Origin of the sequence: Sphingobium lactosutens, assembly GCF_013393185.1 — a bacterium.
Classification (GTDB): Bacteria; Pseudomonadota; Alphaproteobacteria; order Sphingomonadales; family Sphingomonadaceae; genus Sphingobium; species Sphingobium lactosutens_A.
Genome location: NZ_QJQX01000040.1, coordinates 1 through 56,322, shown reverse-complemented (window position 1 = coordinate 56,322; position 56,322 = coordinate 1). Strand labels below are relative to the sequence as shown.

Genomic DNA, 56,322 nt, shown 5'->3' with positions numbered 1-56,322 from the left:
TGGGGTTGGCGATCACCGGCGGGTCGATCAACCTCTACAGCCAGATCGGCATCGTCATGCTGGTGGGCCTCGCCGCCAAGAACGGCATCCTGATCGTGGAGTTCGCCAATCAGTTGCGCGACGAGGGGATGGAGATTGCCGAGGCGATCCGCGAGGCCGCCAAGCGCCGCCTGCGCCCGATCCTGATGACCTCGATCGCGACGGTGATCGGCGCGGTGCCGCTGGTCATCAGGGGCGGGGCGGGGGCGGCGGCGCGCCATTCGATCGGCGTGGTCGTGGTGTTCGGCGTCAGCCTGGCGACGCTCATCACCCTGTTCCTGATCCCGATTTTCTATTCGCGCGTTGCCAAGCGCACGGTTTCTCCGCAAACCGTCAGCCGAAAACTGGATTCGGCGCTCAAGGATTCGCCTGAACCGGCTGAGTGACATGAGCATCGCGAGAAGCGATGCGACAACAAGGGATTGGAGCGCTTCGCGTCGGATCTGACGCGGCGCTCCGTATGGGGGTTGTTGCTGTCGATGAACCAGATTGCGTCCCAAGGTCAGTTGCGTCTCGCCTATCTCCGTTGGGCGCTCGTCACGGTTCCCGCCATCGTCTTCCTGGGGTTCCTGTCGGGCAGGATGGCGAATAGCGGCTATGGCAATCGCTGGTTCGACGCGCTGGAAAAGCCGGCGCTGATGCCGCCGGGCTGGGCGTTCGGCGTCGCCTGGACGATCCTTTATGTGATGATGGCGCTGGCCATCGCCATCGTCCTGCATGCCCGTGGGGCGAAGGGTCGAAGCGCGGCGATCGCGCTGTTCGTGATCCAGCTAGTCATGAACCTCGCCTGGTCGCCGCTTTTTTTTCGCGCCCATCAGGTCGGCAGCGCGCTGGCGCTGATCCTGGCGCTGTTCGTGGTCGTCGCGGTCACGATCGCGCTGTTCTGGCGTATCCGGCGGCTCGCGGGCTTGCTGTTGCTACCCTATCTCTGCTGGCTGGCGTTCGCCTCTTTCCTCAACTATGAGATCGGCCGCCTGAACCCGGATGCCCCGACCCTTGTCGCGCCGGCGCTCAAGACCCAGATATGAATTTCGGGCGCGCCCACCCGCGCGCCGCAATGAGGATAAGTGCAATGCAGAGCGAGAACCGCTTTTTCGACGATCTGGCCAAGCTGGTGAACGGCGCCGCAGGCACTGTGGCGGGCATGACGCGCGAATTCGAATCCAATGCGCGCGAACGCGCCAAGGACTGGATCGGCGGCATGGATTTCGTGTCGCGCGAGGAATTCGACGCGGTGAAGGCGGTCGCCGCCGCCGCGCGCGAGGAGGTCGAACTGCTGAAGACCCGGCTCGACGCGCTGGAAGGCAAGAGCGGCGAGCCCGTGACCAAGAGCGTCAAGGCCGCCAAGCCCAAGGCGGCGGACGCGGGGCAGGGTGGCTCCGGGGAGGCCGACTGATCCCTTCTGTCCTTTCACCGCACGCGGTGATAAGGCCCGGCGATGATGGATAGCGACGAATTTGAACATGGCGGCCAGGAGGCTGCGCCGATCGACATGCTGGCCGCCTATTTCGAGGCGCATGGCTGGAGTTTCGAGCAGGTCGGCGAGGATGAGATCGTCGCGAACACGCAAGGGTCGTGGGCGCAATATGAGCTGCGCGGCATCTGGCGCGACGAGGATCAGGTTCTCCAGCTCCTCGCCCTGCCAGATATCCGGGTCAGCGAGGACAAGCGCGCGACCGTCTACGAAACGCTGGGGCTGATCAACGAACAGCTCTGGATCGGTCATTTCGAACTCTGGTCGTCGAGCGGCATTGTGCTGTTCCGCCATGGCGCTCTGCTAGGGGCGGGGGGGACCTTGACGCTCGATCAGGCGCAGTTGCTGGTCGAAACCGCGATCGATGAGTGCGAGCGTTTCTATCCGGTGTTCCAGTTCGTCCTGTGGGGCGGCAAGACCCCGACCGAGGCGATTTCCGCCAGCCTGATCGAAACCCGCGGCGAGGCCTGATCCGATGGCGCAATATTGGCCTGACCATCTGTTTCTCGTCGGCTGCGGCAATATGGCGGGGCAGATGCTCGTCCGCTGGCTCGATTGCGGTCTCGATCCTGCGTGCGTCACCGTGCTGCGGCCGAGCGGCAAGCCGGTCGCCGACGGCGTGCGCGTCGTCACCGACTATCCCGCCGCCTTGCCCGCCGGGACGACCGTGTTGCTGGGCATGAAGCCCTATCAGATCTCCGATGTCGCGACCGCGCTGGCGCCGCTTTGTGGGGAAGAGACGCGGATCGTCTCGATCCTTGCCGGCACCACGCTGGCCGATCTGCGCGCCCGTTTCCCGGCCGCCCGCGACATCGTGCGTGCCATGCCCAACCTGCCGGTGGGGCTGGGGGAGGGCGTGACCGCGCTCTTCACCGACGCCGCGACCTCGGACCGGGCGAAGGCCGATATCGACGCCCTGATCCAGCCGCTCGGTCTTGCCGAATGGATCGGCCAGGAGACGCTGTTCAATCAGGTGACGGCGCTGTCGGGCTGTGGCCCGGCCTTCCTGTTCCGCTTCGCCGATGCGCTGGCGCGCGCGGGCGAGGCGATCGGCATTCCCGCCGATCAGGCGGCGCGCATGGCGCTGGCGACGGTGCAGGGGTCGGCCAACATGGCCGCCCGCGCCAGTACCCAAGCCGGCGACAGCCCGGCAACGCTGGCCGACAGGGTCGCCAGCCCCGGTGGCATGACCCGGCAGGGGCTGAACGTCCTCGACGCCGACGATCGGCTGCTGGCGCTGCTCACCGACACGCTGGCCGCCGCCCGCGATCGCGGCGAGGCAATGGCGCGCGGGGAATAAGAGCGGTTTCGGGGGAACGCCATTTGGGGTAGAGTTTTCCGTGATTTCCGAGCCGTGAAATGTTCCATTTCACTCGAAATCACTCTAAGGCGCCCGAAAATTGACCCTGGAGTCCCTTATGCTGTCGCCCGAAACCCCGATCCTGCTGCTCACCACCGGCGGGACGATCGACAAGATCTATTTCGACGCCCTGTCCGACTATCAGGTCGGCGAGACGGTGATGGCGAAGCTGCTGGAGGTGGCTCGCGTCAGGCGTCCCTTCCGCATCGAGGAAGTGACCCGCAAGGACAGCCTGGAACTGGACGATGGTGACCGTGCGCTGATCGCGGCGCGCTGCGCCGCCGCGCGCGAGAAGCATATCGTCATCACCCACGGCACCGACACCATGACCGAGACGGCGAAGCTGCTGAAGGACATTGCCGGCAAGACCATCGTGCTGGTCGGCGCGCTCGCCCCGGCCCGCTTCGGCGAGAGCGACGCCAGCTTCAACCTCGGCATGGCCTTCGCCACCGCGCAGGTTGCCGAGCCGGGCGTCTACATCACCATGAGCGGCTCCGTCTTCCGCGCCAACAAGGTGGTGAAGGATCGCGCCAAGGGTGCCTTCGTTCCGGTCGAGGACTGACGCGGCCCTCCCGCCTCTGGAACAAGGCCACGCCGCTGCGCATTGATGGCGCGGGTGGCGTGACGAGGAGGAGAGAGAGATGGCCGATTATCAGGTTGAGCAGGAACATCCGGCGACGACGACCACGATCATCGAGAAGCGCAGCGGCGGCGGGATGACCTTTGCCATATTGCTGCTGGTGGTCGTGGTGGCGGTCGCCGCCTTTTTCCTGATCAGCAGCCAAAGCCGCAAGGACAATGCGGTGTCTACGGCTGCGACGCAGGTCGGCCAGGCCGCGAGTGATGTGGGCGATGCGGCCAAGGATGCGGCCGGCGCGGTCAAGGATCAGTAACGTCGCCAATAGCGGTGCTAGAGCGCGCTTCGTTAAATCGGACGCAGGTCGCGCGCTCTAAGCTTTTGTTGTCGCATCGTCTTAAGCGGAAAACCGGTTCCCATTTTTCCGCACGATGCTCTAGGCTTTTGTTGTCGCATCGTTTCAAGCACAAAACCGGTTCCCACCCTTCGACAGGCTCAGGACAGGCTTTTGCGCACGATGCTCTAAGGAAAAGGGGCGTCCCGACCAGGTCGGAACGCCCCTTCCTATCAACCTGCCGTGGTCGGCTCGGTAGAAGCTTTTCAGCCCTCCACGCGAACGTGCTTGGGAGCCGCTTCGTTGAGGATGCGCAGGATCTTCTTGAGTGCGGTCGGTTCGTCCGTCTCTTCCATCGCGGCGAGTTCGCGGGCGAGGCGGCTGGAGGCTGCTTCGAAGATCTGGCGTTCCGAATAGCTCTGCTCGGGCTGGTCGTCGGCACGGAACAGGTCGCGGGTCACTTCCGCGATCGACACCAGGTCGCCAGAGTTGATCTTCGCTTCATATTCCTGAGCGCGGCGCGACCACATGGTGCGCTTGACCTTGGGCTTGCCCTTCAGCGTTTCCATCGATTCTTCGAGGGTCTTGTTGGAGGACAGCTTGCGCATGCCCACGCCTTCGGCCTTGTTGGTCGGGACGCGGAGCGTCATGCGCTCCTTTTCAAAGCGGAGCACGTACAGCTCCAGCTCCATGCCCGCAATTTGCTCCTTCTGAAGCTCAATGACACGGCCAACGCCATGCTTGGGATAAACGACATAATCACCAACGTCAAAGGACAGCGCCTTGGCAGCCATTTGATACCTTTCCAATTCAACCGGGGGACGGGCCGTCGCGGTGCAGAGGTGCAAAGGCCGGATGGTGGCCAAATGCGATGCGTGTCCGCGGCGCGACCCGCCAAGACATGAAGTTTATTCTCCAGGGCCGGATAGGGGGCATCCGGCCGTTGCTGCGCTATTTAGCAGATTCGTAACAAAATTACCACCCCCGGACACAAAGTCTGGGGGTGTACCGCAATCCGGGACGCTAGAGAGGCGGCACGGCGCCGCCCGGATCAGTTGCCCGCGCCGGGTTCGGGAGAGAAGAATTTCTCCAGCTTGTTCTCGACACCGCTCATTTCGTCGGCATCAGCCGGCGCGTCGCCCTTGACCGTGATGTTCGGCCATTCGGCGGAATATTTGGTGTTGAGTTCCAGCCACTTCTCCAGGCCGTTCTCGGTATCGGGCAGGATCGCTTCCGCCGGGCATTCCGGTTCGCACACGCCGCAGTCGATGCATTCGTTGGGATTGATGACCAGCATGTTCTCGCCCTCGTAGAAACAATCCACGGGGCAGACCTCGACGCAATCCATATATTTGCAGCGGATGCAGTTGTCGGTCACGACATAGGTCATTGTCAGGGCACTCTATCGTTTGGAAAAGCGCGGCCCTGCTATGCCCGGCGCGCGCGAAGGTCAATGAGGATATTGTTGACCGTCAACAGTCTGAACTTCAGCCGCCGACCGTCAGCTCTTCATAACAGGCCTGTGCTTCGGGCGCGGGACCGCGTCGGGCGGGGAGTTGGATCACCCGCACCACCCGCACATTGTCGAAATGGGGGAAGGTGATGAGGTCGCCCGCCCGCACCGGCGCATGGGCGCGATCGACGCGGCGACCGTTCAGGCGGATATGTCCGTCCTCGGCCAGTTTCTGCGCGGTCGACCGGCTTTTGGACAGACGCGCGAACCACAGGAACTTGTCGATCCGCAGCGCCGGTCCATGGCCGGAGACCGTGTCAGCCATTGCGGCCCAGAAGCTCGGCGAGGCCGGCAAAGGCGTTGTTCACCGGCTTGGGACTGCTGCCCGGCGAAGCGGGACGGGGCGAACCGCCATCCTTGCCGGGACGGCGATTGCCGCCGGTCGGCTTGCCGTCGCGCGACTGGGTCGCGCGCGCTTGCTGTCCCTGCGGCCGGCCGCCTTGCGGGCGATCGCCGCGCGCCTTCTGCCGGCCCTTGAACGCCCAGTTTGCGCCGGTCGCCGGGGGCGCTTCGGGTGGTGTTGCCGCTTCGTCGCCCTCCGCGGCGACGGCGGGCGCGGCCTCCGCTTCGGCGTCGCTGGCGGCGGTTTCCGGTGCGGGTGCGACCGGTTGCGGCGTGACCGGACGGAAACCGGCGAGGCGCATCAGTTGCAGGAAGGATGGTTCGGACAGGCCCAGCGACACGATCTGCGGGCTGGCATGGGTGAACGGCTCATTCTTCGCGATTGCCTCATGCGCGGCGCGGGCCATCCGCTCGGCCATGTCGATGCGCAGCATCTGCTCGCCGAAACCACGGAAGCCGGCGATTCGGGCGCCCATCTGCGCGGGCTTTTCCCCCGCCGGGATCAGGGTCAGGCCCGGCTGGGGCAGCGGCAGGCAGGGCTTGGCGATGCGCGCCGCCAGCAATGCCGAGCGCCAGCGCGCTGCGCCGGGCTTCAGCACGCCATGATGATAGATGTCGAGTACGCCGATATCGATGCCCGCCTTGCGCAGCAGATGGCGCTGTTCCTTGTCGAGATGGCCCAGCGCCGAATCGAGTTCGGTCCGCGCGATCACGCCGCCCGCATCGGCCAGCTGCGCAAAGACGGCGCGCACCACGGGGGGCACGGCCGGATCGGCGGCGCTTTCGCTCATCTTCACCAGCGGCAGAAGATGCTTCTGTTTCTGCGCCTCGAACCAGGCGGCGAGGCGGGTGATGACCTGCTTCTGCACATCCTGGCCGAGCGCCAAAAGCGCGCGATCCAGCCGGATTTCAGGCGCCAGCAGGCTCGATCCCGCCAGCAGGGCCGCTACGGGCGTCTCGCCCCAGGCGATGCCCGGATTTTGTCCAGCCTCGTCCAGAAGCGCAAAATCCGCGTCCGCCGCAGCAACCAGTTCGTCAGCCTTCACTCGTAATACCTTTCCAAGGCGCCGTTCCGCGGCCGCCAACAGCATCTTTCTATCCTGATGCCGCGTAGCGGGATCGACCGAGAATCGGAAGCCGTCAAGTCGTCCGATCGTCTCGCCATCGACACAGACGCTCCCATCCGGCTCCACCGTGACCGGCAAGTTGCTGGCATTCTGGCCGATATCGCGCAGCAGGACCGATGTGCGCCGGTCGACGAAACGCTGCGTCAGCGCGGCGTGCAGCGCGTCCGACAGCTTTTCCTCCAGCGCGCGGGTGCGTTCGGCCATCTCCACCGGATGGGCCAGCCAGTCGGGGCGGTGCGCGATATAGGACCAGGTACGCGCCGCCGCGATCCGGCCTGACAGCGTGTCGATGTCGCCCTGCACCGAATCGAGTCGGGCCACCTGCTGCGCGAACCAGTCGCGGGGGATGTGTCCTGCCCCCTCCGACAGGAAGCGCCAGATGCGGCTGACCGTGCGGGCATGATGCTCCGCGCCCAGTTTCTGGAAATCGGGCAGGCCGCAGGCGGCCCAGAGCCGGTCGACCTGGCGCTTGCCCTTCGCCCGCTCGACGACCAGCGGATCGTCGGCCAGTCGTCGCAGCACCGCATGGTCGACGGCTTCGGGCGCGGCGCGCAGTTCGGGGCGCTCGGGCTTCTGTTCCAGATCGAAGAGCAGATGATCCAGCCGGTCGGTGCGCGGCGTGCCGTTGCGCCAGAAAAGCTGTTCGACCGGCGGAAAACGATGCGCCTCGATCGCCTCTATCTCCTCCGGCGTGAACGCGGCGTCGCCATCCTCATGCCCCAGGCTGCCGAAGGTGCCGTCCTTGTGATGCCGCCCCGCGCGCCCGGCGATCTGCGCCATTTCGCTGACGGTCAGGCGACGGCTGCGCCGGCCGTCGAACTTGCGCAGCGAGGCGAAGGCGACATGGGCGACGTCGAGGTTCAGGCCCATGCCGATCGCGTCGGTCGCGACCAGATAGTCGACCTCGCCATTCAGGAACATCTGGACCTGCGCGTTGCGGGTGCGGGGGGAAAGCGCGCCCATCACCACCGCCGCGCCGCCCCGGAAACGGCGCAGCATCTCCGCCACGGCATAGACCTCCTCGGCGGAGAAGGCGACGATGGCGGAGCGCTTGGGCAGGCGGGAGAGCTTCTTCGCGCCGGCATAGGAGAGGGTGGAGAAGCGCGGCCGGCCGATGATCTCGACATCGGGGACCAGCGCCTTGACCACACGGCTGATGCTGGCGGAACCGAGGATCATCGTCTCCTCCCGGCCCCGCGCGCGCAGCAGCCGGTCGGTGAAGATGTGGCCGCGTTCCGGGTCGGATCCCAGTTGCGCTTCATCCAGCGCGACGAAGGCGAAATCCTCCTTCACGCCGCTTTCTCTACCCCCTCCAATCGGCATGGATTCGGCTGTGCAGAGGAAATAGCGCGCGCCCGGCGGCACGATCTTTTCCTCACCGGTGATGAGCGCGACCAATTGCGGTCCCTTGATCGCGACCACACGGTCATAGACCTCGCGCGCCAGCAGGCGCAGCGGAAAGCCCATCATGCCGCTCGAATGGCCGCACATGCGCTCCACGGCGAGGTGGGTCTTGCCGGTGTTGGTCGGTCCCAGGACGGCGGTGATGGAAGAACGGGCGAACTGGGCCATGATGTCCCCTATGTCGGGGAGTAAGACGCGCGGGGCAAGGGGTTTCGCAGTAATGTCCCGCACTTGCCGGTCCCGTCCGGGGACGGGCACGGCTCGCCGCAGGACTCGCTGTCATCGTTTCGTCTTTATTTGACTTTAACCTTGTGCGTTCACAACAGTGCCGCTCACGCGCGGCGCGGGGGACGTTGCTGACGCGGCAATGAAAAATACCCTTGGGGGTCGCGGCTTTTGTTTCAGGATAGGCAGTTCGGGTCTCAGCAGGGCGGTGCATCCGCATCCCTCTGGCTGGCGGACTCGCTCAATCGGGAGGTGGCTTCCCAGTCCCAGCCGCAGGACTGGCGCAGCCGCCTGCACGACTGGGCTGAGGATGTGGAACTGGTTCCCGACCTTGGCCAGCGCATCGGCAGCCTCACCTGGTTCCGCGGCCTGGCCACCTGCTTTGGCCTGTGCGCCATTGCTCTCTATCTCTCCCCCGGTTTTCAGCCCGTTCCCGGCGCGCCCGGCCCGGTCCTGTCCGACGCGCATTATGACGAAGTGCGCAGCCAGATGATTACGCCGCTGGCGATGGGCGCGGACAGCGGCCGGCATATGGGGCCGACCGACGCCGTGCAGCCGCTGCGCGAAACGCCCGAACGCCCGCAGATCGAACTCAGCGCCCAGGTCGGCAGTAGCGATACCTTGCCCCGCGCCCTGTCGCGCGCCGGCGTCAGCAGCGGCGATGTCGCGACCGTCATGGCGATGGTCGGCGGCGACATCGATGCGGGCGTGAAGCCGGGCACGCGGCTCGATATCATCCTTGGCCGTCGCGCCAGCCGCGACCGGCCCCGGCCGCTCGACAAGCTCGCCTTCCGCGCGCGGCTGGACCTTGGCGTCGAACTGACCCGCAATGGCGGCGTGCTGTCGGTGAAGCGCATCCCGATCCGCGTCGACAATACGCCGCTGCGTATCCAGGGCGTGGTCGGCGACAGCATCTACCGGTCGGCCCGCGCGGCGGGTGCGCCACCCAAGGCGGTGCAGGCCTTTCTGCGCGTCATTGCGCAGCAGGTCGATCTGGGCGGCATTGGCGAGGGCGATCGCTACGACATCGTCACCGAATATCGCCGCGCCGAAACCGGCGATGTGGAGGTGGGCGACCTGCTCTATGCGGGCCTCAACCGGTCGCGCGGCAAATCGGTCGCGATGCTCAAATGGAACAGGGACGGCCGTACCGAATGGTTCGAGGCGTCGGGCGTGGGTGAACGGCGCGGCGTATTGTCGGCTCCGGTCGCCGGTCGCATGTCGTCGGGCTATGGCCAGCGCCGCCACCCGATCCTGGGCTATACGCGAATGCATGCGGGCATCGACTTCGCCGCCCGCTATGGTTCCCCCATCTATGCCGTGACCGACGGTGTGGTCGCCTTTGCCGGGCGGCATGGCGGCCATGGCAATTATGTCCGCATCCAGCATGGCGGCGGCCTCGCCACCGGCTACGCCCATATGAGCCGGATCGCGGCGGTGCCGGGCCAGCGGGTGCGGCGCGGTCAGGTGATCGGCTATGTCGGGTCGACTGGCCTGTCGACCGGGCCGCATCTCCATTATGAGCTGTATCGCGGCGGCGCGACGGTCAATCCGCTGTCGGTCAAGTTCACCACGACGGCGCAACTGGCCGGCCGCGAACTCGCCGCCTTCCGCGCGCGGCTCGCCCAATATCAGGGGCTGCGGGTGGGGATGCACGACAGTTTCGCGCAAAAGGCGCCGGCCGCCCCGGTGGCGACCGGCAAATAAGCCGCTTCCCGCGCTTCGCCCACTCCGCTAACGCGCGGCGATGACAGGTTCCGTTACCGCCATCCTGCTCGCAGGCGCGCGCCCCATTCCCGATCCGCTGGCCGTGGCCGCCGGCGTGCCCGTCAAACCGCTCGCGCCGGTCGGGGGCGAGCCGATGATCAACCGTCCGGCGCGGGCCTTGCTGGATCATCCCGCCATCGGTCAGATGGTCGTGCTGACCCAGCGGCCAGACGTCTTCGTCGCCGATCCCGCCACCGCCTGGCTCTCGACCCATCCGCGCGTGCGGTTCGAGACGGGCGGGCAGGGGATCGCCTCCTCGCTGCTGGCGCTGATGGAGCAGGGCGGCCTGCCTTTCCCGTTGCTGCTGACCACCGCCGACCATGTGCTGCTGGACCTGGCGATGCTGGACCAGTTCGTCGCCGAGGCGCAGGGCGCGGACATAGCCGTCGCCATGGTGGAGCGGGCGACGCTGCTGGCGCGCTATCCGGAATCGCGGCGGACATGGCTCAAGTTCCGCGATGGCTGGTGGTCGGGCGCGAACATCTTCTGGTTCGGCAGCGCGAAGGCGCGGCCGGTGATCGCGCTCTGGCAGGAGGTGGAGCAGGACCGGAAGAAGGGCTGGAAGATATTGTCCGCCTTTGGCCCCTTTGCGCTGATCGGGGCGCTGCTGCGCATCCTGACGCTGCGCGGCGGGATTGCGCGGATCGGCCGGCGTTTCGGGCTAACGGCGCGGCTGGTGGCGATGGACAGCCCGGAAGCCTGCATCGACGCCGACAAGCCGGCCGATGTCACCCTGATCGAATCGATTCTCGCCGGTAGCTAGATAATGCCCGTTAGATATTCGTCGCCATCGCCCGCCGGCTGGCAAGGCCCATCATCGCGAAGCCGGCCAGCGACGCGATGATGTTCGCCATCGCCGCGCCCCTGGTGCTGTAGAGCGGCAACAGGGCCGATTGCAGGCCAAGCAGCAGCAGCGTCGACACGAAGGTAATCCGCAACGACAGACCTGCCCGGTCGGTCGCCATCAGCAGCGGGCGATAGCTGACCCCGATCAGGTCGATGCAGGCAGCGACGCCCAGCATCAGCAGCAGCGGATAGGCGGGCAGGAATTCATGGCCCGCGATCAGCCCCAGCAAGGGATGGCCGATCGTCAGGATGAGGCCGATGATGACCGCGCCCGCCACCAGCGCCAGCCGGTTGGTGCGACGGAACAGGGCGCTCAAGGCTTCCTTGCCATGGCTGCTGGTGCGCGACAATTCGACGAAGATGCTGCGTGAGAGCAGGCTGCTGATCTTGGTCAGCGAATTGGCGAGCTGGTTGGCGAGGCGATAGAGGCCCGCGCCGGTCGGCCCGACGAATGCGCCCACGATCAGCACCGCCACTTGCTGCCCGATGGACGAGAGGCTGGTCTGCAGGTTGGTCGCGGTCAGGAAGCCGATGATGCCGGGATTTTCCGTGCGCGCGGCCAGCGCCCGGCCCGCGCGCCAATTGCCTATGCGGCCGCGCCCGACCTTCAGCGCCAGATACCAGTAGCTGATGGCGCAGAGCAGTTCGGAAAAGGCCCAGGCGATCAGGAAGCCGGTGATGCTGGGCAGGATCGCCAGCGCCACCGCCGCGCCGATCATGCGGCCCACCGGGATCATGGTTTCGGCGAAGGCGGCCGAATCGAAGCGGTCGAACAGGCGCAGCACCCCGGTGGGGCTGGACCGGATGGTGATCATCATCACCATGCAGAACAGCCAGACCTGCCAGCCCATGCCCGGTCCCAGCTCCAGCAGGTCGCCGAACAGCAGGATGATGGCCGCCGCGATCAGCCCGCCTGCCACAGCTGACGCCAGGTCGATCAGGATGCAGAATCGCAAGACCCGGTTCAGCGCATCGCCATTGCCGTTCGTCAGATGCGGCTGGCCGTAGCGCACCACGATCTGCCAGCTGTCGAAACTGACCAGTGTCTTGATGACGTTGGCGGCGCTCAGCACCAGCGCGAAGCGGCCGAAATCCTCGACCCCCAGCGTGCGGGTGACGATGGCGAGATAGGTGAGGCTCAATACCGCGCCCACGCCCTTGCCGCCCAGCAGCCAGCCGGTATTGGCCAGGATGCGGGCGAAACCGTCGCCTGCCGCTCCCGATCCGCGCTTGAACATCACTATGCTGCCGGCCTTTCGTTTCCGATGCCGGTGGTCCGGCGCGCGCCTATCTAGGCGTTGCGGCCGCCTGTTTGAAGTCGCCTTTTTTTCGGCCCAATTGCGTTTTAAAGCGCGCGCCATGACCATCAGCAAAGCCATCATCCTTTCGGCGGGCCAGGGTTCGCGCCTCCTGCCGCTGACCCGCGACATTCCCAAATGCATGATCGACTTCAACGGACGAAGCCTGATCAGCTGGCAGGTCGCGGCGCTGGTGGCCAATGGCGTGACCGACATCGTGGTCGTCACCGGCTTCCGGACCGAACGGGTGGAGGATCATGCGCTGCAACTCTATCGCGAAACCGGCGCGCGCATCCGCACCGTCTTCAACCCCTTCTTCCAGGTCGCCGATAATCTCGGCACCTGCTGGATCGTGCGGGAGGAGATGGATCGCGACTTCATCATCCTGAACGGCGACACCATCGTGTCGGACGAGATCGTCGCCAGGCTGGTGAACGGCGCGCAGGACGCCATTACCGTGACCGTCGATATCAAGGCGGACGGCGAATATGACGATGACGACATGAAGGTGCACCGCGACGCGACCGGCCGCCTCCATGCCATCGGTAAGCGGCTGCTGCCGCCCGACACCAACGCCGAATCGATCGGCATGCTGGCGTTCCGGGGCGAAGGCCCGGCGATCTTCCGTAACCAGATCGACCAGATGATGCGCACGCCCGAAGGCGTCGAGCGCTGGTATCTGCGCGCGATCGACATCATCGCCAAGGGCAACCGCGTCGGCACCGTGTCGATCGAGGGGCTGGACTGGCAGGAGGTCGATTTCCCCCAGGATGTCGAGGCGGCGAAGAAGCTGACCGCGAAATGGGTGGCAGAAGGCCGCTACGCGAAATAGGAAATTGCGGGCCTGATGCCCCACATGGTTTTCATCCGTTAACCCACATAGTGGAACTGTGCTGCATGGCGTGATCTGCGTCACGGCGATCAGCGCGCAGGCCTGCAATAGCCACGGCGACTCCTGATAAGAGAAAGGTCGCCCGTGGATCAAGAGCTTAGCGGCTATCGCCGGCCGATGTCGATTTTCGAAAAATGCCAGGTCGCGATCGTCTGTGGCGTCGGGATCGGACTGGTAATCGGGTTTCTGACCGAGTTTTTGACCTGAAAAGAGATGCGTTCGCGGGCGCAGCGGACGCGTTCAAGAACGGCCGGAATTATCGGGATGAGCGTATAGAGCGTTGACGAAGGCTGATTTCGACCATTTCTCGCCTTTCAGGTATCAACCGAATCCGCTGAGAAGCGGCCATGTACTCGGTGGCTGAATGATTATTTGATCTCGCCTGAACCGACGAACATGCTGATTGATGCCATCTTCATGCCATAGGTGCTGGCCCAATATCCCAATGATTGACCAGTTTCATAGTTCATAGGCAATTTTGACTGAGCAACGGCTGGCTCGAGAAATGAAATCATATCTGTCGTTAGCGTCAAATTCGGAGTTTTATCATTGATAATTTCTTCTATCAAAGTATAGAATAAGTTACTGAATTTATCAATGTCAGATTTTAAGAATATATCTTTGAATTTTTCAAATTTCTCTCTTGAGAAAGATATATTATTTTCGATTTGTAAAAGTTGAATTTTAGATGCGTAATAGATAAACGCTATTTTAGCTTGCCTATTGCTCCAAGATTGGTTCTTGGAGCATAGATTTGTCCTATTACACAGAATTGATGATACTTTTGACCCAAGTCCATCAGGACTTGGAGCCATTTTTGAGACGTTATCAATCGCCTCTTGTTCATGTTGATTGAAGTCACCGTCCATGCATTTCAAATCGCCTGCTGCAAAAGCAGTGGGAGCCGTGAATAGCGATAGATAAATACCGCACGCCAAAAAAAATGAACGGATCATTCAATGTCTCTTCGATTGTGTGTTGACTAGTTAACTAGCAGGCCCTGCTTGTCTGTGAAGCGACATTTTCAGCGGTAAGCTGCCCTTCCGCTTCCCACCCATTCCCGCCATTGTCGGTTTCGGCTCAGAGGCGCTTTGTCCAGAATTGCATCGGGTGCTGACTGTCGACCGTGTCTCCGGCATCCCGCCAGCTGAACTGGCTTACCAGCCCTTCGGTCGGGGTGAAGCCGCGCTTGCGCCAGAACGGGTCCAGCGGGCTGTAATCGGTCGGTCGGGCAGGATGGTCGGCCGGGCGGATGACGGCGCAAAAGCTGGCGAGGGGGAAGCCCAATGTGCGGGCCTTCGCTTCGCGCCGGTTGAAAAAGGCGTGGCCGATACCATGGCCGCGCCACCGCGGCAGGAGCACGGATTCGCCGAAATAATAGATGTCGCCGATGTCCATGCCGCGCTCCCGGAAGGGGGCGGCGAACTCGGCGGCATGGTCGGCCATAGGAGCGGCCGTGGCCGCGCCGACCAGCCTGTCCCCTGCAAAGGCGCCGACGATGATCGCGCCGGGGCTTTGGGCATAGGCGGACAGATAGTCGCGTTCATAGGCGCGTGTCCCCTCATAGAGATAGGGGAAGTCGCGAAACACGCGGATGCGCAGGTCGGCGAGCGAATCGAGGGCCGCGCCCAGCGCCGCGCCCGTCAGATCCTCGATCCGGACGGGCGCGGCGATCGCAGGTTACTCGGCTGCGTTGGCGGCGTTTTGGGCCGGGGCTTCCGCCGCATTGGCGGCATTGCCCGCTGCGGCGGCGTTGTCGCCAGCAGCGGCCGGCGCGGCGTCGGCGGCGGGCAGCGGCAGGTTCGACCCCTGGGTGTTGAGCCAGGCGATCAGGTTGGCGCGATCGGCCGGATTGCCAAGGCCGGCAAAGGTCATCTTGGTGCCCGGCGCAAATTCACGCGGGCTTTTCAGCCAATGGTCGAGCTGGTCGAAGGTCCATTCGCCGCCTTTGCTCTTGAGCGCTTCGGAGAAGGCGAACCCGCCCTTGCCCTGGCCGACGGCTTCGCCGACCGTGCCGTAGAGATTGGGACCGATGCCGTTGGCGCCGCCCTGGTTGACGGTGTGGCAAGCGGCGCATTTGGCGAACACCTTCTCGCCCGCCGCGACATCGGCGCTCGCCAGCAGGGTGTTGAGGCTGGGGCCAGTTTCGCCGCCTTCGCCCTCTGCTTCGACGCCTTCGATAGCATAGCCCATCTTCTCGGGCCGTTCGGAAGAATAATATTTCGAACTGACGATCGCACCGCCCAAGGCGATGATCCCCGCAAACAAAGCCCAGCCCGCCACGGTATTGAAACGATCGCCCATCTCGTTCGTCTTCCCTAAGATTTATGTTCTGGGGACTGTCAGACGCGCCCCCTCTTGTGCGTTGCCATAATGGGGGAGACGCGCAGGCGCAAGCCGGGTTCATCCCTATTGCCTTGGTGCGACACGGCAATGCTTGCGCGCAGGCCGCAGAAACCCTAAGCGCACGCGCGTCCATGGAAAATTATCCCGCTCCCGCCCGCGCCATCGTCGCGGACCTCGCCGCCAAGGCCGCGGCCGACCCTTCCCGTGCCGTCGCCTATCAGGGCGCGCCGGGGGCCAACTCGCATCTGGCAGCGCTCGGCTATGCCCCCGATTGCGTTCCCTTGCCCTGTTTCGCGTTCGAGGATGCGATCGATGCCGTGCGAAACGGGCAGGCGGCCCGCGCGATCATCCCGATCGAAAACAGCCTGCACGGACGCGTGGCGGACATGCATTTCCTGCTGCCCGAATCGGGCCTGTCGATCGTCGACGAATATTTCCTGCGCATCCGCCATTGCCTGATGGCGCCCGACACCGCGCCGGTGAAGAGCGCGATCAGCCATCCGCAGGCGCTGGGCCAGTGCCGCCATTATCTGCGCGAGCGCGGCATCCAGCCGGTCGCCTATGCCGACACGGCGGGCGCGGCGGCGCTGGTCGCGGAGACGAAGACGCCGGGCGAAGGGGCGATCGCGCCCTATCTGGCGGCGGAACTCTATGGTCTGCGGCTGGTGGCGGAAAATATCGAGGATAGCGACGACAATATGACGCGCTTCCTGGTGCTGGCGCGCGAACCGAAAATGCCCACGCCCCATGTCGGCCCGGTCATGACGACCTTCCTGTTCGAGGTGAAGAATATCCCCGCTGCCCTTTACAAGGCGATGGGCGGTTTCGCCACCAACGGCGTCAACATGACCAAGCTGGAAAGCTACCAGCGCGGGGCGAGCTTCGCCGCGACCGAGTTTTTCTGCGATATCGAGGGGATGCCAGGCGACCCGGCGGTCGACCGGGCGCTCGCCGAGCTGGAGTTCCACACCAAATGGGTGCGGCAGCTGGGCAGCTATCGCCAGGCGCGGCCTAGAACCTGATAACGGACGCGGCCTGCTTTCGCAGGAGTGTCAGGAAGGCTATAGCCGCGCCATGGTCGCAGCGATCCTTCTGTCCGCCCTGGCGATGAGCATTATCGTCGGCATGCGCTATCTGCTGGCGAGCGGGGGCTTTGCGCTGGCGACGCGGATCAGGCAACCGGGCCTCTACAAGGGGCTGGAACGGCAGATGGGGCGTGAGATCGGCTGGTCGCTGCTCTCCGCGCTCATCTATGGCATGCCGGCTGGCGTGGTCGCCTGGGGCTGGCAGGCGCGGGGCTGGACGCAGATCTATAGCGATCTGGACAGTCGGCCGCTCTGGTGGCTGCCGCTGTCGGTGTTGCTCTATCTCGTCGCGCATGACACATGGTTCTACTGGACCCATCGCGCGATGCATCGGCCACGGCTGTTTCGCATCGCTCATGCGGTCCATCATGCCAGCCGCCCGCCCACGGCCTGGGCGGCGATGAGCTTTCACCCCTGGGAAGCGCTGACCGGCGCGGTGGTGATTCCGGCGCTGGTGTTCCTGATCCCGATTCATGTCGGCGCGCTGGGACTGGTGCTGACGATCATGACCGTCATGGGGGTGAGCAATCATATGGGGTGGGAGATGTTCCCGCGCTGGATGGTGCGCGGGCCGCTGGGACAATGGCTGATCACCGCCAGCCATCATCAGCGGCATCATGATCATTACCGGTGCAATTACGGTCTTTATTTTCGATTCTGGGACAGGCTGTGCGGTACGGACAAGGGATTGGGCGATTTTGCGAAGGGGCAGGCGTGAAGCATAGCATATTGGCGCTGGCAGCGCTGGGATTGGCAATGCTGGGACTGACGGGCGCGGCGCCGGTGAGCCAGCCCCAGCCGCTCAGTATGGCGCTGGAGGGATTGCGATCGGCCAAGGGGCGGGTGCTGGTCTGCGTCACCCGGTCGCCCGATCATTTCCCCGATTGCAGCAAGGATCCCGACAAGCGCCATTTCACCGTGCCCGCGTCGGGTGGGCCGGTGCCGCTGGGACAACTCGCGCCGGGCAATTACGCCATCGCCATCATCCATGACGAAAATGCCAATGGCAGGCTGGACACCTTCGCCGGCATCCCGCGCGAAGGGGTGGGCTTTTCCCGCAATCCGGTGCTTCGATTCGGCGCGCCCAGTTTCAAGTCGGCCAGCTTCGTCGTGACGGGCGGGGCTGTCGAGCAGGACATCAGGCTCAAATATTTCCTCTGATGCCGGAGAGGGAACCTCTAAGCCACTCGAAACATTATCATCCCTGAACGTCTTTCCACGGACAGGGTTATTTCATGCCGTCTTTTCGTCGCCTTATGGGCGCGACAATCGTCGCGTCCATACCTTTCGCTGCGCCAGCCTTCGCGCAGGAGGAGGAACAGCATAGCAGTCTGACGGTCGGGCTGGGAGCGGCGGCGGTGCCCACCTATGAAGGGTCGGATGACTATCGCGTGCTGCCCCTGCCGCAGATTCGCGGCAAGGTGAAGGACCATAGTTTCTGGACGCGCGGTGCATCCATCTACGTCGATGCGATCGCCGATCCGGAAGGGTCGGGATGGGATTTTGAGCTGGGGCCGATGGCGACGGTCCGCTTCGATCGATCCAGCATCAAGAATATCAAGGATGATGCCGTCCGCGCGCTCGGCAAGCGCGACATCGCGGTCGAAGTGGGCGGTTTCGTCGGCATCGGCAGGACCGGCGTCATCACCAGCCAATATGACATGCTGTCCGCCCGCATCGCCGTGGCGAAAGATGTGGCGGGCGCGCATGACAGCTATGTGGTCACCCCCCAGATCGAATATATGACGCCGCTGTCGCGCACCGCCTTTGTCGGCATGGGCGTGTCGGCCGAATATGTCGGCAAGAAATATGGCCGCACCTATTTCGACATCAGCCCGGAGGAGGCGATCGCGAGCGGCCTGCCGGCCTATGACGCCGCCGGCCGCGGTTCGGGCTTCAAGCGCGTGTCGCTGAGCCTGGCGGGCGGCAAGTCGCTGTCGGGCGACCTGCGCAAGGGCTGGGCGCTGTTCGCCGCGGGCAGTTACTCGCGTCTGCTGGGGGATTATGCGGATTCGCCGATCGTCTCCATCGCCGGGTCGAAGAACCAGTGGGTCGGCGCCGTGGGCATCGGCTACACCTTCTGACCGGCCGGTCTTCCCGACTTGTTACGCGGGGGTGACGCCCCACATAAGGCGCTGTATGACGGCGTCCAAGTTGGATTGTGTAGGCAGGAGATTGAAGCGTGGCGACCCTGGGATTGAGCGAGACCGAAAAGGCGGCCGTGGAGGCATTTCGCCAGGATGTGGTCGAGCCTTCGCGCACGCAACTGGTGATCGTCGACTTCTGGGCCGAATGGTGCGGCCCGTGCAAGCAGCTAACCCCTGTGATCGAGAAGGTGTGCGCGGAATATGCTGCCAAGGGCGTGAAGCTGGTCAAGGTGAATGTGGACGAGAATGGCTTCATCGCCAGCCAGTTCCGCGTCCAGTCGATCCCGACCGTCTATGCCGTGTTCCAGGGCCAGCCGGTCGCGGACCTCAGCCAGGCGCGCACCGAGGGCCAGCTGAAGCAATATCTCGACCAGCTTCTCTCGCAGTTGCCGATCGAATCCGATGAGAAGGCGCTGAAGCAGGAAGTCGCGCCGCTGATCGCCATGGGCGAGGAAATGCTAGCCGGCGGCGAGTTCGAGCGCGCCCTGTCGGTCTTCACCCAGATTGCCGAAATGGCGCCCGACAATGCCGAAGTGGCGTCGGGTCAGGTCCGCGCGCTCGTTGCGCTCGGCCAGCTAGACGAGGCGGAGGCGGTGCTGGCCGTCTTGCCCGATGATGTGGCGAAGCATGTCGCGATCGACCAGGCGCGCGCCGCCATCGCGCTGGCGCGTGATACCAAGCCTGTGGCCGATCTGTCAGGCGTCGAAGCGAAAGTCGCGGCCAATCCCGACGATCATGAGGCACGGTTCGAGCTGGCCGGCGGCCTGATGGGCAATGGCGACCGCGATGGCGCGGCTGAGGCGCTGCTGGACATCGTGCGGCGCGACCGGGCGTGGAATGACGGCGCGGCCAAGGCGCAACTGCTCAAGATCTTCGAGGCGGTCGGCCTGGAAGATCCCTGGGTCGCGGCGCAGCGGCGCAAGCTGTCGCAGATCCTGTTTTCGTAACGACCATGCCGCAAAGGCCATGAACCGCGCGCGCATCTCGATCTTTCCTCTGGCCGGGGCATTGCTGTTGCCGGGCATGGAATTGCCGCTGCATATTTTCGAGCCGCGCTACCGTGCGCTGATCCACGACGCGATGGCGCGGGACCGGCGCATCGGCATGATCCAGCCGCGCGGGCAGGGGCCTTCCGGCGAAGCGCCTGCCGCGCCCGCGCTGTTCGACGTCGGGTGTCTGGGCCATGTCAGTCATATCGAGGCGCTGGAGGATGGCCGGTTCAACATCATCCTGACCGGCCTAGCTCGCTTTCGCGTCGTCCGCGAATTGCCGGTGTCGACCCAGTTCCGGCAGGTCGAGGCGGAAGTGGAGCAGGCGCCGCAGGAGGATGAGGTGCTGTCCGCCATCGAGCGCGCGGCGCTGGAGCAGGAATCGCGGCGCTTCGCCGACATGCTGGGCTATGTCGTCGACTGGACGGCGGTGTCGCGGCTCGACGACACGGCGCTGGTGAACGGCATCGCCCAGATCGCGCCCTTCGATCCGGCCGCCAAGCAGACGCTGCTGGAGGCGGACAGCCTGTCGGAACGATCGGAACGGGTCATCCAGTTGATGCAGATCGTCGGCCGGATCGAGCGCGATGGCGGGGCGACGATGCAATGAGCGGGGCAGTGCGGGAAATCAACGAGGCGAATCCGGTCGATCCCTGGCTGCTAGAAAAGCTGGCCTGCCCGGTGACGCGCACGCCGCTGCGCTGGGACGCGGCGCGCGGCGCGCTGCTGTCGGACGCGGCGGGCCTGGCCTTTCCGGTGCGCGACGGGGTGCCGGTGCTGGTTGTGCGGGAAGCCGTGGTGATCTGAGGCGGCGTTCGGCCAGTAACGGACCCTATTTCTCCCCTTCCTTCCAGGGAGGGGCTTATGTCTTTTAACCACCCCTTCCCGCCATCACCCCAACATCGCCGCCAATCGGGGGGTCATATATTCCTGTGCGCCGGTTTCCGTGCGCATCACCAGCCGCGCCGCGAGGTTGTGGCGGGTGGCGAGCGCCATGCCGCGGTCCGGTCCCATCACGGTGATCGCCGTCGCCCAGGCGTCGGCCAGCATGGCGCTGTCGTGCAGCACGGTGACGGACGCCACGCCTTCCGCGATCGGCGCGCCGGTCGCAGGATCGATGCTGTGGGAGAGGCGGGCGCCATCCTCCACGCGGAAGCGGCGATAGTCGCCCGACGTGGCAATGGCGAGGTTGCTGAGCGCGACCCGGAGCGTCGGCACGGTCAGGCTGGGCGGGGCTTCGACATCGACCCACCAGGGCTGGATATCGGGCTTGATTCCGTCGCCGCGCAGTTCGCCGCCAATCTCGACCAGGAAATTGGCGATGCTCAGTGCGCGCAATTCTTCCGCGACGGCATCGACCGCAAAGCCCTTTGCGATGCCGGAGAAATCGAGCGTAACATCGGCGAGGCGGCGGGCATGGCCGCGCTCGACTTCGATTCGGGTCCAGGGTGCGGCGATGGCATAGGGGGCAAGGGGCGTCGCGGCGGGGCCAAAGCCCCAGCGGTCGACCAGCCGGCCGATCGCCGGATCGAAAGCGCCGTTCGACAGCCGCGCCATGTCCAGCCCCGCACGCAGCACCGTCAGCAGATCCGCCGGCAGCGGCATCCATTCGCCCACGGGCGCGCGGTTGAAGCGGCTGATGGCGCTGTCCGGCTCCCAGTTGCTCATCTGATCGATGATGCGCGCCAGCACCGCCTCGATCGCCGCCGCGCAGCCTTCGGGAGGGGCAACGATCTGCGCCGACCAGCTGGTGCCCATGGTGGGGCCGCCATATGTGACAATAGCGCCCTGACGCTGCCGCCCGGCAAATTGCTCGGGCGACAGGTCGGGCGCTATCGCGATGCGGACAGCGGGAGGCCTGGCGTCGTTCAGGGCGCCAGCACTTCCAGCGTGGTGATGTAGGCGGCGCGGCGCTGCGGCGGGCCGGCGGGAGTCTCTGGACGCGGGGCCGGAGGGGCGCCTGCGCCCGCACCGCCTTCGCCACCCGGACCACCAGGGCCGCCTTCACGACCGCCGCCGATGCTGGCGTTCAGCCAGTACATGCCCGGCTGCGGCCACTTGACCGACGCCTTGCCATCCTTGTCGGTGGTGAGGTCGATCTGTCCCAGATTGTCGCGATAGCGGATGCCGCCGGGGATGACCGTGACCTTGAGCCCGGCGGCGGGCTTACCGTCGAGCAGGAACTGGAAGGTCGCCGCCTCGCCCGAAACGAGATCGTTCGGGTGGGTGACGGGAACCAGTTCGATGCCCTCGCCGGTCGGTTTGAAGACGGTTGTGGTGGGCGCGCCCAGCGTCACGAAAATCTCGTTGCGGTTGGACATTTCGGCGGTCTGCACGTCGGTCGCGCCGGCGGGGATGGCGGTGGCCAGCTTGTCCTTGGTGGTGCCGCGCGGCAGGCGCTCGCGCTTGCCGTTCAGCATGTAGCTGCCCATGATGCCGGTCGACACATTGGCGATGCGATAGGTGCCGGGCTTGGTCAGATGCACGTCGAAGGTCGAGCGATAGCGGCCCTTGGCGGCGTTCTCGATCTTGCCGGCGCTGCCATCAGGTTCGGTGACGGCGACATTGTCCGTCCCCATCGGGAAATGTTCGAAATAGAAGAGGTCGTTGGAAATGGCGGCGTCCACCGTCACCCAGCTTTCATTGCCCGACAGGGTGGTGGCGGACGGCAGCATCCATGCGCGATGCGCCTGCGCCGCGCCGGCGAGCGAGAGGGCGGCGATCGCGCCCGCGATCAGGAACTTGGCTTTCATGGTCTTTTCCCCTGTTACTTGGCGAAGCTGAGGGCGACGGCGCCCAATTCGGTACTGCCGGCGGCCTTCACGGTCGCGCCGGGCTTGGGCGGCCACGCGAAGGGCAGGCGGACGACTTCGCGACCGCCGACCTCGCGCGCGGCTTCGACCAGCAGCGTGTAGTTGCCCGGTGCGAGCTGGCCCAGCGGCCCCTTGCCGGCGGTGAAGGCGATCTTCTGTTCGCCCGGCGCGCGGGTCGCGCCGGTGACGCCGTCAGCCGGGAACTGCATCGCGCGGCCGGAAGCGCGCCACCACTGGCGCACGTCGCGCAGCCATTTGGTGCCCTCGCCATTCTTCATGTCATAGTCGTACCAGACCGACAGGCTGCGGGGGGCGGCGCCCTCCTTCTCGATCCAGATGGCGACATAGGGGCGGTGATATTCGGCGACCGACAGGCGCGGAATGGTGACGCTGACGTTCATCGTCTGGGCGCCGGCGGGCGCGGCGATGACGCCGGCTGCGCCGAGCGCGGCGGTGCCGGTCAGTGCCAGGCTGTGGCGGATCTGCATGGTTGGTCCCCCTTTAATGGATGAAGATGATGGCGAGGATCGCCGGGATGGCGAGGCCGGCCGCGACGATCGGCCAGGTGGTCGGGCGCTTCTTCGCGTGCAACTGGAGCAGCAGCAGGCCGGTGAGGGCGAAGAGGAAGCAGGCGATCGCGAAGATGTCGATGAACCATTTCCACGCGGTGCCGGCGTTGCGGCCCTTGTGCAGGTCGTTGAGATAGCTGACCCAGCCGCGGCTGGTGCTTTCGCTGGTCACGTCGCCGCTCGCCCGGTCGATGGCGACCCAGCCGTCGCCGCCGGGCCGGGGCAAGGCGAGATAGACTTCGTCGGCGGACCATTCTGCCTCGCCCGCGCCACTCTGGCCGATGGTCTTTTCGACCCAGGCAGCGACGGGGGCGGGCAGGGGCTTCTTGGCGTCAGGCTGGTCGTCGGGCGCGACCTGTTTCAGCAGGTCAGCGGGCAGGATGGCGCTTTTCTCCACTGTTTTGGGCGCGCCCTCGACATCGGCGGCATGGTTGAGCGTGATGCCGGTGAAGGCGAACAGCAGCAGGCCGATAAGGCTGATCGCCGAACTGACCCAATGCCAGGTGTGAAGCTGCTTCAGCCAGAAGGCCTTGGCGCTCTTCTTTTTCTGGGTCGGGATACGGGCGGTTCCGTGCATCGGTTAAGCGGCAAGTCCTGCGGGAAATAAGGCGGCCCGCATACCGCGAACGACTCGCAATTGCAAACGAGTCGCATGGCCAATTTTGTATCAAAATGTAAGCGACGCAGACCCTGTGCGATGGACGCCATTCCGGGGACGACGGGTTTCAGGGCGAAACTATTGACGGAAAGGGACATCCCAACTAGCCGCGGTGTTTGCCACATGTAATACGGGTTAAATATTACCGGGCGTGCGGCGTGGATCGGCCTGTTCTTTCAGGAGAGCGAGCAGCGGCCGTTGATAGGATAAAGACATGCTGTTGCCGGCCGTTGCTGCGGGAATGATGATGATGGGGGTGCAGGCAGAAGCCGACGCTCCGCAACTGGCCGTCGCGGCCGTGGCCGAAGCCGGGGCATTGCAGGACACGGCGCCAGCTGGCAGCGCGACGGATGCGCCCGCCCCGAATGTCGTCACGCCTCCGCCTGTCGTGCAGACCGTTCCGCCCGCTGCCAGCGGTGATGCGGCGCAGGACATCGTCGTCACCGGGGAAAAGGGCGCGCCCAAGGGCGATCCGCTGGAGCAGCTGAACGCCAAGAGCTTCGAGGCGGTCCAGTCGGTCGACAAGGCCGTGGTGGAGCCGGTGGCCAAGGCCTATAATAAGGGGCTGCCGCGCCCGGTGCGCAAAGGGTTGCGCAACTTCTTCTCCAATCTGGGCGAGCCGATCGTCGCGGCCGCCTATCTGCTCCAGTTCAAGCCGGGCAAGGCGTTCGAAACGGCGGGGCGCTTCGGCGTCAATACGACGCTGGGTTTCGTCGGCCTATTCGACGTCGCAAAGCGCAAGCCGTTCAACCTGCCCCATCGCAACAACGGTATCGCCAATACGCTGGGCTATTATGGCGTCGGGCCAGGGCCTTATATGTATCTGCCGATCGTTGGGCCGACCACGCTGCGCGACGTTATAGGCGATACCGCGGACAAGATGATCCTGCCCGCCGTCCTTGGCGGCAAGTTTTTCAAGCCCGAATATGTCATCCCCGCCACGATCCTCAATCAGCTGGGCGAGCGCGCCGCGTTCGACGAGACTATCCAGGCGATCCGCAAGGAAGATGACCCCTATACCGCCTATAAGACCATGTATCTGCGCCAGCGCAAGGCGGAGATCGAAGCGCTGCACGGCCGCGTGTCCGACGAGAAGTTCGTACCCATCTATGGCGACGATATCCGCACGCCGGGCAAGAAGGATGCGCCCAAGCTGGTGGTGCCTGATCCTTATGGCGATGATGTCGAGGATGAGCCGGCAACGGATACGCCGCTGCAATAAGATTTTACATCCGTTCGTTTCGAGCGAAGTCGAGAAACGCAGGCACAGCGTTATCCGCTTATCGACTTAGCTCGAAGCGAACGGTTCTTGGATTGGATAACGAAAAAGGGGCGCCATCCGCTTGGGATGGCGCCCCTTTTTCATGAGGTGACGATTAGCGTCCGAGCAGGCCGCGCGCTTGCCCGGCGATCTCGGCCAGCATCGCGACATTAGGCGTCGCGGCCGCCTTGGCGCGCTGGACCAGTGTGCGGAACTGGCGGACGCGCGCGCCCTTGGCCTTCAGCCATTCCTCGACATGGGTGGCGATGTCCTTGCCCTTGCCCTGCGCCAGGAAGTCGAGCCGGACCTGCTGCATGTCACGAGCGACGCCGGAGATGAGCAGTCGCTCCCACGGGTCGGTCGGTTCCATGCGCGCGGCGGTCGACTGGACCCAGTCGATACCGACGGCTTCGCCCAGATGGGTGAAGGCGCGGGTGAGGGCGATTTCGTCCACCCCGATGCGCGCGGCGAGCGCGGCGATGCCGACCGCGCCGTCCAGCTTGAACAGGCCGGCGGTGCGATGGGCGAGCGCTTCGGGCGCACCCAGGCCGAGCAAGCGGTCGGTCACGGCGTTGACGCGGCGCTGGGCTTCGCTGGTCAGCAGGTCATCGACCTGCGACGCCAGCTGACCCACGCCCACGGCCAGACGATCATGCCCCTGCGCGGGCAGCACGCCGGCGGGCAAGGCGCGGAGAATGTCCGCGATCTGCGCGCGCATGCCGCTGGCAATGTCGCTGAACAGGGCAAGGCGCGCGCCTTCGGACATGTCCGCCGCGTCGATATCGGCCCAGAGTGTGCCGATATCGTAGAGCCGTTCCGCGATCAGGAAGGCGCTGGCGAGGTCGGCGAGCGAGCAGCCTTCCTCTTCCGCCAGTTCGAACGGGTGGATGAGACCGAGGCGATTGACGATTCGGTTCGCGACCTTGGTGGCGATGATCTCCTTCTTCAGCGCATGGGCCGCGATCGCATCGGCTTCCTTCTTCTGCATCGCAGGCGGGAAGGCGGCGGCAAGTTCGGCCCCCATGGTCGCGTCGGTGGCGAGGTCGCCCTGTTCGATCGCATCCTGCAAGGCGAGCTTGGCGGTCGAGAGCAGCACGGCGAGTTCGGGGCGGGTCAGCCCCTGACCGTCCTGCCCGCGGCGCAGCAACTGGTCGTTGGCGGCCAGTCCTTCGACCTGGCGATCGAGGCGGCCGCTTTCCTCGAACGTCTCGATCAGGCGGACATAGGAGGCGAGGTCGGCCGCGCCACCGGCTTCGGCAATGGACAGGCCCAGCGCCTGGAGCCGGTTATCTTCCAGTACGATGTCGCCGACCGCATCGGTCATGCTTTCCAGCAGCTTGTTGCGCTGTTCGAAGGGCAGGCGGCCTTCCGCCATTTCCTTGTTGAGCGCGATCTTGATGTTGACCTCATTGTCCGAGCAGTCGACGCCCGCCGAATTGTCGATGAAGTCGGTGTTGATCCGCCCGCCATGCAGCGAGAAGGCGATACGGCCCGCCTGGGTGAAGCCCAGATTGGCGCCTTCGCCGACCACCTTGACACGCAGCTGTTCGGCATTGACGCGCAGGCGGTCGTTGGCCGGATCGCCGACATCGCCATGGCTCTGCGCGGCGGCCTTCACATAGGTGCCGATGCCACCGAACCAGAGCAGGTCGGCAGGCGCCTTCAGGATCGCGGAAATGAGCGCGGTCGGCTCCATTTCCTTGTCGGTGACGCCCAGGATGTCCTGCATTTCCGGCGTGAGCGCGATGCTCTTCAGGCTACGGGGGAAGACGCCGCCGCCCTTGGAAATGAGCGACTTGTCATAATCGTCCCAGCTCGACCGGGGAAGCTGGAACAGGCGGTTGCGTTCTTCCCAGCTCTTCGCCGGATCGGGCGCGGGATCGAAGAAGATGTGGCGATGGTCGAAGGCGGCGACCAGCCTGATCGCCTTGCTGAGCAGCATGCCGTTGCCGAACACGTCGCCCGACATGTCGCCGCAGCCCACGACCTGCACCGGCTCGCTCTGCACGTCGACGCCCATTTCGGCGAAATGACGCTGCACGGAAATCCACGCGCCGCGGGCGGTTATGCCCATCGCCTTGTGATCATAGCCGTTCGAACCGCCGCTGGCGAAGGCGTCGCCCAGCCAGAATTTGCGGTCGAGCGCGATGGCGTTGGCGACGTCGCTGAAGGTCGCGGTGCCCTTGTCGGCGGCGACCACGAAATAGGGGTCTTCGCCGTCATGGATGACGACCTGCGCCGGGTGCTTCACCTTGTCGTTGACGATATTGTCGGTGACGGACAGCAGCGCGCGGATGAAGATGCGGTAGCTTTCGGTGCCTTCCGCCAGCCAGGCGTCGCGGTCGATTTGCGGGTTGGGCAGTTGCTTGGGATAGAAGCCACCCTTCGCGCCGGTCGGCACGATGACGGCGTTCTTCACCCGCTGTGCCTTCATCAGGCCCAGGATTTCCGTGCGGAAATCGTCTCGCCGGTCGGACCAGCGCAGGCCGCCGCGTGCGACCGGACCGGCGCGCAGGTGGATGCCCTCGACACGGGGCGAGTAGACCCAGATTTCGCGCCAGGGGAGCGGGGCAGGGAGACCGGGGATCTGTGCGCTGTCCAGCTTGAAGGCGATGGCTTCGGCCGCTGCCTTGCTGAAGAAGTTGGTGCGCAGCGTGCCGACGATGACGGCGCGCAGCAGGCGCAGCACGCGATCCTCGTCGATGGCGGTGACATTTTCCAGACCGGCGTCGATCGCGGCCTGTGCATCGGCTATTCGATCATTGGCGCCGTCGCGGGCGGCGGGATCGTGCAGCGCCTCGAACAGGGTGACGAGGCTGGCGGCGACGGTCTGCGCGCGGCGCAGCGTGTCGGCGACGGTCGCCATGCCATAGGCCATGCCGGTCTGGCGCAGATAGCGATAGAGGGCGCGGAACAGCACGACCGAGCGCGGCGCAAGGCCCGCGGTGACGATCAGTTCGTTGAACCGGTCATTTTCAGCGCGACCTTCCAGCACCTGGGCGATCGCTTCGGTCACGACCTCGGCCCGGCTGACCACGGCGTCGGCATTGCCGCCGGCGGGCAGCTCCAGCACGAAACGCTGGACATGGCCGAGCGTGCCGCCGTCGACCGGCGTGGTCATTTCCTCGATCACGCGGAAGCCGAAATTCTCGAAGGCGGGGACGACTTCGGACAGGGCGACGGTGACATGGCTGTAAAGCTTGAGGCGCAGCCGCTCGGCGCAATCCTCCGCATTGCGGTAGATGCGGATCGATTTGTCGCCTTCGCCCGACAGGCAGTGGATCAGGCGGATATCGATCGCGGCTTCGGCCGGGCCGGCGCCGTTGCGATAGGCGAGCGGGAAGCCGGCGGCATAGCGCTGGGCGAGCGCGGCGGCGCGACCGCCTTCCTCGGTTTCGGCCAGCGCTTCCTCGACCGCGGGCACCCAGCCGCGCACCATCTGCTTGAGCTGATGGTCAAGCGCGGCATCATCGGGTACGACGCCGCCTTCCCGCAGGTCGAGCGTGATGCGCAGCAGCGCCAGGCCACCTTCCTCCAGCGCGATCGACCAGCTGAGCACGGGGCCGTTGGCCGCCTGCGACAGCATGTCCTGAATGGCGACGCGGCGCGCCGTCGACAGTTCGTCGCGCGGCAGCCAGACAAAGGCATAGAGATGGCGCGCCAGCGCGCTGGTTGCGAGCGCCAGCTTCGGACGCGGCCGGTCGCTGAGCGACATGAAGGTCAGCGACAGCCGCTCCAGCGTTTCGCGATCGAAGCCAATAGTGATGTCATGCGGCAGGGACGTCAGCGCATGCGCCAGCGTCTTGCCGGCGTGACCGGCCGGGTCGAAGCCGAACTTGTCCATCAGGGTCGACAGCGCCGACCGCAGCAGCGGCACCTTATCCGGCGTCGCCGCCAGGCCCGAACTGGTCCACATGCCCGCATGGATCGACAGCGCTTTGACGTCGCGGCCTTCGCGAATGGGTACGATGATGAGGTCGAGCAGCACCTGGCGATGCACGCGCGACAGGCGGCTCGACTTGATGATGAGGGGGACGCGCTTGCCCTCCTCGAACCAAGCGAACGAAGCCTCCAGCGATGCGGGCGCGATCAGCGGCTTGTCATGGCGGGTGCAGATACCCAGCTTCGCCTCGCTGCTGCCGTCGCGGCGCAGGATTTCATGTCCGATCTGGGTGAAGTGGCGAGCGAGGAACCAGCGCAGCAGGGCAGCGCCTTCCTCGTCGGGGACCGCGTCGGCGTCATTGCCCATGGCCGTCTGCATGGTGGCCCAGTCGGCGACTGCTGCGCGCACGTCGGCGAGCGTGTCTTCCAGCGCCTTTTCCAGCGCACGGCGCGCCTTTGCGTCGGCCCGGTCGGCCTCGATATAGATCATGGATTCGCGGCGTGCGCCGGGTGTATCGTCGTCCAGAATGGCCGACAGCGCACCGCCGCCGTCGCGGGCGATCGACAGCACCGGGTGCAGCAGACGATGGATGGTGATGTCTGCCGCCGACAGGGTGTTGGCAATGGAATCCACCAGGAACGGCATGTCGTCATTGACGAGCGCGATGCGCATGAAGCGCCCGGTTGCGCCTTCGCCCAGCGTTTCGATCGCGATCGCGGGCTGGCCGGGCTTGCGGCCATTGGCGGTACGGCCGAGGAAGGCGGCCGCTTCGGCAACTGCCGCCGTGTCAAATCCTTCCCGCTCACCGGGCAGGGCGCCGCGTGCCAGCGCCGCTTCCAGCGCCTCACGGATAAAAGTGTCGACTTCCTTGATCTTCGTCTCAGCCAGCGCCGTCATTCCGCTCACCTCTTTGCGCGGGTCGATCCCGCTTTTCTGTCAAAACGGAGGAGGCGCTGGATCGCCGCCATGCGACTCCTCTGCGTTGGAGCGCCTATATGCGCCCGTCTCATGAACGGCTCAAGACGAGAGTGAAATAAAATTTCCTAGATTTGAAATAAAATGATGCAGCGCACAACCGGCCTTCCGCACGGAAAGCGGGGCCGGATCCTGTGGCCGTGACTATGAGTCAGTCGTGGCGGGCTGTCGAGCGACTATCCAGCCGGCGGGAAAGCATTTCGCGGCGAATGGTCGCCGTCCGACAGTGGGAGATGCCGCGCAGGGCGTCAATGCGCCGCGGCGGCGATAACCCGCTGGCCGAGGTCCGAATCTTCCGGCAGGGCGCCGACCAGCGACAGCGAGCCGTCCGCTTCGCGCCGGGCGACCACAACGGCAAAGCCGTCGGCGTCGGTCGAGATGGCGACCGGATCGATGGCGGGCGCGGCCTTCATCGCGTCGCGTGCCACCTGCCGCTTGTCGGGGCGCGCCGGCTGGGCGGACCGGCGCTGCGCGCGTTCGTCACGGACGACCGCCTTGAGGCCGCCGACATAGGTGGCGAGATATTCGGCAAGCTTGCCGACGCCCAACTCCGCCGCCAGCGCATGTTCCAGTGCAGTGGCATATTCGGTGATGCGCGTCTTGTCGTAGGTTGCGCCGAAGACCAGCTTGATGATCGCAGTCATGGGGCTGCGCGCCTGCGCCTTGATGCCATAGTCGGCCAGCAGTTCGGCATAGTCGTCGGGCCGGACGCGCGCGACCAGAGAGAAGTCGTAGGCGAGGCTGACGGCGCGGTAGAGGGCGGCATGGCTGCGCGCCTCGCTGATGCGGACCCGAGCGGCGCCGTCGCGGGCGAGGGCAAGCCAGTCGGCGAGCGAAGCGTCATCGCCCGGGCATTCCATGCCGGCAAGGTCGAGCGTGTCGTCCTCATCATCCGAATCGGTGAGGAGCGTCGGCGCTCCGGCGGGTCCGTCTGCCCATACCGGCGCCACCGGGCGCGGTTCCGGTGCGGTGCGCAGCGCTTCGCCAACTTCCTGTTCCAGCGACTGGAGCAGCGCCTGCCCCGGCACTTCCTTCCAGTTGATGACGCCGAACACGAAGTCGATCGTATCGCCATCGGAGGAGAAGGGCATCAATATGCCGCGATAAAGGATTTCCGCGTTGCGCTGGTTGACGAACTCCGCCTCGAACCCGATCGGCGCGGCATTGGCGATGATCTGGAGATAATGGTCGGTCAGGCGCGACAGCAGCGAACGGGCCGGGACGTCATTGATATAGTCGATCTGGCCCTCGATCTCGCATTCCTGGCGAAGGGCCGAGCCGAGATAGACGATGGCGGGATTGTCGAGGCCGGTGCTGAAGTCGAGCAGCACGCTATAGGGGCCGAAATCCTCCAGTTGCTCGGGCGCCAGATCTTCGATCGACGGCAGGGCACGGTCGCCCAGCAGCGACGCCCAATAATTATAGGCGCGCACCTGCATGCGCCGTTCGTCGGAGCCGACGGCGGGCGGCGTTTCGATCGCCGCATCGCCGCCATCGTCGAAATCATCGCGGTCGCTGGCGACGTCATGCCCCCGCAGAGTGTCCATCCGGTCGGTTCCCACACAGGTGAAATGCCATTTTGCGGATTCGACACTGGCACGGGATGGTAAAGAGGTCGTAAATGCGGGGCGTGTATCGCCAAAAAGGCCGCCATCGGCAAAAAGACGCCACAGTCGGCAATTGACGGCTTGTCCTGCGTGCCAACCGCTGTTATCTGCCCGCCCCGACGCCGCTTTAGCTCAGTTGGTAGAGCACATCATTCGTAATGATGGGGTCACGTGTTCGAGTCACGTAAGCGGCACCATTACCCCCTCCGCCAGTATCCACTTCAGGTTGAAAAAACGGCGGAAATCTGCTAAAAATTCGCTCTTTCTGGTCAGGTGCGTTTGTCGCCGTCCATGCCTGTCCGTTCCCCATTGGGGGTATCGGGAAGGGGTATGAGGCTAAAGCGTGAAACGCGATACCCCCAGGAAGCGGACGAGGCAGATGGGATGGTCGACGGATGGCGCTTTCAGACACGAGAATCAGGGGGCTGAAGCCTCAGGACAAGCCATACAAGGTCGCTGACGAGCGCGGCCTTTTCCTCCTGATTAGCCCGAATGGCAGCCGGCTATGGAGATTGAAATTTCGGATCGATGGGCTTGATGCTCAGGGACGGTTCAAGAAGGTCGAAAAGCTACTCTCCCTTGGCGCTTATCCGGATGTGTCCCTCAAGAGAGCCCGTATATTGCGGGACGAGGCGCGGGAGGTGCATGCTGCAGGATTGGACCCTGCTCTTGAAAAACAAAAGGCGAAGGCAGCCGCTAGGATCAGCGCGGAGAACAGCTTTTCCAAGGTGGCCGAAATGCTTCTGGAAAAGCAGGAGCGCGAGGGGCTCGCGGAAGCGACGATCAAAAAGAGGCGCTGGTTCATCAAGCTCGTCTTTCCTGTTCTGGGGAAGCGGCCCGTCTCCGAAATCCAGCCGATGGAAGTGCTGCTGGCCCTGCGGCCTATCGAGAAGAAGGGGCGGCATGAGAGCGCGAAACGCGCGCTGAATTTCATCGGCCAAGTATTTCGTTACGCAGTGGCATCTCAATTGGCGCCCGGTGATCCCACGCGCGATCTTCGTGGCGCGCTGACCATACCCAAGGTCAAACATCACGCGGCCATTCTCGATCCCGAACGGGCGGGCGAGATGCTGCGCGCAATAGATGGATATGAGGGGCAGCCACTGACGCGCTGGGCCCTGCAGTTGTCCGCGCACCTATTCGTTCGGCCTGGTGAGCTCCGAAAAGCGGAATGGGCAGAGATCGACGCGGTGAAGTCCGTATGGCGCATTCCGCCCGCAAAGATGAAGGGACGGGTCGAACATCAGGTGCCTCTGTCGCGGCAGGCTTTGGCTATTCTGGCGGAGATCAGAAATCTGACCGGGAGGGGAATGTATGTTTTTCCTTCGATCAGAAGCGCAGCAAATCCAATGTCAGAAAATACCGTGAATGCGGGCCTGCGACGGCTGGGTTATTCAGGCGACGAGATGACGGCGCACGGCTTCCGTTCCATGGCGTCCACTCTCCTGAATGAGTGCGGGAAGTGGCATCCGGACGCGATTGAGCGAGCACTGGCGCACAAGGACCGTGATTCCGTTCGGGCGGCTTATGCTCGCGGGGCCTTCTGGAATGAACGTGTCGAAATGGCGCAATGGTGGAGTGATTATCTCGATCGGCTGAAGGACGAGCGGAAGATACTGCGCCCGGCGTTTGGTCAATGAGGGAAGTGCGCCGATTAGTCTATTCGCCATCGGTGCATTGACCGAACTCCGCGACGTTGCTCAAATTTAGGCAGTTTAAATCCTTCATTTCTTCTTTTTTGTACGCCCCTTCGGCAGGACTTTGATCCGGCCGCGTTGGCGCTGCGCTTCGGCTTGAAGGTCAGCATAGTCGCTCCGCAGCATCACCGGTGCCTTATAGGTCGCACAAACTGCGCCTTTGATCTGACCGATGCTTTCATAAGTCAGAACAAGAACGTCCATCTTGGTCGCGCCTAGCGGCCGATCAAAACGACCAAGATCGAAATCATTGGAGTGGGACCCCAGCGGAAGATCCGTCCAGCAAGCTCGGCAAGGCAAGATGAGGCGGTCGATCAATTGTTCTACCGCCTCACTGTCGATCTCAGTATTTTCCTGTAGCCTTGCCATGAGTTCGGAGCGTCTGAGCAGGATTACATCATTAAGGCCGCAATCTTCCAGTCGACAGTGCGACTCGACGCGCCGACATTGGAACCGACTCTGGAGTCCTTTCAGGAGCTTCTGTCATCGAGCGCAGGGATCAAGACACTTGCCGAGCAAAGCAGCCGTAAAGGCGTGAACGTCCTGAAGACGATCGTATCTGCGCTTCCTTGGATCGACAAGGCGTCGGACCTGATCGTTCCTGGCGCTTCGCTGCTCATCAAGAATCAGATTATATGCATCGACGACATTGAGCGTGCTGGTGACGGGCTTGCAGTTTCGGACATCTTGGGCCTCGTCTCGTCGCTGCGGGAGGAGAAAAACTGCAAAGTTCTGCTTCTCCTTAATGAGGAGGGGCTGGGCGACGAACGGGAAGCGTTTCGAACGCATCTGGAGAAGGTCGTTGACCAGGCGGTGCGCTATAGCCCGACACCGGCAGAATCTGCCGCCGCCGCGCTTGATCAGGCGCACCCGACCGAGAAGCTTCTGGCCGACCGAACTATTAAACTTGGCATCACGAATATTCGGGTGATCAATCGAATCAGACGCTTTCTGTTGTTCGTCGAGCCGATCGTAAAACCGCTGCATCCCGCTGTTTTGGCTGAGACAGTCTCAGCGATGGCGTTGCTTGGATGGGCCGTTTTCGAACCGAAACTCGCGCCTGATCTCGAGCATATCAAACGCCACAGTGGTTTCGCGGCGTATCTGCGAAAGGAAGATCCTACTGAAGACGAGGTGCGCTGGAACACCATCCTCGATGCCTACGGCTTTACGCATTACGACACATATGACGAGATCCTGCTCGCCGGTCTTCAGTCGGGCGGATTCGACAACGCGCGTTTGCTGGACGAGGCTAAGAAGCTTGCCGCCGATCAGGACCGCACTGATATCCAAAAAGCGATCAACCACCCTTGGCAGATTCTCGGCAGCGGCTTTGGCGATGATGAGGCAGCGTTTAAACAAGCTTTGATCGACTCGCTCGATGCGAATGCGGAGAACATGAGCTTGCACGAAGCTGACAACGTGATCAGCACATTACGTGAGCTCGATGACGATGCTGAAGCCGATCGCCTCATCGCGCACTATGTCGCGAAAAACGCGGGACGAACAAGGCAATTCTTCAATCTGGAAGAGCATGGTCTGCGGCAAGTCCCCGACCCGAAGCTGGCAGCGGCGTTCGAAACAAAACTAAGAGAGATGAAGCCTGAGCGAGATCCAAAGGAACTATTGCTCAAGATCGAGCGCGATAGTAGCTGGAACCCTGAAGATATCGAGTTTCTCGCGTCCTTGTCCGAGCAGGATTACGAAGACCTGCTACGTGGGCTGAGCGGGTCCGAACTGCAGCGTGTACTGAAAGCGACGCTACGCTTCGGTCGAATCGTCGATGGCGACGCTGCCTATCGGACGGTCGGCGAAAAGACTATCGCCGCTCTCAAAGTGATCGGTGCAGGAAGCCGCCTGAACGCCATGCGCGTCAAATCCTATATTCCAAGGGTGCCAGCTAACTCCGAAGGCGGCGATGGCGTCGCGTCCCCCGGAGAAGCGGCCTGAAAATCAATCACTCGGAACGCGCTAGGTCAGGACATTTTTGACCGTCGCGGGCAATGTTGCTGCGTGCCGCGTCCTATTGATCATACCGAACGGCGGCTAAACGAGGGTGCCGAACCAAAAGCTGGCAGTACAGTATCGGCCAGCCAAGGGCATTGAGCACCTGCCAAGAGGACGCTGCTTTGCAAAAGTTCGCAAAGAATCGGTGCGTAGATAGTTTTGGGTTTGACGGCCGATTGTGACTCGAACACGCGCCGAAAACCGCCAAAAAGGTTAGGGGGTAAGTGCGGGGGTATCGGCCAACTTGACTTTTAAGAAGTACGAAAAATTAGCTAAATCAAGGCACTATTCGAGTATCGTAAGCGCACCACTTCCTACAAAAATCCTTCAAGTCTAATTTCTTGCGGCACATGGGTTTTGGCAAGGAAACTGATACCGCCTGGCTTTAGGGTGACGTTGTTCGATCAAAGCGGCAAACGGCATCCCGATGCAATCGAGCGAGTCCTGACCCATCACGTCGCAGACTTCCGGATGTGCAAGTGACCGGACCAGTCGCTGAAGCGCGTATAAGTGAGATTGCGCCATTCCGCATCCCTATCGGATCACCATTTCGGAACGGCCGCGGTCGATGATGCGCCCGCCGCGCATCAGTTCATAGGTGGCGATGTAGCGACCCTGTTTCCATCCACCCTCGGGAGGGCGTCGACCAGCGTAGGAGAACCAGGAAAGATGACCTTGGTCGAGCGTCTTGCTTTGATCCAATATGCTCTGCTGGTCCGGACCGATTATGCGGAAACGCTGCATGTCCCCCGCCATCGACCCGAATATGTCGGCCCAGACTATGATCGGGTCCGTCCGCTGCTGCGGCCGTGCGGGCGCAGAGCGATCGGCGACGGAGGCGGGAGGAACGGCGGCTGCAAGATCGACCGCGATGACCGCGGTGGGTTGATATGACAGCGCCTGTGCCGCGCGACTGGTCCAGAGTGATCCGGCAGGCGCTTGCTTGCCTTTGCAGTCCGTCGAGCCGACCGGTCCGGTGAACGGGTCCACGCTCTTGTCCTGCAATCGCACGGCAAAGTGAAGATGGGGGAATTCGGCATTTCCGGACATGCCAATCAGGCCAAGCCTGTCGCCGGCCTGCACCCGCTGGCCGGGTTTCACCTCGACGCTGCCGAGGCGCAGATGGCTATATTGCGTCATCCAGCCATTGCCATGGTCGATGACGACTCCATTGCCGGCGTCTCGCCCATTCAGATCCTTGCGGACCTTCACGCTGATGTCCGGCTCCCCGTCGCGCACGCGCAGGACCGTGCCGTCCGCAGCGGCGATCACCGCAACGCCGGCGCGCATGTCAGCCATGGTGCGGACACGAAAGTCCATGCCGTCATGGCCGTCCGTCGTAAGCACGCCGCAGCGATAGTCCCGTCGCGCCGCAGTCGGATCATGATCGAACAGTTTCTGGACCAGGCATTGACCGCCGATCGTGCAATTGACCGGGATGGACAGGGCGATGGATGAGGAGGGGGGCGCCGGAGCCGCTGCCGCGTGAAGGGCCATTGATGCCAGCATGATCCACGACTGCGCCATGATGATCTACCCTGCAAGGATCGACGGAAGGGACCGGCCCTGTCCGACATACCGAAAACGCAAGAAGGGGAGTGGACGGGGGACATCCACTCCCAAGTTTGCAGAGGTCCGTTGAAGTGATGTTCCCCGATATTGGAACATCATTGGTCAACGAACATCGTTATTTCCTCAGACAAAGATAAGCATGTCGTAGGTTGCATTGCCCTGGCTGTAGCTGTTCATGGCGCTTGCATTGTCATAGAAGCCATTTTCAGCCAGATCGGTGTTGAACGAGTCCGCGCCTTCCCAGAAATCTTCGAGGAGAACCGAACCGTTGGCGCCGACGATCAAGACGTCGAGCGCATCTGCGTCGCCGTCCCAGTCACCCGTGGTGATCGTCAGGTCGCTGTCGGGATCGAACCCGGCATCGACGTCGTACCGCAGGGTATCGCGGTTGGCGAGGCTGAAGTCCCGATCGCCGACCGGCGATTCGATGGTGTCGTCGCCATAGCCCGCACTCACGCCGCGCTCATCATAGTTGAAGACATCCTTGCCGGATCCGCCAGAGAGGGTGTCGTCCCCCTGGCCACCATAGATGTCGTCGTTGCCGGATTCACCTTCGATATAGTCGTTGCCGGTGCCGCCGAGGATGGTGTCGTCGCCGGTATCGCCGAACAGCGTGTCATTATCGGTGCCGCCATCGATCCGGTCATTGCCTGCGCCGCCCTGGATGAAGTCGTCGCCGGCCTGGCCATAGAGCGAGTCGTTGCCACCGCCCGGTACGCCGATGCCATCGTAACGATCGTCGCCGGAAATGCTGTCATTTCCATTGCCGCCATAGATGGTGTCATTGCCCAGATCGCCGGCGATGTTATCGGCGCCATCTTCGCCATAGATCAGGTCGTTGCCGTTATTGCCGTTGATCCAGTCGTTGCCGGTCCCGCCATAGATGGTGTCGCCGCCATTGCCGCCCTGGATATAGTCGTCACCGTCATTGCCATAGAGGACGTCGTTGCCGTCATTGCCATAAACGGAGTCGTTTCCAAGCCCGCCGGACACCACGTCATTGCCGTCGTCGCCCGACAGGGTGTCGTTTCCGGCATCGCCGTTGATGACGTCGTCGCCTTCATCGCCGTTAACCGTGTCGTTGCCGTCGCCACCGCTGATGACATCATTGTCGGTAAAGATGTCGTCCGGATCGACGGGGTCGGTGAAGGTGTCGCCATTGCCGCGGATGACGTCGTCGCCCGCACCGCCGTTCAGGTTGTCATCACCTGTCTGGCCCCAGATGGTGTCATTGCCATCATCGCCGTTGACAAGGTCGTTGCCGTCATTGCCGTTCAGCACGTCATTGCCCAGGCCGCCGCCGATATCGTCATTGTCCGCGCCGCCCTGGACGAAGTCATTGCCGGCGCCGCCGCGGATCACGTCCTCGCCGGCATCGCCGTCGATTTCATCCTCGCCATCGTCGCCATTGAGGGCGTCGTCGCCTTCGCCGCCGTCGAGCTGGTCGTCGCCAATGCCGCCGTTGATGAGGTCGTCGCCGGCATCGCCGAACAGCAGGTCGTCCCCGGATTGGCCGTTGATGACGTCGTCGCCACCCTGGCCATAGGCCTGGTCGTTGCCCGAGCCGCCATTGATGGTGTCTGCATCACCCTGTTCGGTGTCATATGCGCCATGGACGTTATAGGCATAGTCGGGATTGCTTTCGCGGCCGCCAACCGTGTTCGTGCCGTTTCCGGTTCCCATATTGACCGAGGTGGTCTTGCCCAGGCTGTGGCCATTGTCGCCGAAGAGAATGTCGTCGCCATCGTCGCCGTTTACGAGATCCATGCCGCCGCCGCCTTCGACATAATCACTGCCCGCGCCGCCGCTGATCGTGTCATTGTTGGATTGGCCGAACAGATCGTCATTGCCGTCGCCGCCGGTGATCCGGTCATCGCCGCTGCCGCCCACGACCTTGTCGTCGCCATTCTGGCCATTCAGCGTATCATTGCCCGAGCCGCCATGGATGAAATCATTTCCGCCACCGCCCCAGGCCGTGTCGTTGCCCGAGCCGCCAAGCAGCGTATCGTTGCCATCTCCGGCTTCATTCCGGCCAGTGTAGGTGGCGCTGCCGGGACCGGTAACGACGACATTGGCATTGTCGCCGACAAGGACGTCATTTCCGGTGCCGCCTTCGATGCGATCATTGCCCTTGCGGCCAACGAGGGCGTCGTTTCCGGCATCGCCATACAGGTCGTTGTCGAGATTGTTGCCAAAGACTCGGTCGTTCCCGCCGCTTGCGCGCGCATTGTAGGGAAGGGTCGCGGTGGACGTGACCGTCATCAGGTCGATGGTGTCGACTGCGTTGGTTCCGAGAACCTGCGCGCGATTGGTCGCGGCTTTGGGTCCAGTTGGAGCTACCATTTTTTCATCCTCTGCTAATTATCCGGATGACAGGATGCCCCAAGGCTGCCTCTCCCCCCGGAATGACTGCGAACTGCCGTCATGCATGTGAGGCTATGGAAGGATGATGGCCCCCTATATCCCTGCCGGGGGACACCGACCGGACAAAATCGAAATGGCGTCCTCAGCGGGGGACATGGGCACGTTCAATTCCCACTCTGGCCACGGGGGCCAATGGCCGGCATACCCATTTGGCCGATAGCCGCAAGAACGGTTGCGCGGGCGACGAATTCGTTCCGCATGGCCCGCTCCAGCGACACGCGTGCATTCAGCAGCTCGTTTTGCGCATCGAGGACGTCCAGCGTGGTCCGTGACCCGCCAATTGCTTCCTTGGCGACTCCGTCGGCGGCCTGCTCGTTCGCCAGCACAGCCTCTCGCGCCGCGTCGATCGTGGCCGCGGCCGCCTTCCACCGTGCCCATGCCGATGTGACATCGTCGACCACCCTGCGCTGCGCGAAGGCGACCTGCGCCATTCTCTGGCCATACAGAGCCTTGGATCGTCCGATCTCGGCATATTCGCTGCCGCGCTGGAAGATCGGCACGCGCAAGGATACGCCTGCATAGGTTGCCGAACGATCGTCGGGCAATCGGCCCGTAATCAGGTTGGTGACGCCCCCGGCAAGATATTCATAGCCGGCAATGGCATCGACCTGCGGCGCCAGTGCGCCCTTGGCAAAATCAATGCCTTGCTCAGCCGCCTCGGCCGAATTCTTGGCTGAAATCAACGCCTGATTATGTTGCAGGGCCGTGTCGACCGCATCCTCCAATGTGGGGGGCAGGGGGGCGAGCGACGGCAATTCGGGAACCTCGCTTGCCGGCTGGCCGCTGACCGCCTCGAAGGCGCTGGTGCTGACCTGCAGGTCCTCGTCTGCCGAAAGGATTCCGGTGCGTGATGTGGCGAGTCGGGCCTTGGCCTGGCTTTCATCCGTGCGAGTCGCCTCGCCAAATTGGAGGCGCCGGCTCGTGCCCGACAATTGCTGAGCGATCGCGTCGTTCTGAAGCTGTGCATAATGGCGAATCTGCCGGTCGCGCCGGACATCGGCGGAGGTCTGCAACAACTGGAGCAGGACGTCGCTGATCGTGCCGTCGAGATTGGCCTGGCCGGCCTCCAGTTCCTGGCGTGCGACCTGGACGGAGTTCATCGTTCGCAAGCCGTCATAGACGCGCAGGCGGGCCTCGACACTGCCTTGGGCAGCATTGAAATTATCGTCCCCCGGTCCGCCATGGATATTCAGTCGCCGGTGCTGGTAGAGGCCATTGGCCTCGACACTCGGAAAATAGCCGCTGCGCGCGGCTTTGACGCGCGCTTCCAGCACGCGGACGGCGCCGCGCTGCGCTTCGATTTCGGGATTGGTTTCAACGACCCGCGACGCGAGCGCCGCCATATCCATCGTCTGGGCATAGGCCGTCAGTCCGATCGATGAAGAACCGATCGCCATGGCGGCTAACAGATACCGAATCGCGCCTGATGACTTCGCCCCCGTCCGCATGGTTTCCTCCCCCAATTTTTCGGACGACATGTCCTAAGAGAGAGGGATACCGCCGGAATTTACAAAGTGAACATACCCAAATGGGGATATCTTTCTGAGTAATGGACGGATCGCCATCGTAAATTATTACTTACACGTGCCAATTAACGATGGAGAGGAATCAGTTTAGGTCGCTGGCGTTACGGCGTGTTGGAAGAACAGAACACAGACTTTATTGCGCCGCAACATAATTCGCTTAACATTATGAAAAACAGCAATTTGGATGATCATGCTCCCGTCACGGGACCAGTTGTTCTTCCGGTGCGCACAATAATATGATGTTTGGAGAAAGATGCCGTGACCATTTCAGATTCGTTATCGGATCGGTCTAGCAGACCGGCTGGCATTCACCTGGATCCTCAGCAGCTTATAAACGTCCCGGCCAATCCCGTGATTCTGCCGGGTTTGTTTTTCGACGCTGATCTTGGCTGGCGGGCCTTCCTGAAAACCCAAGGGGTCACGGGCGCCATCATCTCCTACGCTCGCGATTCCGGCGTTGTGGGGCGGCAGGCCTTCATCGTCGGCTTTGAAGCCGTAAGGACTGATCGCCAGCAAGCTCAGTCCCTGATTGCTTATGCCGAACATCTGTGGGAGCGGGAGGCGACCATCAGCTTCTGGCAATCGCGTGTTTCGGAACAGGCGCCTGTCACCAGAATAGTGGCCGGCCGGGCGCCGTGCCATGATGAAATGGCGCGATTGCTCGATCGGTTCGACCATATGGCGGTGGCGCGTCATGTCGAACCCGACGCCCGGATGCAGGCGCTCCTCTTCCGCAGCCCCGCGGATGGCGCATTCAGCCCGGAATGTCGGCAATCGATCAGTCGGGTGCTGCCTCTGTTCATGCAATCCGCCGGCGCCTTCGTCGCGGCACGGCATGAAGAGCGCCGCGCCGCCCAACTCGAAGCGATGTTCGACAAGGTCAGCATGGCGACGATGCTGGTCGATGCGAACGGGCGCCCGATCTTTTGCAACGATGCCGCGCGCAAAATGCTCGATGAGCGCAAATGGCTGGTCCAGGGAAGCGATGGGACGATCGGCTGCACCAATCCCGCGCACAGCAAACCGTTCAGGAACGCGGTGCGGGGTGTGGCGACGATCGGGGAGATTGTTCCGACGGATGCGGTCCTGCGCCTCGACAATGAAGATGGCGAATGGCGCCTCGCGTTCATCGTCCCGGCCGTTTCGCGCTTTCGCGATGAAACTTCCCGTTGCGCCATGGTGCTGATCCATGCGCCCGCGCGCACCGATGCGTCCGCCGAACTTCTCAGCGCGTTGGGCCTGCTGCCTTCGGAACAGCGCTTCCTGAACAGCTTCCTGCGCGCCAACAGCCTGAGCGAAGCCGCGACGGACACCGGCGTGTCCGACGAAACCGCGCGGACCTACCTGAAAAGGGTTCGGGCCAAGCTCGGAGTGCATCGCCAGATGGATCTGGCGGGGCTGATTTCGAGGCTGGTGCCGCCGATCCGGCAGCGTCCTTCCGCGTCCGCACGATAGGAGCATATCATGGCGTCAGGCAAAGGTTGGAACCTCCAGCGATTTCAACAGGCTTCGGCTTTGACAGCTATACTGAAGCCGCACCGCGGCCTGGCCGTCAGGCTGGTCATATTCAGCGGCATCATCAACCTGATGGCATTGTCTATTTCGCTGTACATGATGCAGGTCTATGACCGGGTTCTGGGCAGTCAGAGCAAGGACACGCTCTATTTCCTGACTTTGGCGGTCATGTTCGCGATCATCCTCAGCGCCTGTCTGGAAGCGGTACGGCAGCAGGTCGCCAATCGGATCGGCACATGGTTCGCCCAGACGATGAGTCCCATCCTGCTGGCGCGATCGCTCGAACTGAGGCTGACCATGCCCCATATGCGGCTGGAGGCCTTGCGCGAACTGAACCAGGTCAAGAATTTCCTGTCCACGCCGACATTATTCAATGTCGTCGACATGCTGTGGGTGCCTTTATATCTGGCCGTCATCTTCCTGCTGCATCCATGGTTCGGCGTGATCGCGACGATCGGCGCAGTGACCTTGTTCGGCCTTACCTATTTCAACGAGCGCGCGACCCGTTCGTCCATCCGCCATACCCAATCGCTGGCGAGCGCCAACCTGGCCTATGCCGAAAGCCTCGTCCGCAACAGCGAGGTGATCGATGCGATGGGCATGGCCGACCGGACGATCGCCCATTGGTCTACCGGCATGATGGACGAGACGGACGCGGTCGACGAGACGCAGCAACGGTCGATCAAGTTCGTGGCCGTCACCAAGTTCGTGCGGAACGGCATACAGGTGCTGCTGCTTGGCTGTGGCGCGCTCCTGATCCTCGACCTGCAACTGACCGGCGGCGCGATGATCGCCGGATCGATCATCGTCGCGCGCCTGCTGGCCCCGATCGAGGCTTCCATGAGCTATTGGAAGCAACTCGTGCTGGCACGCCACAGCTTCACCCGCATTTCGCAACTGTGCGACATTCCGCGCGTCCGGCCGTCGGAGATGACCTTGCCGCGGCCGACCGGCGCGATCTCCGTGTCGCGGCTGACCTTCGTACCGCCGGGCATGAAGGGCGCGATCCTGCGCGGGGTGGATTTCCAGATCGCCCCCGGCACATTGCTGGCGGTGGTAGGGCCATCGGCGTCCGGCAAGACCACGTTGTCCCGCATGATCGTGGGCGTGCTCAAGCCCAGCAGCGGTCATGTCCGGCTCGATGGCGCCGACACATTCGAATGGAAGCGTTCGGACTTTGGCCAGCATGTCGGCTATCTGCCGCAGGACATCGAACTTCTTCCCGGCACGGTGCGCCAGAATATCGCGCGTTTTCGGATGGATGCGTCGGATGATCAGGTGGTCGCCGCCGCGAAGCTGGCCGACTGCCACGAAATGATCCTTCAACTGGAAAATGGATATGATTGCATGCTTGGCGACCAGGCCTTGCAACTGTCCGGCGGACAGCGCCAGCGCATCGGCCTCGCCCGCGCCCTGTTCGGCATGCCCAAGCTCGTCGTGCTCGACGAACCCAATTCCAGCCTGGATACCAAGGGGGATGCCGCGCTGGCGTCTACATTGGGCAAGCTGAAGGCGCAGGGCATCACCACGATCGTCGTGTCCCACCGCGCCAACCTGCTCCGTCTGGCCGACAAGATCCTGGTGATGATGGACGGTCGGGTCACGAACTTCGGTAATGCGCGCGACGTCATCGCGCAACTGGGCGGAGAGAAGCCGCCGACGCCCGCCAAGCGGATAGGTGGAAGTGACACCGCGCCCGTGAATGCTGCCCCGATGGTTCCGGAAAATTGAGGATTGCCGCCATGAATCTGCCCTTTTCCATGAATCGCAGAGAAATCGATCGCGTACTGCACGACGTGCATTGGCTGGCCGAACGGGACGCCCCCCGTGTCGGCAATTCGTTGCGGTTCGCCTATATCGCGCTGGGGATCTTTGTCCTTATCTTCGGGCTGTGGGCGGTGCTGGCGCCGCTTCAGAGCGCAGCGATCGCATCGGGCACGCTGCGCGCGGAAGGCGGCGGTCGCAAGACGGTACAGCATCTGGAAGGGGGCATCATCCGCAAGATACTGGTGCGGGAGGGGCAGAAGGTGCGCGCCGGGCAGCCGCTGGTCCTGCTGGACGACACGCAGAGCCAGGCGCGCGAGGCGGCGATGCGGACGAGCTATTATGCCTTGCTGGCGCAGGATGCGCGGCTGACGGCGGAGTTGAGCGGAGCAGGCGCGGTCGCCTATCCGCAGGAGTTGCTGGACAAGCGCGCGGACCCGGAAGTCCGTTCGGTAATCGCCGCCTCCGATGCGGTATTCCGTACGCGGAAGCGGGCTTTGGGCGACCAGATTTCCGTCCTTAACCAGCGTCTTGGCCAGGCCAATGCCGACATGGCGGGCGCCCGGTCGCAGGTCGCCGCCCTGGGCGACCAGAACAGCCTTCTGTCGGAGGAAATGAGGAGCGTCAGCGCATTGGTCAATGAAGGGCTGGAGCGCAAGTCGCGGCTTCTGGCGTTGCAGCGGCAGCAGGCCGCGACGGTGGGGCAGCAGGGGCAATTGACCGGGAGCCTAGGCCGCATTCGGGACACGATCGGTGAAACGACGGCGCAAATGTCCCTGATCCGCGGCCAGCAGGCAACGGAAACGGCGGCCCAGCAGCGCGAGGTTCAAGTCAGCCTGGCAGATGCGCGCGAGCGGCTTGCCGTCAGCCGGGACATCAAGCAGCGCCAGCAGATCGTCGCGCCTGTTGACGGTACGGTGATGAACCTGCGGCTGGTGACGCCGGGCGGCGTCGTGGGGGCCGGGCAGCCACTGCTCGACATCGTGCCGAACAAGGAGAAGATCATCGTGTCGGCGCGGCTCAAGGCCTATGATATCGACGTCGTCCACAACGATCTTCGGGCGGAGGTCAAGCTGACCCCCTATAAGGCGCGCGTGCTGCCGCTGCTGCATGGCGTCGTGCGCGACGTCAGCCCCGACGCGACGCTCGATGAGGCGACGAGCACGCTCTATTACAAGGTGGAAATCGAGATAGACGGATCGGAACTGCGGGATTTGAAGGATGTCAGGCTGGTATCCGGCATGCCGGCAGAGGTGTTCATCAGCCTTGGCAGCCGGTCGCTGTTCCAATATCTCTTCCAGCCGCTGTTCGATAGCTTCCACCGCGCTTTCCGCGAGCAATGAGCCGCCGCCGGCATGGGGCATCCCATGCCGGCCATCGCCTGCACGCGAAACGGCTTCTCGGCTGCCTTGGCGATGCTAGCGCCGTGAACGATGAGATTGTATCGTCCTCCGCCTCATTTGTCTTTTGATTACCGCATTCTGCGAGCCGTCGGCTGTTCCAGCCGACATCAGAATGCTCTAAGCTGAAGGCATGAAACAAGCTCCTGCCATCACCATCGACGACATATTGGACGCCGCGCGGATCATCGCGCCGGCGGCGGTGCGGACGCCGCTGCTCGAAAATGCCCAGTTGAACGAACGATGCGGGCGGCGCGTGCTGCTAAAGTTCGAGGGCGCGCAGCATACCGGGTCGTTCAAGTTTCGCGGCGCCTATAACCGGCTGGCGCGGCTGGATGCAGCCGAGCGGGCATCGGGTGTCGTCGCCTGGTCGTCGGGGAATCATGCGCAGGGCGTGGCAGCGGCGGCGCGGATGCTGGGGATGCCGGCAACGATCGTGATGCCCGCCGACGCCCCCGCTATCAAGATCGCCAATACGCGCGCGCTGGGCGCGGAAGTGGTGCCCTATGACCGGCGGACCGAAAGCCGCGAGGAGATCGCGACCGAGCTGGCACAGACTCGAGGGGCGACCCTGGTGCCGTCGTTCGATGATCCCTTCATCATCGCGGGGCAGGGCACGGCGGGGCTGGAGATCATCGATCAGGCGGCGCAAGCCGGTGCACAGGTGTCGCAACTGCTCGTCTGTTGCGGCGGTGGCGGGTTGACGGCCGGGATTGCCACCGCGATGAAGGCGCGCGCGCCGCATGTCGATATGCACACGGTCGAACCGGCAGGGTTTGATGATACCGCGCGATCGCTGCGTAGTGGTCAGCGGGAAGCGGTCGCACCCGACGCCCGGTCCATATGCGACGCGCTGCTGGCGCCAAGTCCCGGCGCCTTGACCTTTCCGATCAACCACGCGCTGGTGACGAGCGGGCTGGTCGTGACCGACGATCAAGTGCGCGATGCGATGCGCTTTGCCTTTTCGACGCTCAAGCTGGTGGTCGAGCCGGGCGGGTCGGTGGCGCTGGCGGCGCTTCTCGCCGGGCTGATGCCGACGCGCGAAGATGCGGTGGTCGTGGTCCTGTCGGGAAGCAATGTCGATCCCGCGGATTATGCCGCGATCCTCAGCGAGGTTGGTTGAAGGCGTCAGATCTTCGATCTGACTTGCAATCGCTCTGGATCAGATGCGCCGCGCGATCGCGCCAGCTGCCCAGCCCATTCCGACCGCCAGGGCGATCGCGGTCAGTCCATAGAGGAAGGACCATCGTTCGGCGGCGACGGCCATGAACTGTTCGAAGCCGGATTTGCGCACGGTGATGTCGCGCACCGCGGCGGCGACGACCCGGCCGTCCTGCACCAGGAAAGTTTCGGCGGTATAGTCGCCGACGATAACGCGCGCCGATAAGGGCAGACGGGCGCGATAGAGAACGCCGTCGGTGATCTCGACCGTGCCGGGACGCTCGACGAACAGGCCGGACCGTTGGCGCAGCTCGACCAGCCCCGCCTGGAACCGGTCCAGTTCCGAACTTTCGTTGAGCGAAGAGGGCGAGAGTTGCAGCTTGTCGACGCCCAGTTCGTAGATGGCGGCAGTGCGCTCGTCGACGATCCGGCTGATAGGGTGCGAAGAGGCCATGGCGTAGAAGCTGGGGGCAGATTGGAAGCGCGCGCGATCGGCGTTGACCCAGATGCCGGCGACCTTCTGCTTTTCGCGCATCAGGATCGACTGGTCTGGCCCCTTCAGTACGACCACGACATCGGCAGGTTTTTCAGGCCGGACCCCGCCGGGATAGACGATCGCGCCGAACAGCAGCAGATCCGCGCCAGTGAAGCTATACTGGATTTCGACATCGCGCTGCGACACGTCGGGGACCAGTTGGGGTTCGTCGGCCGCACCCAGCAGCAGCGCCGCCGCGATCAGGATGAGGGTGCGGCGCATCGTCAGCGCACCTCGATCGTGTAGATTTCGTCCGGTCGGAAGCCCAGGCCCAGCGCCATGCGGGCCGCAACCAGAAGCACGATGGCGGCCAGCAGGATGCGCAGATATTCCGGTCGGATCGTCATCGAGAGGCGCGTGCCCACCTGCGCGCCGGTGACGCTGCCGATCAGCAGCAGCATGGCGAGGACAAGGTCGACCGCCTTGGTCGTCATCGCATGCATCATCGTCGTCGCCATGGTGACGAACAATATCTGGAACAGCGACGTACCCACCACCGACTGGGTGGTCATGCCGAGCAGATAGAGCATTGCCGGCACCAGGATGAAGCCGCCGCCCACGCCCAGCAACATAGTGAGGATCCCCGTCGCCATGCCGAGCAGCAGCGGTGCGAGCGGTGAGATATAGAGGCCAGAGCGATAGAAACGCCAGCGCATCGGCAGCGCCGCGACCAGCGGATGATGGCGGCGCTTGCGCGCCTGCGGCTTGCGCCCAGTCTTCAGCGCGATCAGCGCCTGGATCGATTCCTTGGCCATCAATCCGCCGATGCCGCCCAGCATCAGCACATAGAGGATGCCGATGACGGTATCGATCTGCCCCAGATACTGGAGCAGGCGGAAGATCAGGACACCAAGGCCCGCGCCCACCACGCCACCCGCGATCAGCACGCCGCCCATGCGGAAATCCACGGTGCCGCGGGACATGTGCGTCACGACGCCGGACACGCTGGCGCCTGTCACTTGCGACGCGGCCGAGGCGGCGGCGACCGTCGGCGGGATGCCGTAGAAGATCAGCAACGGCGTCGTCAGGAAGCCGCCACCCACGCCGAACATGCCCGACAATAGGCCCACTACGCCGCCCAGGCCGATGATGACCAGCGCGTTCACCGAGAGATTGGCGATGGGCAGGTAAAGATCCATGGCTTCTCAAGGCCTAGTCGTAAAGCGCGGCGATATAAAGGCGGCTTGGGCGGCGGAGGTCAAAAATCCGCAGCTAGAGTGACGGCCAGCCCGGATGACGGCGCTGCCTTGCCTGCGATCCGTTCGCGCCATTCGACGGAGAGGCGGGCGGCCGTCCGGGGTAGGGGCAGGCGAAGCTGGATTTCCGGGCCGATGTCGATTCGTTCGACGCCGGGTTGGGCGCCGCCGGAAATAGTCGCGCCGATGCGCAACGGCGTATGGGGGAGGGATGACGACAAGGAGAGCTTGCCGTCGATGAAAGCGTCACGACGGTGAAAGCCGACCAGACCGGCCTGTGCATAGGCTTCCGCTTCGATACCGGCCGCGATGCGGGTCGGTCCGAAGCCCCCGGCGGCGAGAAGCGCCATGGCATTGCGAGCGCCGTCGCCCAGCTTGATACGGCGTTCCATGGCAAAACTGACGGGGAGGGCGGGAAAGGGCTGGACGGCCAGGCCAACGGCAGCTTCCGGCGCTGCCGGTCCTTCGAGGGCGCTGGTGACGCGGGCATAGCCGCTGGCGCGCCGGATGGAGGCGATGGGGAGTGCATAGTCGATGCGAAGCCCTGCCTGCGATCCGCCGAGCCGTCCTACCGTTGCGATGTCGGCCCGGCTGGCGTCGCCGGGCCGCCAGAGCAGCCAGCTGCTGCCGCGCCACCGGTCGGCACGGCGCTCCTGCTGTGCTGGTGTCTGCAGCGGGCGGGGAAGGGCAGTCGGCGCACCGCTCACATCATCGCTGGCATGATGCCGATTGGCGAAGGCGGTGGTGAAGCGAATGAATTCGAGAAAATCGACCTGCGCTCCCTGGTTGGCGGATAAAGGGGCGAGAGTAGAGGGCGGGGGCTGTCGGACGGCCGGGATGGGCATCAAGCCAGGTGCGTGGATGAATCCCCCGGTGCCGGCCGGAAGAAATGGCGGACGGCGCCAGCGGACGGGCCGGGATGGCGTGAACAGGGATGCCATGGTGGGCGGCGGCTGGGCTATGCCGGGCATCGGTGTGCCTGCCGGTCCATAATGAGCGGCGACGCGGACGGCGATCCAGCCGATGATCAGCAGCGCGAAGAAGCGCAGGGGTCTGCCGCCTGCCGCCGTCACGGATCGGTTCGCAGGTCGGGGAAATGATGCTGGGTCTTGTCCCAGATGAGCGGCGTGCCCAATAAGGAGCGGACATAGAGGAAGACGGCGCGGCGGGCGGCCAGAATGGCGATATAATTGGCTATGAGCGTGCGCGGGACGGCGCCCAGCCCATGGTGCCAGCCATAAGTGCGCGTCACGAACAGCGTGCGCATGGCCCCCCGCCACAGCATCAGTCCCAGATTTAACCAGAGCAGATGCGTCAGCAGCGGCGATATGGGCCGAAAGGGAAGCGCGTGAAACTGGCCGATCAGCCAAAGGGCGGCCCAGAGCAGCAAGGCGAGATAGGCAGCGAACAGCACCAGCGCGGCCAGCGCCGAGCGCCGGTCGCGCAGGCGCATCCACCATTCGGCCGGGCCGCCGCGCCAGCCCATCCGGTCCCAGCCGGCGAGCGAAATGCCGATCATCCAGCGTGCCTTCTGCTTTACGGCGGCCTGAATGCTGTCCGGGAAATATTCGCGTGTCGCCACCAATTCTCCGGCGGCGTCCCGCATGCGGACGAACACGCCGCGCCCGCCCATGTCGCGGATACGCAGACCCGCCTCATAATCCTCCGTCAGCGAAGAAGGGTCGAACGGGCCATGGCTGGGGTCATGAGCCAGCGCCTCCAGCGCATCGCGCTCGAAAGCGCAGGCGACGCCGGCCGATGGAACGGAGGCGCCCAGCGCCTCGCGGACGGTCAGCAATTTGCCATGGCTCTCGGCGAACTCGTCTCCATAATGATTGGCGATGGCGCGGGCGAACCAGCCACCGCGACCGGGCAGGGGCAATACCGGCAACTGGACGAGATCGAAACGGTCGATCATGAAGTCGTACAGTTGGATCTCGTCGGCATGGACGACATCTTCCGCATCGTGCAGCACGACGGCCTTGTAGCGAAAGCCGCCGGCCTCTTCCTCGGCCAGCATGGCGCGCCACAGCAGATTGAGGCAGTCGGCCTTGGTGGTCGGGCCGGGGCGCTCGTTAATGCCCAGCAGCAGTCGTGGATCGCCCGGCGCCAGCGCCGCGACCACGTCGATCGTCGCCGGGTCGTTCGGGTAGGTGCCAACGAAGATACGATAGGGCGCATCGCCCCAGCGATCCAGAGCGGTTCTCAGCATCTGACCGATTACCGAGGCTTCCTGCCAGGCGGGCACGAAGATGGCGACTTTGCCGGGACGGTCCGACGTCGGCAGGCTGGCCGTCGTCATTCGCGGATGGCGGGCATAAATGACGATGTCGCGCCAGGTCTTGCGCAGCAGAAACAGGAGGTCGACGAGGAAATCGTCCAGGCCGCCGATGGCGAGGCCCACCGCTGCAAACAGCAGCAGTTCATGATGCAGCGTTCCGAGCGCCGCAATCAGTGCGTCCCCCAAAGGCTTGACCCCCATGCCCGATCGGGGGAGAGGATGCCATTGGCGCGCGTGACTTCCAAGCCCTTTGCTTCTCTCCAGTCACCGTAGAGGATTCATTTCCAGATGATGCATCGACCTGCTTCCGCCCTGCGGGATTTTCTGAGCGGCGAAGCGGGCGGTGCGATGTTGCTGATCGTCGCGGCAGGGCTGGCGATATTGTTCGCCAATCTGCCGGGCACCAGCCATCTCTATCATGACCTGGTCCATCTGGAATTCGGACCGACCCTGTCGCCCAAATTGGGACCGATGACCGCCCATCTGTGGATCAACGACGGGCTGATGGCAATTTTCTTCCTTGTCGTCGGGCTGGAGATCAAGCGCGAGTTTCTCGACGGCGGACTTTCCACATGGGACAGGCGACGGCTGCCGATACTGGCGGCCGGGGCGGGCATGGTGGTTCCGGCGCTGGTCTATCTTGCGACGACGAACGTTCAGCCGGGGCTTTCCGACGGCTGGGCCATTCCCGCCGCGACGGACATCGCCTTTGCCATTGGTGTGCTGGCGCTGCTCGGTAAGCGTGCGCCCGCCTCGCTCAAATTGTTCCTGACCGCGGTCGCGATCGTCGATGACATGGGGGCGGTAGCGATCATCGCTCTTTTTTACACGAAGGGGCTGGACCTGGCCGCGCTCGTGGCGGCGGCGGGCGTGCTGGCCGCGATGTATGGCCTCAATCGCGCCGGTATCCGAACGCTTGCCCCGTATCTGATCGGCTTTGTGCTGCTGTGGTATTTGACCTTGCTATCGGGTGTCCATGCGACGGTCGCGGGCGTGCTGGCGGCGATGACGGTGCCGATCCGCCGCACGCCCGGCGCGCCGGATGCGGCCGACAGTCCGCTTCATCGCTTGGAACATGTAGTCCATCCCTGGAGCGCCTATGTCATCGTTCCGCTGTTCGGGTTCGTGAACAGTGGGCTGGTGCTGAACGCTGAAATGCTGGGCGCCCTGTTTTCGCCTCTGCCGCTTGGCGTGACGTTGGGTCTGTTCCTGGGCAAGCAGATCGGCGTGTTCGGCGCTATCTGGGCGGCGGTGCGGCTGGGTATGGCCGAGCGGCCGTCAGGGGCGAACTGGGCACAGGTCTATGGCATGGCCATGTTGTGCGGCATCGGCTTTACCATGAGCCTCTTCATCGGCGCGCTCGCTTTCCCGGATCAGCCGCAACTTGTCGAGGAAGCCAAGGGCGGCGTGCTGATGGGATCGCTCCTGTCCGCGCTGGCCGGCTTCGCGCTGTTGCGCTGGGTTGCCCCCAGGTCGCGCCATTCCGATCATTTGCGGTGAGAAGCCGGTTCGCCTTGCCTGCGCGATCATGATAACATCGATTCGCCGATATGCGTGTGAAGCGCATTATCGGCTCATCGATCAATCTCACGACAATAAGCGAGGAGGGCGAGGATGAGCATGGAGACGGATGTCAACTATCTGCTGCATCGCCAGCAAATGTCGTTGATCCGCGCACAGGCCAGTGCGTCGCGGGAGGGGCGGGCGGCTTATGAAAGTCTTGCGCGCAGTTATACGGATCGCGTCGACGCCTATCGGCGGGAAAATGAACGGCTGATCGTCCACGCCCATTGAAGGAGGCGTGACGATCAGCGCCGTTCGATCAAGCGTTCGATTGCCCGGCGATGGTTTTCATCGTCCCCGCATTCCTTTTCGAGGATATGCTTGATGCGTTCCAGATCGGCTTCGGTCAGATGCTCGATGCCGATAAAATCGTTGCGTGCGCCTCCTACGGCACGGATCAATTCGTCGAGCTTGGCCTGAATGGCGGAGCCGTCGCGATTTTGCGCATTCTGGATCAGGAACACCATCAGGAAGGTGATGATGGTCGTCCCGGTATTGATAACCAGTTGCCAGGTATCCGAATAATGGAAAATAGGGCCGGTGATCAGCCACAGCAGGACGACCATGCCCGCCAGGATGAAGGCCAAGGGCTGTCCGGCCCAGCCCGCAACGCGATGAGAAAGGGCGGCGAAAATCCTGTCCATGGCTTGGCTCCTGCAGCAGGGCGTTTATCCTGCATTCATGGGCTTGTTGCCATGGCGTCGCCATGATCGCCACCGCTTTCCGCCCATTTGGCCTGGCTCTCGTCGCCAGTGCGCTTCTTGCCTCCTGTACCGGCCTGTCTCCCGAATCGAGGCTGCGCTCGGGGCTGATTGACGCGGGCCTGTCCCCCAAAATGGCTGGCTGCATGGCGGAGCGCATGGCTAGTCGATTGAGCATTGTCCAGCTGCGCCGGCTCCAGTCGATTGCTTCGCTCCGCAAGTCTCACAAAGAGGAAATGACGGTGGGTCATTTCATTCATAAAGTGCGCGCTTTACAGGATCCGGAGATTATCGCGATCACGAGCAAGGCGGCCTTCGCTTGCGCATTCTAGCCGGTAATTTGCAATAAATCCGCGTCGGGCGGACTACTCGTTTTGCAATTTTGCAAAGTCGTTTTGCAAAATCTTCTGGCGTGCCGATTCGACCTGTGCTTAGCCGCGACCATCAAGGTTCAACGCAACAAGGACGGGCGAGCCCATGAACATTCACGAATATCAGGCCAAGGAACTGCTGGCCAAGTACGGCGCACCGATCGCCGCCGGCTATGCCGCCTTCACGGTCGAAGAGGCCGTCGAAGCCGCCAAGAAGCTGCCTGGGCCGCTCTATGTCGTGAAGTCGCAGATCCATGCCGGCGGCCGCGGCAAGGGCAAGTTCAAGGAACTGGCCCCCGAAGCCAAGGGCGGCGTTCGCCTTGCCTTCAACCTCGACGAAGTGAAGGCGCATTCGGCCGACATGCTCGGCAACACGCTGGTCACTATCCAGACCGGCGAAGCGGGCAAGCAGGTCAACCGTCTCTACATCACCGACGGCGCAGACATCGCCAAGGAATTTTACCTGGCGCTGCTGGTTGATCGCGCCACCAGCCGCATCGCTTTCGTCGTGTCGACCGAGGGCGGCATGGACATTGAAGAGGTCGCTCACTCGACCCCCGAAAAGATCCACAGCTTCTCGGTCGATCCCGCTTCGGGCTTCCAGCCGCACCACGGCCGCGCCGTCGCTGCCGCGCTGGGCCTGACCGGCGACCAGGCGAAGCAGGCCGCCAAGGTCGCCTCGTCGCTCTATGCTGCCTTCCTCGACACCGATGCCGAGCAGATCGAAGTCAACCCGCTGGCGCTGACCGAGCAGGGCAACCTGCTGGTTCTGGACGCCAAGGTCGGTTTCGACGGCAACGCCATGTTCCGCCACAAGGACATCGCCGAACTGCGCGACCTGACCGAAGAAGATGCGGCCGAAGTCGAAGCGTCGAAGTATGACCTCGCCTACATCAAGCTGGACGGCAACATCGGCTGCATGGTGAACGGCGCGGGCCTGGCCATGGCGACGATGGACATCATCAAGCTGAACGGCGAATTCCCCGCCAACTTCCTGGACGTGGGTGGCGGCGCCACCACCGAAAAGGTGACGGCTGCCTTCAAGATCATCCTGAAGGACCCGGCGGTGAAGGGCATTCTCGTCAACATCTTCGGCGGCATCATGAAGTGCGACATCATTGCCAACGGCATCGTCGCCGCCGCCAAGGAAGTGAACCTGTCGGTTCCGCTGGTCGTCCGTCTGGAAGGCACCAACGTCCAGCAGGGCAAGGACATTCTGGCCAATTCGGGTCTTCCGATCGTCCCGGCGGACGATCTGGGCGACGCGGCCAAGAAGATCGTGGCGGAAGTGAGGAAGGCGGCCTGATCCGCTCCCTCGCCTGAACGATACACCAAAGGGTGCGGGTGGTCCGGAAACGGGCTGCCCGCGCCCATGTTGCTGTTGATAAGGAGGATGTTGGAGATGAAGATCCTTGTGCCCGTGAAGCGGGTGATAGACTATAATGTGAAGCCTCGGGTGAAGGCGGACGGGACGGGCGTCGATCTGGCGAACGTGAAGATGAGCATGAACCCGTTCGACGAGATCGCGGTCGAGGAAGCCATTCGCCTGAAGGAAAAGGGCGTGGCGACCGAGGTGATCGCGGTGTCGATCGGCGTGGCGAAGGCGCAGGAAACGCTGCGTACCGCACTTGCCATGGGCGCGGACCGGGCGATCCTGATCCAGACGGACAATGAGGTTGAACCGCTGGGCGTGGCCAAGCTGCTCGCCAAGGTGCAGGAAGAGGAAGGCGCTGGCCTCATCATCCTGGGCAAGCAGGCGATCGACGATGACAGCAACCAGACCGGCCAGATGCTCGCCGCGCTGCTGAACCTGCCGCAGGGCACCTTCGCCAGCAAGGTCGAGGTCGAGGGCGACAAGGTCAGCGTGACCCGCGAAGTCGATGGCGGCCTGGAGACGGTGAAGCTCAACACCCCGGCGATCATCACCACCGACCTGCGCCTCAACGAACCGCGCTATGCCTCGCTGCCCAACATCATGAAGGCGAAGAGCAAGCCGCTCGCGACCAAGGCGCCTGCTGACTATGGCGTCGACATTGCGCCGCGCCTCGAAACGCTCAAGGTTGCCGAACCGCCCAAGCGCTCGGCGGGCGTGAAGGTCGCCGATGTCGATGAACTGGTCGCGAAGCTGAAAGCTCTGGGAGTTGCCGCATGAAGACGCTTGTGTGGGTTGAACATGAGGGCGGCGCCGTCAAGGACGCCACCCTTTCCGCCGTCACCGCCGCTGGCAAGCTGGGTGAAGTGCATCTGCTGGTCGCCGGGCAAGGCGTTGGCGGCGTGGCCGAGGAAGCCGCCAAGATCGCGGGCGTGGGCAAGGTCCATGTCGCCGACGACGCGGCTTTCGGCCATGCGCTGCCCGAGAATGTCGCGCCGCTGATCGTCGAGCTGATGGGCAGCCACGACGCGTTCGTCGCGCCGGCCACCAGCAACGGCAAGAATATCGCGCCGCGTGTCGCGGCTCTGCTCGACGTGATGCAGATCAGCGACATTCTCTCGGTCGAGAGCGAGGACAGCTTCACCCGGCCGATCTACGCCGGCAACGCGATCGCGACCGTCAGGTCGAAGGACGCCAGGAAGGTCATCACCGTGCGCGGCACGGCCTTCGAGAAGGCGGCCAGGGAAGGCGGCAGCGGCACGGTGGAAGCGGTTGCTTCGACCGGGGACAAGGGGCTTTCCTCCTTCGTCGGCGCCGAAATCGCCAAGCTGGAGCGTCCGGAACTGACTTCGGCCAAGGTGATCGTCTCGGGCGGCCGTGCGCTCAAGGACGGCCCGACCTTCGAGGAAGTGATCTTCCCGCTGGCGGACAAGCTGGGCGCGGCGGTCGGTGCGAGCCGCGCCGCTGTCGACGCGGGCTATGTGCCCAACGACTATCAGGTCGGCCAGACCGGCAAGATCGTTGCGCCCGAAGTCTATGTCGCGGTCGGCATCTCCGGGGCGATCCAGCATCTCGCCGGCATGAAGGACTCCAAGACCATCATCGCCATCAACAAAGACGAGGACGCACCGATCTTCCAGGTCGCCGACATCGGCCTCGTCGGCGATCTCTTCAAGATCGTGCCCGAGCTTACCGAAAAACTGTAA

53 protein-coding genes and 1 tRNA gene (1 of these 54 only partly in view) are annotated in these 56,322 nt (G+C 63.6%); 31 read left to right on the top strand and 23 right to left on the bottom strand.

Annotated features, from left to right (window positions below):
• The 7 genes from DM806_RS10230 to DM806_RS10200 all read left to right on the top strand — a co-directional run.
• Positions 1-425, top strand: the 3' end of a protein-coding gene (locus DM806_RS10230) for an efflux RND transporter permease subunit (RefSeq protein ID WP_179043125.1). The gene continues 2,680 nt to the left of window position 1, outside the view; the window shows 425 of its 3,105 coding nt (coding positions 2,681-3,105); the start codon falls outside the window, past its left edge; its stop codon occupies positions 423-425.
• Between the two features lie 93 nt (positions 426-518).
• Positions 519-1,067, top strand: coding sequence for a TspO/MBR family protein (locus tag DM806_RS10225; RefSeq protein ID WP_179043124.1), 549 nt, complete (start codon positions 519-521; stop codon positions 1,065-1,067).
• Between the two features lie 44 nt (positions 1,068-1,111).
• Positions 1,112-1,435 (top strand): accessory factor UbiK family protein, encoded by a 324-nt coding sequence (locus tag DM806_RS10220; protein ID WP_179043123.1) that lies wholly within the window; start codon positions 1,112-1,114, stop codon positions 1,433-1,435.
• Between the two features lie 42 nt (positions 1,436-1,477).
• Positions 1,478-1,984 carry a YbjN domain-containing protein gene (locus DM806_RS10215; RefSeq protein ID WP_179043122.1) on the top strand — a complete coding sequence of 169 codons (507 nt, stop codon included), beginning with the start codon at positions 1,478-1,480 and terminating at the stop codon, positions 1,982-1,984.
• Between the two features lie 4 nt (positions 1,985-1,988).
• Positions 1,989-2,813 (top strand): pyrroline-5-carboxylate reductase family protein, encoded by an 825-nt coding sequence (locus DM806_RS10210; protein WP_179043121.1) that lies wholly within the window; start codon positions 1,989-1,991, stop codon positions 2,811-2,813.
• Positions 2,814-2,931: 118 nt separating this feature from the next.
• The gene (locus DM806_RS10205; RefSeq protein ID WP_179043120.1) at positions 2,932-3,435 is read left to right on the top strand and encodes an asparaginase domain-containing protein; all 504 of its coding nucleotides are present in this window, start codon (positions 2,932-2,934) and stop codon (positions 3,433-3,435) included.
• Between the two features lie 79 nt (positions 3,436-3,514).
• Positions 3,515-3,766 (top strand): hypothetical protein, encoded by a 252-nt coding sequence (locus tag DM806_RS10200; protein WP_179043119.1) that lies wholly within the window; start codon positions 3,515-3,517, stop codon positions 3,764-3,766.
• Positions 3,767-4,050: 284 nt separating this feature from the next.
• Here DM806_RS10200 and DM806_RS10195 read toward each other — a convergent pair whose 3' ends face one another.
• The 4 genes from DM806_RS10195 to DM806_RS10180 all read right to left on the bottom strand — a co-directional run bounded on the left by DM806_RS10195 (position 4,051) and on the right by DM806_RS10180 (position 8,338).
• Positions 4,051-4,578, bottom strand: a complete 528-nt coding sequence (locus DM806_RS10195; RefSeq protein WP_179043134.1) for a CarD family transcriptional regulator — start codon at positions 4,576-4,578, stop codon at positions 4,051-4,053.
• Between the two features lie 257 nt (positions 4,579-4,835).
• A complete protein-coding gene (fdxA, locus tag DM806_RS10190) occupies positions 4,836-5,174 on the bottom strand; it encodes a ferredoxin FdxA (protein WP_179043118.1) in 339 nt (112 codons plus the stop codon).
• 97 nt (positions 5,175-5,271) lie between these two features.
• On the bottom strand, positions 5,272-5,562 hold the full coding sequence (locus DM806_RS10185) for an RNA-binding S4 domain-containing protein (RefSeq protein WP_179043117.1): 291 nt from the start codon (positions 5,560-5,562) through the stop codon (positions 5,272-5,274).
• Positions 5,555-8,338, bottom strand: a complete 2,784-nt coding sequence (locus DM806_RS10180; protein ID WP_179043116.1) for a helicase-related protein — start codon at positions 8,336-8,338, stop codon at positions 5,555-5,557. The genes DM806_RS10185 and DM806_RS10180 overlap by 8 nt, the downstream gene beginning before the upstream one ends.
• Before the next feature lie 228 nt (positions 8,339-8,566).
• Here DM806_RS10180 and DM806_RS10175 point away from each other — a divergent pair, with 228 nt between their 5' ends.
• The gene (locus DM806_RS10175; protein WP_179043115.1) at positions 8,567-10,102 is read left to right on the top strand and encodes a M23 family metallopeptidase; all 1,536 of its coding nucleotides are present in this window, start codon (positions 8,567-8,569) and stop codon (positions 10,100-10,102) included.
• 40 nt (positions 10,103-10,142) lie between these two features.
• Positions 10,143-10,925, top strand: a complete 783-nt coding sequence (locus DM806_RS10170) for a nucleotidyltransferase family protein (protein WP_179043114.1) — start codon at positions 10,143-10,145, stop codon at positions 10,923-10,925.
• A gap of 10 nt (positions 10,926-10,935) precedes the next feature.
• Here the strand turns inward: DM806_RS10170 and DM806_RS10165 are convergent, their stop codons facing one another.
• Complete coding sequence (locus DM806_RS10165; protein WP_179043133.1) at positions 10,936-12,246, bottom strand: lipopolysaccharide biosynthesis protein; 1,311 nt, start codon at positions 12,244-12,246, stop codon at positions 10,936-10,938.
• A gap of 121 nt (positions 12,247-12,367) precedes the next feature.
• Here DM806_RS10165 and DM806_RS10160 point away from each other — a divergent pair, with 121 nt between their 5' ends.
• On the top strand, positions 12,368-13,138 hold the full coding sequence (locus DM806_RS10160; protein WP_179043113.1) for a phosphocholine cytidylyltransferase family protein: 771 nt from the start codon (positions 12,368-12,370) through the stop codon (positions 13,136-13,138).
• 428 nt (positions 13,139-13,566) lie between these two features.
• Here DM806_RS10160 and DM806_RS10155 read toward each other — a convergent pair whose 3' ends face one another.
• From DM806_RS10155 to DM806_RS10145, 3 genes are all read right to left on the bottom strand, one after another.
• Positions 13,567-14,154 carry a hypothetical protein gene (locus tag DM806_RS10155; RefSeq protein WP_179043112.1) on the bottom strand — a complete coding sequence of 196 codons (588 nt, stop codon included), beginning with the start codon at positions 14,152-14,154 and terminating at the stop codon, positions 13,567-13,569.
• 124 nt (positions 14,155-14,278) lie between these two features.
• A complete protein-coding gene (locus tag DM806_RS10150; protein WP_179043132.1) occupies positions 14,279-14,845 on the bottom strand; it encodes a GNAT family N-acetyltransferase in 567 nt (188 codons plus the stop codon).
• Positions 14,846-14,878: 33 nt separating this feature from the next.
• The gene (locus DM806_RS10145) at positions 14,879-15,502 is read right to left on the bottom strand and encodes a c-type cytochrome (RefSeq protein WP_179043111.1); all 624 of its coding nucleotides are present in this window, start codon (positions 15,500-15,502) and stop codon (positions 14,879-14,881) included.
• Between the two features lie 173 nt (positions 15,503-15,675).
• Here DM806_RS10145 and DM806_RS10140 point away from each other — a divergent pair, with 173 nt between their 5' ends.
• The 7 genes from DM806_RS10140 to DM806_RS10110 all read left to right on the top strand — a co-directional run bounded on the left by DM806_RS10140 (position 15,676) and on the right by DM806_RS10110 (position 20,572).
• A complete protein-coding gene (locus DM806_RS10140) occupies positions 15,676-16,566 on the top strand; it encodes a prephenate dehydratase (protein ID WP_179043110.1) in 891 nt (296 codons plus the stop codon).
• Between the two features lie 52 nt (positions 16,567-16,618).
• Positions 16,619-17,347: a sterol desaturase family protein gene (locus DM806_RS10135; RefSeq protein WP_179043109.1), complete on the top strand. Its 729-nt coding sequence runs from the start codon at positions 16,619-16,621 to the stop codon at positions 17,345-17,347.
• 38 nt (positions 17,348-17,385) lie between these two features.
• Positions 17,386-17,790 carry a DUF2141 domain-containing protein gene (locus DM806_RS10130; RefSeq protein WP_179043131.1) on the top strand — a complete coding sequence of 135 codons (405 nt, stop codon included), beginning with the start codon at positions 17,386-17,388 and terminating at the stop codon, positions 17,788-17,790.
• A gap of 74 nt (positions 17,791-17,864) precedes the next feature.
• Complete coding sequence (locus DM806_RS10125) at positions 17,865-18,713, top strand: MipA/OmpV family protein (protein WP_256869210.1); 849 nt, start codon at positions 17,865-17,867, stop codon at positions 18,711-18,713.
• Positions 18,714-18,811: 98 nt separating this feature from the next.
• On the top strand, positions 18,812-19,723 hold the full coding sequence (locus DM806_RS10120) for a tetratricopeptide repeat protein (RefSeq protein ID WP_179043108.1): 912 nt from the start codon (positions 18,812-18,814) through the stop codon (positions 19,721-19,723).
• 19 nt (positions 19,724-19,742) lie between these two features.
• Positions 19,743-20,375: an LON peptidase substrate-binding domain-containing protein gene (locus tag DM806_RS10115; protein WP_179043107.1), complete on the top strand. Its 633-nt coding sequence runs from the start codon at positions 19,743-19,745 to the stop codon at positions 20,373-20,375.
• On the top strand, positions 20,372-20,572 hold the full coding sequence (locus DM806_RS10110; RefSeq protein ID WP_179043106.1) for a Trm112 family protein: 201 nt from the start codon (positions 20,372-20,374) through the stop codon (positions 20,570-20,572). The genes DM806_RS10115 and DM806_RS10110 overlap by 4 nt, the downstream gene beginning before the upstream one ends.
• 84 nt (positions 20,573-20,656) lie before the next feature.
• On the opposite strand, the gene DM806_RS10105 is transcribed toward DM806_RS10110, so the two are convergent.
• From DM806_RS10105 to DM806_RS10090, 4 genes are all read right to left on the bottom strand, one after another.
• Positions 20,657-21,523 (bottom strand): FAD:protein FMN transferase, encoded by an 867-nt coding sequence (locus DM806_RS10105; RefSeq protein ID WP_179043105.1) that lies wholly within the window; start codon positions 21,521-21,523, stop codon positions 20,657-20,659.
• 110 nt (positions 21,524-21,633) lie between these two features.
• Positions 21,634-22,518, bottom strand: coding sequence for a DUF4198 domain-containing protein (locus DM806_RS10100; RefSeq protein WP_179043104.1), 885 nt, complete (start codon positions 22,516-22,518; stop codon positions 21,634-21,636).
• Positions 22,519-22,532: 14 nt separating this feature from the next.
• On the bottom strand, positions 22,533-23,066 hold the full coding sequence (locus tag DM806_RS10095; protein ID WP_179043103.1) for a DUF2271 domain-containing protein: 534 nt from the start codon (positions 23,064-23,066) through the stop codon (positions 22,533-22,535).
• Positions 23,067-23,079: 13 nt separating this feature from the next.
• Positions 23,080-23,724 carry a PepSY-associated TM helix domain-containing protein gene (locus DM806_RS10090; protein WP_179043102.1) on the bottom strand — a complete coding sequence of 215 codons (645 nt, stop codon included), beginning with the start codon at positions 23,722-23,724 and terminating at the stop codon, positions 23,080-23,082.
• Between the two features lie 295 nt (positions 23,725-24,019).
• Between DM806_RS10090 and DM806_RS10085 the strand changes: the two genes are divergently transcribed.
• A complete protein-coding gene (locus DM806_RS10085; RefSeq protein ID WP_179043101.1) occupies positions 24,020-25,027 on the top strand; it encodes an MlaA family lipoprotein in 1,008 nt (335 codons plus the stop codon).
• 154 nt (positions 25,028-25,181) lie between these two features.
• On the opposite strand, the gene DM806_RS10080 is transcribed toward DM806_RS10085, so the two are convergent.
• Both DM806_RS10080 and DM806_RS10075 read right to left on the bottom strand, forming a co-directional pair.
• Positions 25,182-29,846, bottom strand: coding sequence for an NAD-glutamate dehydrogenase (locus tag DM806_RS10080; protein WP_179043100.1), 4,665 nt, complete (start codon positions 29,844-29,846; stop codon positions 25,182-25,184).
• 326 nt (positions 29,847-30,172) lie between these two features.
• On the bottom strand, positions 30,173-31,471 hold the full coding sequence (locus DM806_RS10075; RefSeq protein WP_179043099.1) for a PAS domain-containing protein: 1,299 nt from the start codon (positions 31,469-31,471) through the stop codon (positions 30,173-30,175).
• 181 nt (positions 31,472-31,652) lie between these two features.
• Between DM806_RS10075 and DM806_RS10070 the strand changes: the two genes are divergently transcribed.
• Positions 31,653-31,728: transfer RNA gene (locus DM806_RS10070), tRNA-Thr, on the top strand.
• A gap of 198 nt (positions 31,729-31,926) precedes the next feature.
• On the top strand, positions 31,927-33,171 hold the full coding sequence (locus DM806_RS10065; protein WP_179043098.1) for a tyrosine-type recombinase/integrase: 1,245 nt from the start codon (positions 31,927-31,929) through the stop codon (positions 33,169-33,171).
• A gap of 84 nt (positions 33,172-33,255) precedes the next feature.
• Here the strand turns inward: DM806_RS10065 and DM806_RS10060 are convergent, their stop codons facing one another.
• Entirely contained in the window at positions 33,256-33,597 is a 342-nt protein-coding gene (locus DM806_RS10060) for a hypothetical protein (RefSeq protein WP_179043097.1), read from the bottom strand.
• Positions 33,598-33,675: 78 nt separating this feature from the next.
• Between DM806_RS10060 and DM806_RS10055 the strand changes: the two genes are divergently transcribed.
• A complete protein-coding gene (locus DM806_RS10055) occupies positions 33,676-35,178 on the top strand; it encodes a hypothetical protein (protein ID WP_179043096.1) in 1,503 nt (500 codons plus the stop codon).
• A gap of 591 nt (positions 35,179-35,769) precedes the next feature.
• On the opposite strand, the gene DM806_RS10050 is transcribed toward DM806_RS10055, so the two are convergent.
• The 3 genes from DM806_RS10050 to DM806_RS10040 form a co-directional block, all read right to left on the bottom strand.
• The gene (locus DM806_RS10050; RefSeq protein WP_218647447.1) at positions 35,770-36,762 is read right to left on the bottom strand and encodes a M23 family metallopeptidase; all 993 of its coding nucleotides are present in this window, start codon (positions 36,760-36,762) and stop codon (positions 35,770-35,772) included.
• 168 nt (positions 36,763-36,930) lie between these two features.
• Positions 36,931-39,150 (bottom strand): calcium-binding protein, encoded by a 2,220-nt coding sequence (locus tag DM806_RS10045; protein ID WP_179043094.1) that lies wholly within the window; start codon positions 39,148-39,150, stop codon positions 36,931-36,933.
• Positions 39,151-39,335: 185 nt separating this feature from the next.
• On the bottom strand, positions 39,336-40,679 hold the full coding sequence (locus DM806_RS10040) for a TolC family protein (RefSeq protein WP_179043093.1): 1,344 nt from the start codon (positions 40,677-40,679) through the stop codon (positions 39,336-39,338).
• Between the two features lie 429 nt (positions 40,680-41,108).
• Here DM806_RS10040 and DM806_RS10035 point away from each other — a divergent pair, with 429 nt between their 5' ends.
• The 4 genes from DM806_RS10035 to DM806_RS10020 all read left to right on the top strand — a co-directional run bounded on the left by DM806_RS10035 (position 41,109) and on the right by DM806_RS10020 (position 46,559).
• The gene (locus DM806_RS10035; protein WP_179043092.1) at positions 41,109-42,212 is read left to right on the top strand and encodes a helix-turn-helix transcriptional regulator; all 1,104 of its coding nucleotides are present in this window, start codon (positions 41,109-41,111) and stop codon (positions 42,210-42,212) included.
• A gap of 60 nt (positions 42,213-42,272) precedes the next feature.
• Positions 42,273-44,003 (top strand): type I secretion system permease/ATPase, encoded by a 1,731-nt coding sequence (locus tag DM806_RS10030; protein ID WP_179043091.1) that lies wholly within the window; start codon positions 42,273-42,275, stop codon positions 44,001-44,003.
• Between the two features lie 11 nt (positions 44,004-44,014).
• Positions 44,015-45,379, top strand: coding sequence for an HlyD family type I secretion periplasmic adaptor subunit (locus DM806_RS10025; protein WP_179043090.1), 1,365 nt, complete (start codon positions 44,015-44,017; stop codon positions 45,377-45,379).
• Positions 45,380-45,569: 190 nt separating this feature from the next.
• Complete coding sequence (locus DM806_RS10020) at positions 45,570-46,559, top strand: threonine ammonia-lyase (protein ID WP_179043089.1); 990 nt, start codon at positions 45,570-45,572, stop codon at positions 46,557-46,559.
• 39 nt (positions 46,560-46,598) lie between these two features.
• Here the strand turns inward: DM806_RS10020 and DM806_RS10015 are convergent, their stop codons facing one another.
• The 4 genes from DM806_RS10015 to DM806_RS10000 are packed head-to-tail and all read right to left on the bottom strand — an operon-like array spanning position 46,599 to position 50,810.
• A complete protein-coding gene (locus tag DM806_RS10015) occupies positions 46,599-47,354 on the bottom strand; it encodes a TIGR02186 family protein (RefSeq protein ID WP_179043088.1) in 756 nt (251 codons plus the stop codon).
• Positions 47,355-47,356: 2 nt separating this feature from the next.
• Positions 47,357-48,271, bottom strand: coding sequence for a sulfite exporter TauE/SafE family protein (locus DM806_RS10010; RefSeq protein ID WP_179043087.1), 915 nt, complete (start codon positions 48,269-48,271; stop codon positions 47,357-47,359).
• Positions 48,272-48,330: 59 nt separating this feature from the next.
• Positions 48,331-49,401 carry a hypothetical protein gene (locus DM806_RS10005; RefSeq protein ID WP_179043086.1) on the bottom strand — a complete coding sequence of 357 codons (1,071 nt, stop codon included), beginning with the start codon at positions 49,399-49,401 and terminating at the stop codon, positions 48,331-48,333.
• A complete protein-coding gene (locus DM806_RS10000; protein ID WP_179043085.1) occupies positions 49,398-50,810 on the bottom strand; it encodes a glycosyl transferase family protein in 1,413 nt (470 codons plus the stop codon). Before DM806_RS10000 ends, DM806_RS10005 begins: the two co-directional genes overlap by 4 nt.
• Positions 50,811-50,897: 87 nt before the next feature.
• Here DM806_RS10000 and nhaA point away from each other — a divergent pair, with 87 nt between their 5' ends.
• Positions 50,898-52,109, top strand: a complete 1,212-nt coding sequence (gene nhaA / locus DM806_RS09995) for a Na+/H+ antiporter NhaA (protein ID WP_179043084.1) — start codon at positions 50,898-50,900, stop codon at positions 52,107-52,109.
• A gap of 114 nt (positions 52,110-52,223) precedes the next feature.
• Complete coding sequence (locus DM806_RS09990) at positions 52,224-52,403, top strand: hypothetical protein (RefSeq protein ID WP_179043080.1); 180 nt, start codon at positions 52,224-52,226, stop codon at positions 52,401-52,403.
• Between the two features lie 14 nt (positions 52,404-52,417).
• On the opposite strand, the gene DM806_RS09985 is transcribed toward DM806_RS09990, so the two are convergent.
• Positions 52,418-52,816, bottom strand: a complete 399-nt coding sequence (locus tag DM806_RS09985) for a low affinity iron permease family protein (RefSeq protein WP_179043083.1) — start codon at positions 52,814-52,816, stop codon at positions 52,418-52,420.
• 62 nt (positions 52,817-52,878) lie between these two features.
• Between DM806_RS09985 and DM806_RS09980 the strand changes: the two genes are divergently transcribed.
• The 4 genes from DM806_RS09980 (at position 52,879) to DM806_RS09965 (ending at position 56,322) form a co-directional block, all read left to right on the top strand.
• Positions 52,879-53,205: a hypothetical protein gene (locus DM806_RS09980; protein ID WP_179043082.1), complete on the top strand. Its 327-nt coding sequence runs from the start codon at positions 52,879-52,881 to the stop codon at positions 53,203-53,205.
• Between the two features lie 145 nt (positions 53,206-53,350).
• Positions 53,351-54,550 (top strand): ADP-forming succinate--CoA ligase subunit beta, encoded by a 1,200-nt coding sequence (gene sucC / locus DM806_RS09975; protein WP_179043081.1) that lies wholly within the window; start codon positions 53,351-53,353, stop codon positions 54,548-54,550.
• A 96-nt stretch (positions 54,551-54,646) separates the two neighbouring features.
• Complete coding sequence (locus DM806_RS09970; protein WP_179042878.1) at positions 54,647-55,396, top strand: electron transfer flavoprotein subunit beta/FixA family protein; 750 nt, start codon at positions 54,647-54,649, stop codon at positions 55,394-55,396.
• The gene (locus tag DM806_RS09965) at positions 55,393-56,322 is read left to right on the top strand and encodes an electron transfer flavoprotein subunit alpha/FixB family protein (protein ID WP_179042879.1); all 930 of its coding nucleotides are present in this window, start codon (positions 55,393-55,395) and stop codon (positions 56,320-56,322) included. Before DM806_RS09970 ends, DM806_RS09965 begins: the two co-directional genes overlap by 4 nt.

Bases quoted from the DNA above. Each gene is read 5' to 3' on its own strand.
- DM806_RS10215 (WP_179043122.1), top strand. From the start codon at position 1,478: ATGATGGATAGCGACGAATTTGAACATGGCGGCCAGGAGGCTGCGCCG.
- DM806_RS10135 (WP_179043109.1), top strand. From the start codon at position 16,619: ATGGTCGCAGCGATCCTTCTGTCCGCCCTGGCGATGAGCATTATCGTC.
- DM806_RS10075 (WP_179043099.1), bottom strand. From the start codon at position 31,471: ATGGACACTCTGCGGGGGCATGACGTCGCCAGCGACCGCGATGATTTC.
- DM806_RS09980 (WP_179043082.1), top strand. From the start codon at position 52,879: ATGATCGCCACCGCTTTCCGCCCATTTGGCCTGGCTCTCGTCGCCAGT.
- DM806_RS09990 (WP_179043080.1), top strand. From the start codon at position 52,224: ATGAGCATGGAGACGGATGTCAACTATCTGCTGCATCGCCAGCAAATG.
- DM806_RS10010 (WP_179043087.1), bottom strand. From the start codon at position 48,271: ATGGATCTTTACCTGCCCATCGCCAATCTCTCGGTGAACGCGCTGGTC.
- DM806_RS10110 (WP_179043106.1), top strand. From the start codon at position 20,372: ATGAGCGGGGCAGTGCGGGAAATCAACGAGGCGAATCCGGTCGATCCC.
- DM806_RS10080 (WP_179043100.1), bottom strand. From the start codon at position 29,846: ATGACGGCGCTGGCTGAGACGAAGATCAAGGAAGTCGACACTTTTATC.
- DM806_RS10065 (WP_179043098.1), top strand. From the start codon at position 31,927: ATGGCGCTTTCAGACACGAGAATCAGGGGGCTGAAGCCTCAGGACAAG.
- DM806_RS10195 (WP_179043134.1), bottom strand. From the start codon at position 4,578: ATGGCTGCCAAGGCGCTGTCCTTTGACGTTGGTGATTATGTCGTTTAT.
- DM806_RS10200 (WP_179043119.1), top strand. From the start codon at position 3,515: ATGGCCGATTATCAGGTTGAGCAGGAACATCCGGCGACGACGACCACG.
- DM806_RS10115 (WP_179043107.1), top strand. From the start codon at position 19,743: ATGAACCGCGCGCGCATCTCGATCTTTCCTCTGGCCGGGGCATTGCTG.
- DM806_RS10020 (WP_179043089.1), top strand. From the start codon at position 45,570: ATGAAACAAGCTCCTGCCATCACCATCGACGACATATTGGACGCCGCG.
- DM806_RS09965 (WP_179042879.1), top strand. From the start codon at position 55,393: ATGAAGACGCTTGTGTGGGTTGAACATGAGGGCGGCGCCGTCAAGGAC.
- DM806_RS10130 (WP_179043131.1), top strand. From the start codon at position 17,386: ATGCTGGGACTGACGGGCGCGGCGCCGGTGAGCCAGCCCCAGCCGCTC.
- DM806_RS10160 (WP_179043113.1), top strand. From the start codon at position 12,368: ATGACCATCAGCAAAGCCATCATCCTTTCGGCGGGCCAGGGTTCGCGC.
- DM806_RS10050 (WP_218647447.1), bottom strand. From the start codon at position 36,762: ATGGCGCAGTCGTGGATCATGCTGGCATCAATGGCCCTTCACGCGGCA.
- DM806_RS10220 (WP_179043123.1), top strand. From the start codon at position 1,112: ATGCAGAGCGAGAACCGCTTTTTCGACGATCTGGCCAAGCTGGTGAAC.
- DM806_RS10060 (WP_179043097.1), bottom strand. From the start codon at position 33,597: ATGGCAAGGCTACAGGAAAATACTGAGATCGACAGTGAGGCGGTAGAA.
- DM806_RS10015 (WP_179043088.1), bottom strand. From the start codon at position 47,354: ATGCGCCGCACCCTCATCCTGATCGCGGCGGCGCTGCTGCTGGGTGCG.
- DM806_RS10085 (WP_179043101.1), top strand. From the start codon at position 24,020: ATGCTGTTGCCGGCCGTTGCTGCGGGAATGATGATGATGGGGGTGCAG.
- DM806_RS09985 (WP_179043083.1), bottom strand. From the start codon at position 52,816: ATGGACAGGATTTTCGCCGCCCTTTCTCATCGCGTTGCGGGCTGGGCC.
- DM806_RS10165 (WP_179043133.1), bottom strand. From the start codon at position 12,246: ATGTTCAAGCGCGGATCGGGAGCGGCAGGCGACGGTTTCGCCCGCATC.
- DM806_RS10045 (WP_179043094.1), bottom strand. From the start codon at position 39,150: ATGGTAGCTCCAACTGGACCCAAAGCCGCGACCAATCGCGCGCAGGTT.
- fdxA (WP_179043118.1), bottom strand. From the start codon at position 5,174: ATGACCTATGTCGTGACCGACAACTGCATCCGCTGCAAATATATGGAT.
- DM806_RS10225 (WP_179043124.1), top strand. From the start codon at position 519: ATGAACCAGATTGCGTCCCAAGGTCAGTTGCGTCTCGCCTATCTCCGT.
- DM806_RS10100 (WP_179043104.1), bottom strand. From the start codon at position 22,518: ATGAAAGCCAAGTTCCTGATCGCGGGCGCGATCGCCGCCCTCTCGCTC.
- DM806_RS10185 (WP_179043117.1), bottom strand. From the start codon at position 5,562: ATGGCTGACACGGTCTCCGGCCATGGACCGGCGCTGCGGATCGACAAG.
- DM806_RS10205 (WP_179043120.1), top strand. From the start codon at position 2,932: ATGCTGTCGCCCGAAACCCCGATCCTGCTGCTCACCACCGGCGGGACG.
- DM806_RS10000 (WP_179043085.1), bottom strand. From the start codon at position 50,810: ATGGGGGTCAAGCCTTTGGGGGACGCACTGATTGCGGCGCTCGGAACG.
- nhaA (WP_179043084.1), top strand. From the start codon at position 50,898: ATGATGCATCGACCTGCTTCCGCCCTGCGGGATTTTCTGAGCGGCGAA.
- DM806_RS10210 (WP_179043121.1), top strand. From the start codon at position 1,989: ATGGCGCAATATTGGCCTGACCATCTGTTTCTCGTCGGCTGCGGCAAT.
- DM806_RS10140 (WP_179043110.1), top strand. From the start codon at position 15,676: ATGGAAAATTATCCCGCTCCCGCCCGCGCCATCGTCGCGGACCTCGCC.
- DM806_RS09970 (WP_179042878.1), top strand. From the start codon at position 54,647: ATGAAGATCCTTGTGCCCGTGAAGCGGGTGATAGACTATAATGTGAAG.
- DM806_RS10155 (WP_179043112.1), bottom strand. From the start codon at position 14,154: ATGATCCGTTCATTTTTTTTGGCGTGCGGTATTTATCTATCGCTATTC.
- DM806_RS10040 (WP_179043093.1), bottom strand. From the start codon at position 40,679: ATGCGGACGGGGGCGAAGTCATCAGGCGCGATTCGGTATCTGTTAGCC.
- DM806_RS10145 (WP_179043111.1), bottom strand. From the start codon at position 15,502: ATGGGCGATCGTTTCAATACCGTGGCGGGCTGGGCTTTGTTTGCGGGG.
- DM806_RS10090 (WP_179043102.1), bottom strand. From the start codon at position 23,724: ATGCACGGAACCGCCCGTATCCCGACCCAGAAAAAGAAGAGCGCCAAG.
- sucC (WP_179043081.1), top strand. From the start codon at position 53,351: ATGAACATTCACGAATATCAGGCCAAGGAACTGCTGGCCAAGTACGGC.
- DM806_RS10105 (WP_179043105.1), bottom strand. From the start codon at position 21,523: ATGGGCACCAGCTGGTCGGCGCAGATCGTTGCCCCTCCCGAAGGCTGC.
- DM806_RS10180 (WP_179043116.1), bottom strand. From the start codon at position 8,338: ATGGCCCAGTTCGCCCGTTCTTCCATCACCGCCGTCCTGGGACCGACC.
- DM806_RS10025 (WP_179043090.1), top strand. From the start codon at position 44,015: ATGAATCTGCCCTTTTCCATGAATCGCAGAGAAATCGATCGCGTACTG.
- DM806_RS10170 (WP_179043114.1), top strand. From the start codon at position 10,143: ATGACAGGTTCCGTTACCGCCATCCTGCTCGCAGGCGCGCGCCCCATT.
- DM806_RS10125 (WP_256869210.1), top strand. From the start codon at position 17,865: ATGCCGTCTTTTCGTCGCCTTATGGGCGCGACAATCGTCGCGTCCATA.
- DM806_RS10095 (WP_179043103.1), bottom strand. From the start codon at position 23,066: ATGCAGATCCGCCACAGCCTGGCACTGACCGGCACCGCCGCGCTCGGC.